Origin of the sequence: Aquabacterium sp. (assembly GCF_036273115.1) — a bacterium.
Taxonomy (GTDB): domain Bacteria; phylum Pseudomonadota; class Gammaproteobacteria; order Burkholderiales; family Burkholderiaceae_C; genus Aquabacterium.
The window spans coordinates 1-57671 of record NZ_DASUIN010000027.1 but is presented as its reverse complement, the minus strand read 5'-3'; the positions used below and the strand labels follow the sequence as shown (position 1 = coordinate 57671).

46 protein-coding genes and 7 tRNA genes (1 of these 53 running past the window's edge) are annotated in these 57671 nt (G+C 59.1%); 13 read left to right on the top strand and 40 right to left on the bottom strand.

Going from position 1 to position 57671, the window contains the following annotated elements:
- From VFW72_RS11970 to VFW72_RS11950, 5 genes are all read right to left on the bottom strand, one after another.
- Positions 1-185, bottom strand: the 5' portion of a protein-coding gene (locus VFW72_RS11970) for a DUF5672 family protein (protein ID WP_329674527.1). It extends 616 nt beyond the left edge of the window; the window shows 185 of its 801 coding nt (coding positions 1-185); the start codon lies at positions 183-185; its stop codon lies beyond the left edge, outside the window.
- A 10-nt stretch (positions 186-195) separates the two neighbouring features.
- Entirely contained in the window at positions 196-2190 is a 1995-nt protein-coding gene (locus VFW72_RS11965; protein ID WP_329674526.1) for a tetratricopeptide repeat protein, read from the bottom strand.
- Between the two features lie 102 nt (positions 2191-2292).
- Positions 2293-3681, bottom strand: a complete 1389-nt coding sequence (locus tag VFW72_RS11960) for a TolC family protein (protein WP_329674525.1) — start codon at positions 3679-3681, stop codon at positions 2293-2295.
- A 3-nt stretch (positions 3682-3684) separates the two neighbouring features.
- Positions 3685-4920 (bottom strand): HlyD family type I secretion periplasmic adaptor subunit, encoded by a 1236-nt coding sequence (locus VFW72_RS11955; protein ID WP_329674524.1) that lies wholly within the window; start codon positions 4918-4920, stop codon positions 3685-3687.
- A 10-nt stretch (positions 4921-4930) separates the two neighbouring features.
- A complete protein-coding gene (locus VFW72_RS11950; protein WP_329674523.1) occupies positions 4931-7213 on the bottom strand; it encodes a type I secretion system permease/ATPase in 2283 nt (760 codons plus the stop codon).
- A gap of 301 nt (positions 7214-7514) precedes the next feature.
- Between VFW72_RS11950 and VFW72_RS11945 the strand changes: the two genes are divergently transcribed.
- The 3 genes from VFW72_RS11945 to VFW72_RS11935 all read left to right on the top strand — a co-directional run bounded on the left by VFW72_RS11945 (position 7515) and on the right by VFW72_RS11935 (position 9749).
- A complete protein-coding gene (locus VFW72_RS11945) occupies positions 7515-8261 on the top strand; it encodes a hypothetical protein (protein ID WP_329674522.1) in 747 nt (248 codons plus the stop codon).
- 25 nt (positions 8262-8286) lie between these two features.
- A complete protein-coding gene (locus VFW72_RS11940) occupies positions 8287-9399 on the top strand; it encodes a DegT/DnrJ/EryC1/StrS family aminotransferase (RefSeq protein ID WP_329674521.1) in 1113 nt (370 codons plus the stop codon).
- 128 nt (positions 9400-9527) lie between these two features.
- Complete coding sequence (locus tag VFW72_RS11935; protein WP_329674520.1) at positions 9528-9749, top strand: hypothetical protein; 222 nt, start codon at positions 9528-9530, stop codon at positions 9747-9749.
- Between the two features lie 72 nt (positions 9750-9821).
- On the opposite strand, the gene VFW72_RS11930 is transcribed toward VFW72_RS11935, so the two are convergent.
- A tRNA-Cys gene (locus tag VFW72_RS11930) sits at positions 9822-9895 on the bottom strand.
- Between the two features lie 78 nt (positions 9896-9973).
- Positions 9974-10049: transfer RNA gene (locus VFW72_RS11925), tRNA-Gly, on the bottom strand.
- Positions 10050-10189: 140 nt separating this feature from the next.
- Between VFW72_RS11925 and VFW72_RS11920 the strand changes: the two genes are divergently transcribed.
- Positions 10190-10282: transfer RNA gene (locus VFW72_RS11920), tRNA-Leu, on the top strand.
- A 92-nt stretch (positions 10283-10374) separates the two neighbouring features.
- On the opposite strand, the gene VFW72_RS11915 is transcribed toward VFW72_RS11920, so the two are convergent.
- From VFW72_RS11915 to VFW72_RS11870, 10 genes are all read right to left on the bottom strand, one after another.
- Entirely contained in the window at positions 10375-10860 is a 486-nt protein-coding gene (locus VFW72_RS11915; protein WP_329674519.1) for a class I SAM-dependent methyltransferase, read from the bottom strand.
- A gap of 178 nt (positions 10861-11038) precedes the next feature.
- Positions 11039-11112, bottom strand: a tRNA-Cys gene (locus VFW72_RS11910).
- Between the two features lie 84 nt (positions 11113-11196).
- Positions 11197-11272, bottom strand: a tRNA-Gly gene (locus VFW72_RS11905).
- A gap of 165 nt (positions 11273-11437) precedes the next feature.
- On the bottom strand, positions 11438-13864 hold the full coding sequence (gene lon, locus VFW72_RS11900) for an endopeptidase La (RefSeq protein WP_329674518.1): 2427 nt from the start codon (positions 13862-13864) through the stop codon (positions 11438-11440).
- Positions 13865-13989: 125 nt separating this feature from the next.
- A complete protein-coding gene (gene clpX, locus VFW72_RS11895; RefSeq protein WP_329674517.1) occupies positions 13990-15264 on the bottom strand; it encodes an ATP-dependent Clp protease ATP-binding subunit ClpX in 1275 nt (424 codons plus the stop codon).
- A 96-nt stretch (positions 15265-15360) separates the two neighbouring features.
- Positions 15361-15969, bottom strand: coding sequence for an ATP-dependent Clp endopeptidase proteolytic subunit ClpP (clpP, locus tag VFW72_RS11890; protein WP_329674516.1), 609 nt, complete (start codon positions 15967-15969; stop codon positions 15361-15363).
- A gap of 240 nt (positions 15970-16209) precedes the next feature.
- Positions 16210-17526: a trigger factor gene (tig, locus tag VFW72_RS11885; RefSeq protein ID WP_329674515.1), complete on the bottom strand. Its 1317-nt coding sequence runs from the start codon at positions 17524-17526 to the stop codon at positions 16210-16212.
- 37 nt (positions 17527-17563) lie between these two features.
- Positions 17564-17650: transfer RNA gene (locus tag VFW72_RS11880), tRNA-Leu, on the bottom strand.
- 96 nt (positions 17651-17746) lie between these two features.
- Positions 17747-20875 carry an efflux RND transporter permease subunit gene (locus VFW72_RS11875; RefSeq protein WP_329674514.1) on the bottom strand — a complete coding sequence of 1043 codons (3129 nt, stop codon included), beginning with the start codon at positions 20873-20875 and terminating at the stop codon, positions 17747-17749.
- A gap of 19 nt (positions 20876-20894) precedes the next feature.
- A complete protein-coding gene (locus VFW72_RS11870) occupies positions 20895-22013 on the bottom strand; it encodes an efflux RND transporter periplasmic adaptor subunit (RefSeq protein WP_329674513.1) in 1119 nt (372 codons plus the stop codon).
- 130 nt (positions 22014-22143) lie between these two features.
- Between VFW72_RS11870 and VFW72_RS11865 the strand changes: the two genes are divergently transcribed.
- Entirely contained in the window at positions 22144-23028 is an 885-nt protein-coding gene (locus tag VFW72_RS11865) for a squalene/phytoene synthase family protein (RefSeq protein WP_329674512.1), read from the top strand.
- Between the two features lies 1 nt (position 23029).
- Here VFW72_RS11865 and VFW72_RS11860 read toward each other — a convergent pair whose 3' ends face one another.
- The gene (locus tag VFW72_RS11860; protein ID WP_329674511.1) at positions 23030-24178 is read right to left on the bottom strand and encodes a TIGR03790 family protein; all 1149 of its coding nucleotides are present in this window, start codon (positions 24176-24178) and stop codon (positions 23030-23032) included.
- Positions 24179-24311: 133 nt separating this feature from the next.
- On the opposite strand from VFW72_RS11860, the gene VFW72_RS11855 reads away from it, so the two are divergent.
- Entirely contained in the window at positions 24312-25052 is a 741-nt protein-coding gene (locus VFW72_RS11855) for an IclR family transcriptional regulator (RefSeq protein ID WP_329674510.1), read from the top strand.
- Between the two features lie 101 nt (positions 25053-25153).
- On the opposite strand, the gene pbpG is transcribed toward VFW72_RS11855, so the two are convergent.
- The 6 genes from pbpG to VFW72_RS11825 form a co-directional block, all read right to left on the bottom strand.
- Positions 25154-26347: a D-alanyl-D-alanine endopeptidase gene (gene pbpG / locus VFW72_RS11850; protein ID WP_414638795.1), complete on the bottom strand. Its 1194-nt coding sequence runs from the start codon at positions 26345-26347 to the stop codon at positions 25154-25156.
- 117 nt (positions 26348-26464) lie between these two features.
- Positions 26465-28006 carry a 2-isopropylmalate synthase gene (locus VFW72_RS11845; RefSeq protein ID WP_329674509.1) on the bottom strand — a complete coding sequence of 514 codons (1542 nt, stop codon included), beginning with the start codon at positions 28004-28006 and terminating at the stop codon, positions 26465-26467.
- A 202-nt stretch (positions 28007-28208) separates the two neighbouring features.
- Positions 28209-29060, bottom strand: a complete 852-nt coding sequence (pssA, locus tag VFW72_RS11840; protein WP_329674508.1) for a CDP-diacylglycerol--serine O-phosphatidyltransferase — start codon at positions 29058-29060, stop codon at positions 28209-28211.
- Positions 29057-29704 (bottom strand): phosphatidylserine decarboxylase, encoded by a 648-nt coding sequence (locus VFW72_RS11835; RefSeq protein WP_329674507.1) that lies wholly within the window; start codon positions 29702-29704, stop codon positions 29057-29059. Before VFW72_RS11835 ends, pssA begins: the two co-directional genes overlap by 4 nt.
- Positions 29701-31005: a mechanosensitive ion channel family protein gene (locus VFW72_RS11830; protein ID WP_329674506.1), complete on the bottom strand. Its 1305-nt coding sequence runs from the start codon at positions 31003-31005 to the stop codon at positions 29701-29703. The genes VFW72_RS11835 and VFW72_RS11830 overlap by 4 nt, the downstream gene beginning before the upstream one ends.
- A 30-nt stretch (positions 31006-31035) precedes the next feature.
- Positions 31036-31971 carry a histone deacetylase family protein gene (locus VFW72_RS11825; protein ID WP_329674505.1) on the bottom strand — a complete coding sequence of 312 codons (936 nt, stop codon included), beginning with the start codon at positions 31969-31971 and terminating at the stop codon, positions 31036-31038.
- 76 nt (positions 31972-32047) lie between these two features.
- On the opposite strand from VFW72_RS11825, the gene VFW72_RS11820 reads away from it, so the two are divergent.
- The 5 genes from VFW72_RS11820 to VFW72_RS11800 all read left to right on the top strand — a co-directional run bounded on the left by VFW72_RS11820 (position 32048) and on the right by VFW72_RS11800 (position 37948).
- Positions 32048-32989, top strand: coding sequence for a MoxR family ATPase (locus VFW72_RS11820; RefSeq protein ID WP_329674529.1), 942 nt, complete (start codon positions 32048-32050; stop codon positions 32987-32989).
- Positions 32986-34056 carry a DUF58 domain-containing protein gene (locus VFW72_RS11815; protein ID WP_329674504.1) on the top strand — a complete coding sequence of 357 codons (1071 nt, stop codon included), beginning with the start codon at positions 32986-32988 and terminating at the stop codon, positions 34054-34056. The genes VFW72_RS11820 and VFW72_RS11815 overlap by 4 nt, the downstream gene beginning before the upstream one ends.
- The gene (locus tag VFW72_RS11810; RefSeq protein WP_329674503.1) at positions 34053-36164 is read left to right on the top strand and encodes a transglutaminaseTgpA domain-containing protein; all 2112 of its coding nucleotides are present in this window, start codon (positions 34053-34055) and stop codon (positions 36162-36164) included. Before VFW72_RS11815 ends, VFW72_RS11810 begins: the two co-directional genes overlap by 4 nt.
- 216 nt (positions 36165-36380) lie before the next feature.
- The gene (gene mltB / locus VFW72_RS11805; RefSeq protein WP_329674502.1) at positions 36381-37367 is read left to right on the top strand and encodes a lytic murein transglycosylase B; all 987 of its coding nucleotides are present in this window, start codon (positions 36381-36383) and stop codon (positions 37365-37367) included.
- A gap of 239 nt (positions 37368-37606) precedes the next feature.
- On the top strand, positions 37607-37948 hold the full coding sequence (locus tag VFW72_RS11800; protein ID WP_329674501.1) for an H-NS histone family protein: 342 nt from the start codon (positions 37607-37609) through the stop codon (positions 37946-37948).
- Between the two features lie 82 nt (positions 37949-38030).
- On the opposite strand, the gene VFW72_RS11795 is transcribed toward VFW72_RS11800, so the two are convergent.
- The 8 genes from VFW72_RS11795 to VFW72_RS11760 form a co-directional block, all read right to left on the bottom strand.
- Entirely contained in the window at positions 38031-40808 is a 2778-nt protein-coding gene (locus tag VFW72_RS11795) for a pitrilysin family protein (RefSeq protein WP_329674500.1), read from the bottom strand.
- A 114-nt stretch (positions 40809-40922) separates the two neighbouring features.
- Complete coding sequence (locus tag VFW72_RS11790) at positions 40923-41426, bottom strand: hypothetical protein (RefSeq protein WP_329674499.1); 504 nt, start codon at positions 41424-41426, stop codon at positions 40923-40925.
- A 70-nt stretch (positions 41427-41496) separates the two neighbouring features.
- On the bottom strand, positions 41497-43044 hold the full coding sequence (ntrC, locus tag VFW72_RS11785; protein WP_329674498.1) for a nitrogen regulation protein NR(I): 1548 nt from the start codon (positions 43042-43044) through the stop codon (positions 41497-41499).
- A 47-nt stretch (positions 43045-43091) separates the two neighbouring features.
- Positions 43092-44201, bottom strand: a complete 1110-nt coding sequence (glnL, locus tag VFW72_RS11780) for a nitrogen regulation protein NR(II) (protein ID WP_414638796.1) — start codon at positions 44199-44201, stop codon at positions 43092-43094.
- Between the two features lie 50 nt (positions 44202-44251).
- The gene (locus VFW72_RS11775) at positions 44252-44749 is read right to left on the bottom strand and encodes a hypothetical protein (RefSeq protein WP_329674496.1); all 498 of its coding nucleotides are present in this window, start codon (positions 44747-44749) and stop codon (positions 44252-44254) included.
- A 242-nt stretch (positions 44750-44991) separates the two neighbouring features.
- Positions 44992-46410, bottom strand: a complete 1419-nt coding sequence (gene glnA / locus VFW72_RS11770; RefSeq protein WP_329674495.1) for a type I glutamate--ammonia ligase — start codon at positions 46408-46410, stop codon at positions 44992-44994.
- 267 nt (positions 46411-46677) lie between these two features.
- Positions 46678-47475, bottom strand: coding sequence for a competence/damage-inducible protein A (locus VFW72_RS11765; protein WP_329674494.1), 798 nt, complete (start codon positions 47473-47475; stop codon positions 46678-46680).
- Between the two features lie 23 nt (positions 47476-47498).
- Positions 47499-48314 (bottom strand): TIGR00266 family protein, encoded by an 816-nt coding sequence (locus VFW72_RS11760; RefSeq protein WP_329674493.1) that lies wholly within the window; start codon positions 48312-48314, stop codon positions 47499-47501.
- An 83-nt stretch (positions 48315-48397) separates the two neighbouring features.
- Here VFW72_RS11760 and VFW72_RS11755 point away from each other — a divergent pair, with 83 nt between their 5' ends.
- Positions 48398-49657, top strand: coding sequence for an NAD(P)/FAD-dependent oxidoreductase (locus tag VFW72_RS11755; protein WP_329674492.1), 1260 nt, complete (start codon positions 48398-48400; stop codon positions 49655-49657).
- 25 nt (positions 49658-49682) lie between these two features.
- On the top strand, positions 49683-50414 hold the full coding sequence (gene ubiE / locus VFW72_RS11750) for a bifunctional demethylmenaquinone methyltransferase/2-methoxy-6-polyprenyl-1,4-benzoquinol methylase UbiE (RefSeq protein ID WP_329674491.1): 732 nt from the start codon (positions 49683-49685) through the stop codon (positions 50412-50414).
- Positions 50415-50425: 11 nt separating this feature from the next.
- On the opposite strand, the gene VFW72_RS11745 is transcribed toward ubiE, so the two are convergent.
- From VFW72_RS11745 to rplT, 8 genes are all read right to left on the bottom strand, one after another.
- On the bottom strand, positions 50426-51022 hold the full coding sequence (locus tag VFW72_RS11745) for a chalcone isomerase family protein (protein WP_329674490.1): 597 nt from the start codon (positions 51020-51022) through the stop codon (positions 50426-50428).
- Between the two features lie 438 nt (positions 51023-51460).
- A tRNA-Pro gene (locus VFW72_RS11740) sits at positions 51461-51537 on the bottom strand.
- A gap of 56 nt (positions 51538-51593) precedes the next feature.
- On the bottom strand, positions 51594-52121 hold the full coding sequence (locus VFW72_RS11735) for a MerR family transcriptional regulator (RefSeq protein ID WP_329674489.1): 528 nt from the start codon (positions 52119-52121) through the stop codon (positions 51594-51596).
- A 140-nt stretch (positions 52122-52261) separates the two neighbouring features.
- Positions 52262-52621 (bottom strand): integration host factor subunit alpha, encoded by a 360-nt coding sequence (locus VFW72_RS11730; RefSeq protein ID WP_329674488.1) that lies wholly within the window; start codon positions 52619-52621, stop codon positions 52262-52264.
- A 21-nt stretch (positions 52622-52642) separates the two neighbouring features.
- Positions 52643-55072, bottom strand: coding sequence for a phenylalanine--tRNA ligase subunit beta (pheT, locus tag VFW72_RS11725; protein ID WP_329674487.1), 2430 nt, complete (start codon positions 55070-55072; stop codon positions 52643-52645).
- A gap of 33 nt (positions 55073-55105) precedes the next feature.
- Complete coding sequence (gene ahr, locus VFW72_RS11720) at positions 55106-56131, bottom strand: NADPH-dependent aldehyde reductase Ahr (protein ID WP_329674486.1); 1026 nt, start codon at positions 56129-56131, stop codon at positions 55106-55108.
- Positions 56132-56160: 29 nt separating this feature from the next.
- On the bottom strand, positions 56161-57198 hold the full coding sequence (pheS, locus tag VFW72_RS11715) for a phenylalanine--tRNA ligase subunit alpha (RefSeq protein WP_329674485.1): 1038 nt from the start codon (positions 57196-57198) through the stop codon (positions 56161-56163).
- 112 nt (positions 57199-57310) lie between these two features.
- Entirely contained in the window at positions 57311-57670 is a 360-nt protein-coding gene (gene rplT, locus VFW72_RS11710) for a 50S ribosomal protein L20 (RefSeq protein WP_329674484.1), read from the bottom strand.
- Position 57671: the final 1 nt, after the last annotated feature.

The window sequence follows — 57671 nt, the reverse complement described above, 5'->3', positions numbered from 1 at the left end:
GCAAAGCGAACCAGACCCACGCCAGGGTAGCGTGTCATGTAAAACGACACATCCAAGGAGGCGGGCGCAATGAAATAGCAGGTTCGGCCAGCCGCGAGACGAGCGAGCGAATAGTCCAGTGAAAACTGCTCCATCTCGTCCAGACCGGGCTTGTAGATGGGAATGACGATCGCGCAGGAACTCATCTCAACTCCTTCAAGCGTGGCTCAGTGCGTCACGCGCACCACCCAGCTCGGCCTGGCGCCACATGGCGGTGTAGATCGCCTCCAGATTCTGGCAAAACCGATCGGTATCGAACAGCGCATGGGTATGACGATGTGAGGCCAATTTGGCTTTCACGCCTTTCAGTACTTCCGGGTTGCTCGCCAGATGCAAGGCCAAGGCCTCATAGCCTGCGGGCGAATCAGCCACCAACTCCGGCATGCCCATGGCGTTGAGCAAGCTGGCAGCCACCCGTGCAGGGAAAGCACCGCCCAGGAAGGTCACCACAGGCAAGCCCGCCATCAAGGCATCGGCAGCCGTAGTGTGCGCGTTGTAGGGATGGGTATCCAGGAAAATGTCCGCCTGACGATAGCGCGCCAGGTGATCTTCCACACGCGGCACGCGCTTGGCAAAAATCAGACGCTCTGGGTCCACTCCACGCTTGGCCGCTTCCTGGCGCAAATTGCGCTGTGACACCTCGCTGCGCGACATGAGCCACAGCACGCTGCCAGGCACTTGCTGCAGCAAACGCATCCACACGTTGAACAACGGGGGCGAAATCTTGTAGTCGTGACTGAACGAACAAAACACGATGCCCTCGTCAGGCAGGCCGCATTCCTGGCGAGTGGGCGTGGTGTCGGCAATCTGCAAGCCGGTGTCGGTGGGCAGATAGGCGTCGGGCAGATAGACCACCTTCTCATTGAAGAATTGCTGGTGTTCGGCCGGAATCACGAAGCGGTCTGCAATGATGTAGTCCATGTAGGACGTACCCATGGTGCCGGGATAGCCCAGGTAGTTCACCTGCACAGGCGCAGGGCGATAGGCAAACACATCGGTGCGGGAGTCGGCGGTGTAGCCGGCCAGATCGACCGCCACGTCCACTTCCATGTCGCGCATCAACTTGGCAATGTCTTTTGCATGCATCAGGCGTGCGTCGACAAAATGGTCGAAGCAGGCGGTCATGCGGTGGCGCAAGCGGCTGTTGTCGTCAATGCCCAGCGAAATGGCGATGGTTTCGAAGCGATTTTTATCGTGACGCTCAAAAATACCCGCCATCAGGTGGCCAACTGGGTGCTCACGCAAGTCTGGCGACACATAGGCCAGCTTGATCTTCTTGTGACGGTAGCGCTCGCCCGTCCACAACGGAGCGCGTGCAGGGAAACGTGCGGCAAACAGCTGCGCGCTGATCTGGTGCGCCTGAGCGTCGTCAGAAAATGCCATCAAAGGCAGAGACTTGCAGGTCTTGCGACCCGCCTTGATGCCCTCGACCATCTTCTGGGCGGCGACGTCGAAATCGGTCCAGTCACAGGCATGCAGGCGCTCATAGGCCAGCAGACCCTCGCCCCAGTCGTAATCGGGTTTGACTGACAGCAACTTCTGGAACACGGCCACAGCCTCTTCGCTGCGCTTGAACTCGGTCAGGATGATGCCGCTGTTGCCCAGGGCAGTTTCGTGATCAGGCCTGAAGGCCAGAACACGCTGGAAGCGATCCAGTGCCTCGACATGGCGATGGGCCTCACGCAGCAGCACACCGCTGTTGATCAGCGCTTCCGCATACTGTGGGTTCAGTTTGATCGCATTGTCATAGGCGATCAGGGCATCCGCTGGGCGACCCGCGCCTTGCAAGGCCGAGCCATACGCCATCCACAAAGGCGCAAAGCCGGGGGTGACAGCCACAGCCTGGGCCAGCATGTCCATCGCAGCAGCGCTTTCGCCCCGCTGCATCATGATCACGGCCAGCGAATAGGTGGCAACGCCATCATGAGGAACTGCCTGCAGGTAGCTGCGAAACAGCGCTGCAGCCTCTTCCATGCGGCCAGCATTCTGCAATTCAATGCCGCGCACCAGAACGGATTGGTCCACGCTTTGAGGGGTCACGACCGGCGCACTCTCGGGCGTGCCGAAATGAGCCTGCATGGACTGGTTGACCACCTCGGCAGCAGCCTGGGAAGCCGCGCGAACACCGGCATCGGAGGAAAGATGACCCATCTTGGAAGCCCCTATGGAGACGTTTCACACAATGATGACGTCTAGATTAGGGGATTTTTCACGGGCGCAGTGTTCGCATCAGCGCCCCAAAAACCGGGCTTATCAACGCTGCTCAGGCATCACCCAGGCACTCAGGCCTGAGCCCATGGCACGCAGTTGCGCGGTCGCCTGATACCCGTCGTACAGCGCATTCACGTACGAAATTCTCAGGTTGAAGTGGTCGCTCTCGGCTGACATGACATCAAACAAGGAGCGTTTGCCAATCTGAGACCACTGCTGGAAAGTGAAGTTGCGCACCCGTTCGCTGTCGCGCAGCACATCCACATAGCGCTTGGCTCGGTCGAACGCACTGGTGGCAATGTCATAGACCTCGGCCGTACGAGCGTATTTCGTGTTGAGCAGATCAGTCAGTTGCGAACGAGTCGCCTGAGCCCTTCGCAAAGCCGCTTGGGCTGCCGCGTCATCCGAGAAACCATTGAACAGGGAATAGCTCAAGGTGACCCCAGCCTGCCAGGAGGACACCGGGGTTCCGCCCTGCCTTGCCTCGGTCTTGCCCACATTCCAATTCAGCTGAGGGCGCTGGCCCGCGGCAACCGCCTGGGCATAAGCATCTGCAGCGTCAGCCTGGGTTCGCAGTTGCTGGGCATCGCTGCCAAACTCGATCTGGCGGTTGATTTCACCAATCTCCGGCACCACAGACAATGGCAAGGTAAATCCATCGCCCGTCACGTTCAAATCACCGACCAGCTTGCGCAGCTTCAACTCACTCTGGCGGCTCTGGGCCAAGGCCTGATCACGTTGCAACTCGGTCTGGGCCTGGGTCTTGCGAACCTGGATCAATTCGCTGGTCCGGCCCTTGTCTTCGGCAACGATGCCTTCCAGGGCCTCTACCAAGCAGCTCATTTTGCGCATGTACTGCTGGTAGACCTGGGCCTGCAATTTGTATCGGCTGCGTTCCAAAGCCGCAGAAATTGCTTCCAGCACCACCTGGTCCTGCGTTACGGCCGCGCCATAGCGCGCCGCCCCCAGCAGTTCGTTGCGATAGGCCATCAACTGGCGCAAGCGCCCCCCGTCATACAGATTGGCGCTGACATTGAGCGACACACTGGCCTGCTTCTGGCGAACCGGATCGTTTTGCCCGATCTGATTGCCAATCGCGCCCAAGGTGCCGTTTACCGACACGGTAGGCCAGCGCCCCGCCTTTGTTTCAGTCAGATCAAATTCAGCCGCCTCGGCCAGCAAGCGCGCGGCGCCCAAGGAGGCGCTGCGCTTGGCCGCCTCCCTGGAGATGGCCTGCAACTGAGTCATGGGCTCCACCTGGGGCTCGACTTCCACCTTCTCTGGTGCCGCATTGCGCGAAGCCGACTTCAGGTACTTTTCCAGGTTCTGGTTGGCCAGATCCTCGCTGCAGCGCGCCGCCCAAACCACATTGCTGCAGCCCACCATGACCAATGCTGGTACGGCTCGAATCCAAAATTTTGACAGCTTCATGGCTCAGCGCTCCTGGAAAGCTTCCTTCGACTTCATCAGCGGCGTCAGGATGTACTGCATGACAGTTCGCTCACCCGTTCGCATCTCCGCCGTGGCCGTCATCCCCGGTATCACCGACAGAGGCTGGCCACCCTTCTTCAAGGTCGACACGTCAGCGCGAATCAAAGCGCGGTAGTAGGTGGCGTCAGGCGAATTGGCCTTGCCCTCCTCTGCCAGCGCGTCAGGGCTGATGTAATCGATCACGCCCTCTAGTCCACCATAGACAAAGTAGTCGTAAGCCGATAACTTGACGGTCACAGGCAGCCCTTTTTTCACGAACCCGATGTCTGCCGGTTTGATTCGGGCCTCGATCAGCACCCTCGATCCCAGCGGCACAATTTCCATGATGGCCGCGCCGGCCTGGACCACGCCGCCCACCGTGGCGATGCGAATGTTCTTGACCAGACCGCGAACAGGCGACTTCAATGTCGTGCGGCTCAGCACGTCCTGCTTGACCACCATTTGCTCTTCCAGCTGGGCCAACTCGGTACGAGCCTTCACCAACTCGGCACTGGCGTCCTGACGGAAGCGGTTCACACGTTCTTGAATCTGGAGACCGAGGTCGTTGGCCTGGCGTTGCAGGCGCATCACTTCGACTTCGGACATCAGGCCACTGGCTGCAAGTCGTTCCGACATGCGCAGTTCGCGTTGCAGCAAGCTCAAGCTGCGGCGGGTCACGCCAACCGCTTCATTCAAGGCCTGGCGACGCGCTTCGTAAGATTCAGTCTCGCCCTGCACCACCGCCTGGTTTGCCAGAACCTCGGGGGGAAATTTCAGGGACTTCCCAAGCGCCTCCGCCTGAAGCCGAGCCACAGTGGCCAGCAAAGCGATGCGTTTGGCCTGCCCTTCGTTCTGCTGAGCCTCGAAACGGGTCGGATCAAGCTGGACCAGATCCTGGCCCTTCTCGACCAACATGCCTTCACGCACCATCATCTTGCCGAGAATGCCGCCTTCCAGGCTGGAGATCACCTGCTCACGCCCCTCGGCCACCACACGGCCATCGGCTTTCACAATTTGATCCACCCGCGCCAGCGAAGCCCAGATGCCTGCAGCCAACACCACGGCGCACATCAGGTAGAGCGCCCAGGTCGCCTTGACCGCGCTTTCCACCACATTGGCTTCCTTGATGCCTGACAGAAACTGCTCGTCACCGGCGAAGTACTCACCAGCCAGGCTCTCTTTGCGGCGAAACCATTTCATGCCGCCACCCTCAGGCTGTCATCGCCAGCTCGCGCTGCGGTGCAGGCGCTTGTGGCGCGGCTTGCTGGGGTGCTGGCTGACCGGGTCGTTGTCCGGCCAGCAGGGCCAAGACTTGGGCCTTGGGTCCATCAGCCAGCAATCGGCCGTTGTCGACCACGATAATGCGATCCACCACTTCCAGCAGTGCTGGTCGGTGGGTCACCACCACCAAGGTCTGCCCATTCACGGCCGTTTTGAGATGCTTGATGAACCCTGCCTCCGACTGGGCGTCCATGGAGCTGGTCGGTTCATCCATCAACAGAATCTGTGACTGCGTCACCAGACAGCGAGCCAGTGCGACCAATTGCCGCTGACCGCCCGACAGCAAGCTGCCCATCTCACCAACCGGCAAGTCATAGCCCATGGGATGGGCCGCAGCCAGCTTGTCCAACCCGGTCTGACGCGCCACCTCAATGAAACGCTCCATGTTGGCGTGCGAACGCCCCAACATCACGTTTTCTTTCAAAGTGCCTTGGAACAAGCGAGGCTCTTGCGACACGAAGCCCACATGGGTGCGGAAATCCATCGGGTCGATCTGCCGCAAGTCGATGCCATCCACTTCCACAAAGCCATCCGTCGGCTGATACAAGCCCGCCAGCAAACGCAAAATAGTGGACTTGCCACTGCCGATCTTGCCAAGAATGGCCACCCGCTCCCCAGGGCGGATCTCCAGCGAGACGCCTTTGAGCACAGTGGGCGCATGCTGACGGTTGCCCTTCGGATAGGCAAAGCTCACGTCCCTGAGGGCCAACTGCCCCTGCACGGTCGGCCGAGACAGATAACGCTTCTCCGGGTCACGTTCGGTTGGTATCGCCATCAAGTCATTGAGCGTGCGCATGGCCGCCCTCGCCCCCTGGAACCGTCCGGCCAGCATCACCACTGACGACAGCGGCGCAATGGCGCGCCCTGCAAACATCACCGCACCAATCAGCGCGCCACTGGAAATGTGGCCATCCTGAATCAGGATCACGCCCCAGATCAGCATGGCCACCGTCACCAATGGCTGCATGATCATGGTGAAGTTGTTGACGATCGACGCGATGGCGCGAGCCCTCAACGAAGAGGATGCCGCGGCCGCGTTCGCAGCTTGATAGCGCTGCAAGAAATACCCCTGCGCGCCAGCTGCCCGAACATCCTCCAAGCCCTCGACGACTGCCACCAGAGTGCCTTGCAAGTCCGCATGCTGTGACATGTTCGCAGTCATCAGGCGGCGCAGAATCGACTGCACCCCGAAAGACATACCCAGCACGACAGGCACTGCAATCAGCAACACCATGGCCAGCGGCCCCGCCACCACATAGGTCATCAGAACAAAGACCAGGATGAAGGGCATGTCGGTCAACACCGCCGTGCTGGCCGAGGTGTAGAACTCCCGCACCACTTCAATCTGGGCCAGTTTGTGCGCAAACGAGCCTGCAGAATCTGGTTTGTGCTCCAGGCGGATATTGATGGCCTGATTGAACAGAATGTTGCCCATCGCCAGGTCAGCCTTCTTGCCAGCGATGTCAATCAGGTAGCTGCGTAACTGGCGTGCGGCCAGATCAAACACAATGCCCAGAATGGCCGCCACCCCCATGGCCCACATCGTGGTCATGGCCTTGTGCGGAATCACCTTGTCATAAACAACCGAGGTAAAGAAACCCGTGATCAGCATGAGCATGTTGCTCAGCAACGCTGCCACCATCGCCCCCCGGTAGTAGGGCAAGTAGTTCCTCATGGTGGACCACAACCAATGGGCGTCAGGCTCATCGACATGACTTGCCGCGGCCCCCTGACCATTGCTGCTTTTGAGCGCGGCCAACAAGGCGTAGCCCGAATACTCTGGCAGCAACTCCTCTTCGGTGGCGGTCACCACCTCGCCACCTGCCCCCGGCATGACCACTTCGTAGCGGGCACCACCGGCGCGCTTGGATCGCACACTGATGCGCTTGGTCAAGATCACAGCATCGCCGTTGCGCAGCAACAGCACCACCGGCATCAGCAAGCCCAGGATCTTGCCTGGCGGACGCTTGACCAGCGTCGCGCTGAAACCCGCACGCTTGAGCACCTCGACCGCCTGCTGGCCCGTCATGGCCCCTTCCGGGCGCGTGCCATTCAACAGAGAGTTTTCCGTGCGATCCACCCCGTGATGTCGGCAAAGCCACATCACCGCTTCGAGCAAGGGATCGTCCACCGAAGACGCACCATCCCCTGCCACCTCAGCATCGGGCATGTTGACTGGCTCGATCAGATCGGACTCGTCAGGGGTGTTCAACCAAAAACTCCTTGTATGCACCCCAAACTGCAACGGGCAGGTCGCTCGAAGACCAACCCTTTGGGGGCACATACAGGAATGCTAGGTGTCGAGGCCAAGCTGCTTTAGCCGCAATAGAGGCCCGAATACCGCGTATTTCCCCGCTGTGGCACATTGCCCATCGCCACCAGCTTGGCCTCTAGAATTCCATGACATGGGAACAGAGCGGGAAATGGCTTTTTATTGCCCCCACTGGCCAGCCAAGGCTTCCACTACTCTGGACACTCATATCCCACCATAAACACAAGACCCCGAGGTCGCGATGGCAGCACAAGAACGCCGGATCCACATTCTTTACAGACACGTTCACGTGTCCGCAGAAAAGCGGAGTCGCGACCCCAATAAAACGCGTCCGGAATGGTTCTCCCATGCCAAGTGCTTCCACAACTTGCTGCAGACCATCGCCGCCGACCCGCAAGGCCACCGTGTTTCGTTGACAGTCGTGTACGACGGGTCTCTTGAGCAACTGCAGACTGATTTCATCGCGCCCTACATTGCCAACGAGGCACTGGGCGTCAAGATCCAGTTCATCAAAGGTGGCTCAGACATCAATTCGTTTCTGATCACGATGTCGCTGGCTCGCTCTCTACCCGTTCCCGACTCCGACCTGATCTATTTCCTGGAAAACGACTACCTGCACCAACACGGTTGGGTCAGCAAAGTCCTTGAGCTGTACAACAGCCCACACCAGTTCGACATCGTGTCTTTGTATGACCACAAAGACAAATACATCCTGCCGATGTACCACGACCTTCAAAGTCGGCTGCTGCTGTCTCACTCACATCACTGGCGGACTGCGCCTTCCAGTTGCGCTTCCTTCATCGTCAGCAAGGCGGAACTCGAGCGTGATTTCGACATCTGGGCCAGTGGCAAGACCGACTACCACTTCTTCACCCAACTGACCCAGAAACGTGGTCGTGTCCTTCTGACCCCCATCCCCGGGCTCTCGACTCACTCCATGGAAGGCTACCTCAGCCCGAATGTGGACTGGGCGGCCCTGTCCGTTTGAACCGGCCCCACTTCGGAGCAAGCTGATGAGCAACAAACAGGTCTTCGTTACCCAGCCATTCCTGCCCCCGTTGGAGGAGTTCACAACCTATCTGGAAAAGATTTGGGACAGCAAAGTACTGACCAACGGTGGTCCATTCCACCAGCAACTGGAAAAGGCCCTTTGCGAATACCTGGGCGTTGAACACATCGCTCTGTTCTCCAATGGCACCATCGCGCTGGTCACCGCCCTGCAGGCCCTGCGCATCACCGGTGAAGTCATCACCACACCCTACTCCTTTGTTGCCACAACCCATTCATTGCTGTGGAATGGCATCAAACCCGTGTTCGTCGACATTGACCCCAACACGCTCAACCTTGATCCCAGCAAGATCGAAGCGGCCATCACTCCGCAGACCACGGCCATCATGCCGGTGCACTGCTACGGCCACACTTGCGATGTCGATGCCATTCAGAAAATCGCAGACAACTACAACCTGCGAGTCATCTACGACGCAGCCCACGCCTTCGGTGTGCGTAACGAAAGTGGCAGCATCCTGCGCTACGGCGATCTGTCGGTCCTGAGCTTCCATGCCACCAAAGTCTTCAACACCTTCGAAGGCGGCGCCATCGTGTGCCCCGATGCCAAAACCAAGCAGCGCATCGATCATTTGAAGAACTTCGGCTTCGTGGACGAAGTCACCGTGGTTGCTCCCGGCATCAACGGCAAGATGAGCGAATTCAATGCCGCGCTGGGTATGCTCCAACTGAAATACATCGACGGCGCCATCCAGCGCCGACAGGAAATCGATGCGATCTACCGAGAGCACCTGGCTGAGGTCCCTGGCATCCGCTGCCTGGACCGGTCAGGGGAAACGGTCTCGAACTATTCGTACTTTCCGATCCTGCTTGATCAGAACTACCCCATCGACCGTGACGCGCTCTACACCGTCATGCGCAACAACAACATCTACGCTCGACGGTACTTCTACCCCTTGATCTCAGAGTTCCCAATGTATCGCGGCCTTCCCTCGGCACACCGCGACAATCTCCCCGTCGCCAGCCAGGCGGCCCGAGGCGTGCTCTGCCTTCCCATGTATCCGGACCTCAGCCATGAGGACCAGATGCGGGTCATTCAGTTGGTCAAAAATGCGGGGTAAGCCGTCCCGCTAGGACTGTTCATTTTTGTCATTTTTTACCGCCACACATCAGGATTCCCCTACAACAGCAGGCGCAGTTCCTGAATATCTGGCAGCATGCTGACATTGGAGTTTGATGAAAGCATCCGATGGACAGCACCCACCTCTATACCGAAGATGACCTGGCTCTCTTCCGCAAGCTCTTTGACGGGAAAAAGACCGGCGACGGGATCAGGCCCTCTGTGGTTGACCCGCTTTTCGTACGACGCCACGCGAATGTGTGGTTCAAGGAGCTTGGCAGCATGCTGGTTTTGACCCGCCGCGGAGCCGAGATCTTGCAGGAAACAAGCCGTCTGGTCGAAGCCAGTTGATACACGGCACCACTCTGCCCGGCACCAACAAAAAAGCCTTCTGAACCGCCGGGGTACAGAAGGCTTTGTATCTGGAGGCGCGGGCCGGAGTCGAACCGACCTACACGGATTTGCAATCCGGTGCATAACCGCTTTGCTACCGCGCCCCGAAAAGGCAATCAGGATTCGTGTCCTGACAAAAAAGGGAAGCCTATGTGAATCACTGGGCTTCCCTTTTAGGAATATGGAGCGGGATAAGAGGCTCGAACTCTCGACCTATACCTTGGCAAGGTATCGCTCTACCAACTGAGCTAATCCCGCGTATCGCTTTGTTTTGATAACGTTGGCGCGTCATCAGCGAAGAACTGAACTATACATCATTTTCGCCAACCAGCGCAAGTTGTTGCAAAAAATCGTCATCGTGTTGCACCAACTGTACTGCCATTACACTCAGCAGCCTAGCCCCGATGGTGAAATCGGTAGCCACAGCGGACTTAAAATCCGCCGCTTGCTGAATAGGCGGCGTGCCGGTTCGAGTCCGGCTCGGGGCACCAACTCAAGGTTTCAGTTGAGCAGGCTTCCCTGGCCTAGTCTCTTGCCCTCGGCTTCAAGCGCAGGCAAGTCCCCCCGGCTATCGGCTCAAACCTCATGCCACCTTGCGCAGAACGGCCATCAAATGGCTGCCGCGCCACTCCTGGCTGACCACCTGAAACTTCCCCTTGAACCCGTAGATCACCGCCCACGTTTTGACGTCGTCAAAATAGTTCGGGAACGTTTCCTCGGTAATGAAGTTCACGTGTGTTGGATCACAGAATGCGGCCGAGTGCGGATAAGCAGGCGTGAAAGACAAGAAATGACCACCCGGCTTCAGCACACGCCAGACTTCATTCATCAGCTCGATAAACGAGTTTCGACGTGTCGGGGTGTAGATCAATCGAGGAATGTGCTCCAGGAAGTCATAGGCAGTCACGTACTCGAATGAGTCATCAGGAAAGGGAATCGGATCCACCACCAGATCGGCTTTGACGATGTTGGAATCGGCATCATCACGGACATCAATGCCATAAACCTCTGCGGCGTTAAACGGGTTTTTAGGCTTCAAACCGCATCCGAGGTCCAGCGTTTTCGTCATGGCAGGCCACCTTTAGACTGAGAGTTATGGGGGGAGGAGATTGCCCCTCGTTCGTCTCATATGGTGCAAGACTCTGTCGCCGCTGATAGCCTGATGAATCCGGGATTTGGGCGGCATTTCAGCCACCCACTCGCCAGAACGAAAAAGCCCCTTCAACCAGGTTGAAGGGGCTCGGTCTTGGAGGCGCGGGCCGGAGTCGAACCGACCTACACGGATTTGCAATCCGGTGCATAACCGCTTTGCTACCGCGCCAAAAAAGCTGGCAGGAATCCTTGCGAACGCAAGGCACCTGTGAAAAAGGGAAGCCTGTTTACAACACGGCTTCCCTTTAGGATATGGAGCGGGATAAGAGGCTCGAACTCTCGACCTATACCTTGGCAAGGTATCGCTCTACCAACTGAGCTAATCCCGCATATTGCGCGCATTTGGACGAATCCATTTGCTTGCAGCCTTCGCTTTAACAGATGCTCTAGCGTTACCGCTTGCTTTGCTGTTTTGATCACGTTGGTGCGTGATCAGCGAAGAACTGAACTATAGCGCGGTTTTGGCCCGTTTGTCAAATAGGCCAAAACTTTTTTCAGTGTTTCAGCACATCGTTGCTTGTAGGCGACGCTGGTGCGGCTGCGGCTTCAGGCTTGGCCTCAACCTTGGCCTCTTCTTCAGGCAAAGGTGTAGGGGCGCGCTCCAAAGCCACTTCCAAGACCTTGTCGATCCACTTCACGGGCACGATCTCGATGTCGCTCTTGACGTTGTCAGGGATCTCTTGCAAGTCCTTGACGTTCTCTTCAGGAATCAACACCGTCTTGATGCCACCTCGGTGTGCGGCCAACAGCTTCTCTTTCAAGCCACCGATGGCCGTGACCTCACCGCGCAGGGTGATTTCCCCCGTCATGGCGACATCAGCGCGCACAGGAATGCCCGTCAGAGCCGAAACAAAGGCCGTCGTCATGGCGATACCCGCCGACGGACCATCCTTCGGGGTGGCGCCATCAGGCACGTGGATGTGGATGTCACGCTTCTCGAACAACTCGTCCTTGATGCCCAAGCGGGCAGCACGGCTACGAACCACCGAGCGAGCAGCCTCGACCGACTCCTTCATCACGTCGCCCAACTGGCCAGTACGGATGATGTTGCCCTTGCCGGGCATGATTGCGGCTTCGATGGTCAGCAAATCGCCGCCCACCTCGGTCCACGCCAAGCCAACGACTTGACCGACCTGGTTGTCCTTCTCCGCCTGACCGTAGGAGTACTTGCGCACGCCCAGGAAATCATTCAGGTTCTCGTCGGTCACAACCACCTTGCCTGTGTACTGCTTCAGCGCAAAGCCCTTGACCGTCTTGCGACAGATCTTGGAGATTTCACGCTCCAGCGAGCGGACGCCAGCTTCACGAGTGTAGTAACGGATGATGCCGCGGATGGCGCTTTCCGCCACATCCAGTTCACCGTCCTTCACACCGTTGTTCTTGATCTGCTTGGGCAGCAGATACGTTTGAACGATGTGAACCTTCTCGTCTTCGGTATAACCCGCCAGACGAATCACTTCCATCCGGTCCAGCAAAGCAGGCGGAATGTTCAGCGAGTTCGACGTCGCCACGAACATCACATCCGACAAGTCGAAATCGACTTCGATGTAGTGGTCGCCGAAGGTGTGGTTCTGCTCGGGGTCGAGCACTTCCAGCAGCGCCGATGAAGGGTCACCACGGAAGTCCATGCCCAACTTGTCGATCTCGTCCAGCAAGAACAAGGGGTTGCGTACACCCACCTTGCTCAGGCTTTGCAAGACCTTACCGGGCATGGAGCCGATGTAAGTGCGGCGGTGACCACGGATCTCAGCCTCGTCACGCACACCACCCAAGGCCATGCGAACGAACTTGCGGCCAGTAGCACGGGCAATCGACTGCCCCAGCGAAGTCTTACCGACGCCAGGAGGGCCAACCAGGCACAGGATGGGCGCCTTGACCTTGTCCACGCGTTGCTGCACAGCAAGATACTCAAGGATGCGTTCCTTGACCTTGTCCAGACCATAGTGCTCTTCATTGAGCACATGCTCGGCATTGGTCAGGTCGTGCTTGACCTTGGACTTCTTGCTCCATGGCAGGTTGACCAGGGTCTCGATGTAATTGCGCACCACGGTGGCTTCGGCCGACATGGGCGACATCAGACGCAGCTTCTTGAGTTCGGCCTCGACCTTCTTGCGTGCATCCTTGGGCATCCGAGCGGCTTCGACCTTTTTGGCCAACTCTTCGATGTCGGCCCCCTCTTCGCCTTCGCCCAATTCCTTCTGGATGGCCTTGACCTGCTCGTTCAGGTAGTACTCACGCTGAGACTTCTCCATCTGGCGCTTGACGCGGCCACGGATGCGCTTTTCAACCTGCAGGATGTCGACCTCATGCTCCAGTTGCTCCAGCAGCTTTTCCAGCCGCTGAGACACCGAGAACAAATCCAGCACGGCCTGCTTGGCTTCGAGCTTCAGAGGCAAGTGAGCAGCGATGGTATCGGCCAGTCGGCCGGCATCGTCAATGCCAGAAATCGAGGTGAGGATTTCGGGCGGGATTTTCTTGTTGAGTTTGACGTACTGGTCGAACTGCTGAGTCACTGCGCGGCGCAGCGCTTCCACTTCAGGGGTGACCTGAGCTTCAGGCTGAACCGGCACCACTTCGGCAGTGAAGAACTCACCACTGTCGTCGATGGACGTGGTATTGGCACGCTGAACGCCCTCCACCAGCACCTTCACGGTGCCATCCGGCAGCTTCAGCATTTGCAGGATGCTGGAAACACATCCGATTTCGAACATGTCCTCCGCCTTGGGCTCATCCTTGCCGGCAGCTTTTTGGGCAACCAACATGATCTGACGCCCAGCTTCCATCGCAGCTTCCAAAGCCTTGATCGACTTCGGACGCCCGACGAACAGCGGGATCACCATGTGGGGAAAGACCACCACATCGCGCAAAGGCAACAGTGGCAGGGAGATCGGTTCAGAGGGAAGAATGGGGTGTCCTGACATGATGTGGCTCACTTTCTCTGAAACCCAGTTGGGGTCTCACGGACAAAACACAAGGGCACCGGAAAAACCAGAAAAGGGACGGTTTTTCAGCGGTGCCCAATCAAAGCGGACATTGAAGTGCCTGCTCAAGCACTGGCCTTGGCCTGTTCCCGATAAACCAATAAGGGTTTCGCGTTCTCCTCGATGGTGGATTCATCCAGCACGACTTTCTGAACGCCTTCTTTCGTCGGCAATTCGAACATCGTGTCCAGCAGCGACTGCTCCACAATGGAACGCAGCCCACGCGCCCCGGTCTTGCGCGCCAGAGCTTTACGGGCAATGGCAGACAAGGCCGCAGGACGGATTTCCAGTTCCACGCCATCCATGGACAGCAGCTGTTGGTACTGCTTGACCAAGGCGTTCTTGGGTTCGGTCAGGATCTGCACCAGAGCATCCTCGGTCAGCTCACCCAGGGTGGCGACCACGGGCATCCGGCCGATCAATTCGGGAATGATCCCGAACTTGATCAGATCCTCGGGTTCGACCTCGCGGAACACTTCGGAGACTTTGCGCTCGTCCTTGCTCTGAACTTCGGCGGCAAAACCGATGCCGGACTTGACCGAGCGGCTTTGAATGATCTTTTCCAGACCGTCGAAAGCGCCACCGCAGATGAACAGGATGTTGGTCGTGTCGATCTGCAGGAAGTCCTGATTCGGGTGCTTGCGTCCACCCTGCGGTGGAACCGAAGCCATGGTGCCTTCGATCAGCTTCAGCAAGGCCTGCTGCACGCCCTCACCCGACACATCACGCGTGATGGAGGGGTTGTCGGATTTGCGCGAAATCTTGTCGATTTCGTCGATGTAGACAATGCCTCGCTGGGCCTTTTCTACCTCGTAATTGCAGTTCTGCAGCAGCTTCTGAATGATGTTTTCGACGTCTTCACCGACATAACCGGCTTCGGTCAGGGTGGTGGCGTCGGCAATCACGAACGGCACGTTCAACAAGCGAGCCAAGGTCTGGGCCAGCAGGGTCTTGCCCGAGCCAGTGGGCCCGATCAGCAAGATGTTGCTCTTGGCGAGTTCCACGTCGGGCTTCTTGCCGTCGTGGCCCATGTGCTTGAGGCGCTTGTAGTGGTTGTACACCGCCACCGACAACGTACGCTTGGCTGTGTCCTGGCCAATGACATACTGATCAAGGCTTTCCTTGATCTCCAGTGGGGTTGGCAAATCGCTTTTGGCAGGACGAGCCTGCTCGGCTTCGGCTGCCACTTCATCACGAATGATGTCGTTGCACAGCTCGATGCATTCGTCACAAATGAAGACGGACGGGCCTGCGATGAGCTTTTTCACCTCGTGCTGACTCTTTCCGCAGAAGGAGCAGTACAAGATTTTTTCGCTTGATGAGCCTTTTTTCTCGGGCATGGTGCGGCCTGTCAAAGAGTCGGCAAGGTATGGGTTCTGATAATAAGACAAATAGGGCCGTGAACAAGTTCGCGAAGAACCCCGACCCTACCCGCCTTATTGACGCTTTTCCAACACCTTGTCGATGAGTCCGTAGGTGGCAGCCTCGGCTGCCGACATGTAGTAGTCGCGCTCGGTGTCAGCCTGGATCTTCTCCAGGGACTGACCGCTGCGCTCAGCCAGGATGCGGTTGAGCTGTTCGCGGGTTTTCAAAATTTCACGCGCATGGATTTCGATGTCAGTGGCTTGACCCTGAGCACCCCCCAGCGGCTGGTGAATCATGATTTTGGAGTTGGGCAAGGCGAAACGCTTGCCTTTGGCGCCAGCGGCCAACAGGAACGCGCCCATCGAGGCGGCCATACCCATACACAGGGTAGACACATCGGGCTTGATGAACTGCATGGTGTCGAAAATCGACATGCCGGCGCTCACGCTGCCACCCGGGGAGTTGATGTACAGGGAGATGTCCTTGTCAGGGTTTTCACTCTCCAGGAACAGCAACTGGGCCACTACGAGGTTGGCCGACTGGTCGTTGACGGGACCGACCAGAAACACCACACGCTCGCGCAGCAGGCGGCTGTAGATGTCGTAGGCACGCTCGCCACGGCCTGATTGTTCAATCACCATGGGCACCAAGCCCAGGTTTTGCGTATCCAGTGCGCTCATGTGCATCCTTCAGAAAAACCGCCCTGCCCTCGGCAACGCGGCAATTTTTGTGTGTGAAATGATTATGACGTCCAGATCGACCTTGTCGAACGCCGGAAAAAGCGGCGGACTACCTTGATCGTCTTTCCGTTGTTTGCACGCACAAACCAGGGTGCACGAAACAAAAAGCACCTGCATCCCCAAGGGAATGACAGGTGCTTCGAGCCAGGCCACAGGCCCAGCTCAGATCTCCGTCGCCTATCAGGCTTGTTGGCCCATCAGCTCTTCGAAGCCCAGGGTCTTGTCGGTGACCTTGGCCTTCGACAGGATGAACTCAGCCACGTTGGACTCGATGACCACAGCTTCCACTTCAGCCATGCGCTGACGGTCGCTCATGTACCAAGCCACCACTTGAGCGGGTTGCTCGTAGCTCTGCGACAGCTCTTCGATGTGAGCTTGCAGTTGCTCGGGCTTGGCTTGCAGGTTGTTGGCCTTGACCAGTTCAGCCACGGTCAGGCCCAGGCGCACGCGACGCTCGGCTTGAGGCTTGAACATTTCGGCAGGAATCGGAGCCTTGTCGGCGTCTTTGATGCCGCGAGCCTTCAGGTCAGCGCGAGCACCTTCGAGCAGACGCTCGGTTTCAGCATCGATCAAAGCCTTGGGCAGATCAAAGTTGACCACGGTCAGCAGACCTTCCAGAGCAGCAGCCTTGTTACGGGCAGCCACGCGGAACTTCACTTCACGAGCCAGGTTCTTCTTGATGTCGGCGCGCAGGGTGTCCAGCGAACCGTCGGCCAGACCCAGGCTCTTGATGAACTCTTCGTTCACTTCAGGCAGGTTCTGCGCTTCGATCTTCTGCACGGTAACCAGGAAGTCGGCTTCCTTGCCGGCCACGTCCTTGCCGTGGTAGTCGTCAGGGAACTTCAGGGGGAAGGTCTTGGATTCGCCAGCCTTCATGCCACGCACAGCCTTCTCGAAAGCTTCGAGCATCTGGCCTTCGCCCAGCAGGAACTGGAAGCCTTCGGCCTTGCCGCCTTCGAAGGGCACGCCGTCGATCTTGCCTTCGAAATCGATGGTCACGCGATCGCCATCGGCTGCTGCTTCAGCGGCAGGACGTTGAGCGAAAGTACGACGCTGCTTGCGCAGGATTTCGATGGTGCGGTCGATGGCTGCATCGTTCACGTCAGCATTGACGCGCTCGATTTCAACGGTGGACAGGTCGCCGATGGACACTTCGGGATAGACCTCGAAGGTGGCGTCGAATTGGACCTGACCATCAACGGGCTCGCCCTGCTTTTCAGCGATGGAGGGAGCACCAGCCACGCGCAGGTTGGCTTCGGTAGCGGCCTTGGCAAAGGCTTCGCCCAGCTTGTCGTTCAGCACTTCGTACTGAACGGAGTAGCCGTAGCGCTGTGCCACCACGTTCATCGGCACCTTGCCTGGGCGGAAGCCATCGGCCTTGACGGTGCGGGCCAGCTTCTTCAGGCGGGCGTCGACTTCATTCTTGAGGACGTCAGCTGCCAGCGACAGGGTGATGCGTCGCTCCAGCTTGTCGAGGGTCTCCACGGTGACTGCCATGATCTGAACTCTCAGTCTTGATTGATAAGAAACGGTCTGGTGCGCGGGGGGGGACTCGAACCCCCACACCATTGCTGGCGTCAGGACCTAAACCTGGTGCGTCTACCAATTTCGCCACCCGCGCATGGACCAGAAAAATGGTCTGGGCGCAAAAACGCCCAAACTGGCTATTCGGTCGAATCTGTGATTCTAGCTCGGCAATTGGTCAGTTTTGCTCGATTCAAGCATCTCTGCGCACCCTGAACCACGCAGCGTACATTGCAGGCAACGCCAGCAGGGTCAATGCGGTGGCCACGATCAAGCCCCCCATGATGGCCACGGCCATCGGCCCCCAGAACACGCTACGCGACAGCGGGATCATGGCAAGCACGGCCGCCGCCGCCGTTAACACAATGGGGCGGAACCGGCGCACAGCCGCATCCACGATGGCGGTCCACGCCGGCACGCCTTGGGCACGATCCTGCTCGATCTGGTCGATCAGGATGACCGAGTTGCGCATGATCATGCCCATCAGGGCGATCACACCCAGCAAGGCCACAAAACCGAACGGACGACCAGACACCAGCAGAGCCAGCGCCACCCCGGCAATGCCCATGGGGCCGGTGAGGAACACCAGCAAGGCTCGCGAGAAGCTTTGCAGCTGCAACATCAGCAAAGTGAAGGTGATGAACAGCATGACCGGCACGTTCACAAAAATCGAGCCCTGGCCTTTGCTGGATTCTTCTGTGGTACCTGCCTGCTCGATGCGATACCCGTCAGGCATCTTGGCCTGCAAGGCCTGCATCTGAGGCCACAAGACCTTGCTGACGGTCGGCCCCTGTACGCCTTCACGAACATCACCCTGAACGGTCACAGCAAAGTGCCGCCCCTCGCGCCACAAGACGCCCGGCTCCCAGACCATGACGGGATGCGCCACTTGCAAGATGGGGACCATGCGCCCAGTCGCGGTGGGCACGTAGGCGTTACCCAGCGCAGACAGGGTTTCGCGTTCAGACTGCGGCGACTTCAGCATGATGTCGATGGTGCGATCGCCATCGCGGAACTGCCCAATCGGGCTACCCGAAGTCAGCACACGGGTGGCTTGCGCAATGGACTGCGTGGTAACGCCCATGGCACGCGCCTTGGCCTGGTCGACCTGCAGGCGAACGGATTTGACAGACTCATTCCAGTTGTCATTGACCCCCACCATATCGGCATTGGCTCGCATCAAGGCTTTGGCCTCATCTGCCCACTGGCGGACGGTGGCAACGTCGTTGCCGATGACTCGGAACTGCACAGGGTATGGCACGGGCGGCCCGTTGGGCAGCAACTTGGCACGGCTGCGAACTTCAGGGAACTCTGCTGCCATGATTTCAGGTAGCTTGCGCAGCAACACCTCCCGGGTGGCGGCATCAACTGGCAGAACCACCGCCTGGCTGACGTTGCTTTGAGGGAAGATCTGATCCATGGGCAGATAGAAACGTGGCAAGCCCGACCCCACCCAGGTGGTCACGGTCTTGACGCCAGGCTCCTTCATCATCCGTGCTTCAAAACGCTTGGCGACGTCCTCGGTGGTCTGGAAGCTGGTGCCCTCTGGCATCCACAAATCGACCAGGACCTCGAGGCGGCTCGAGTCAGGGAAGAACTGCTGCTGCACGCGAGACATGCCCATGAAACCCGCCACCAGGGCCAGAATGGTCAGGCCAATCGTGATCCAACGGTGCTGAACACACCAGTTCACCAGCGCTTTGAAGCGGGTGTAGAACGGCGTGTCATACAAATCCTCGTCGGCACTGACCTTGGGCTTGGTCTTGAGCAACCATTGCCCCAAGTAGGGCACGAAGTAGACCGATACCACCCAAGAAATGAGCAGCGACGCCGCCGTCACGGCAAAGATGGCGAAGGTGTATTCACCCACACCTGACTGAGCCATCCCGATAGGCAGGAAACCCACGGCTGTGATCAAGGTGCCCGTCAGCATGGGCATGGCGGTCAGATCATAAGCAGCAGTGGCCGCACTGACCTTGTCGTAACCATCTTCAAGCTTGTGCACCATCATTTCGACGGCAATGATGGCGTCATCCACCAGCAAGCCCAATGCGATGATGAGCGCACCCAGCGAGATCTTGTGCAGGCCAACGCCCCAGTAGTACATGACCAGAAAGGTGACTGCCAGCACCAAGGGAATGGTGATGGCCACAACCAGACCCGGACGAATATCGAGGCGCCAGGGCTTGGTGTGCAACCCCAGGCTGATGAAACTCACGGCCAGCACCACGACCACAGCCTCGATCAGAACCTTGACGAACTCCCCCACGGAAGACGACACCGCCTTGGGCTGGTCTTGAACCTGATCCAGATCGAGTCCGGCTGGCAGTTCACCTCGAATGCGTTGCACCTCGGTTTGCAGGTTTTTGCCCAGAGCGATGATGTCACCGCCCTTGGCCATGGAGATGCCAATGGCCACAACGCTCTTACCCTGGTGACGTACGCGAGTCGTCGCCGGTGTTTCATAACCTCTGCGTACCTCGCCAATGTCGCCGAGCTTGAAGGTACGCCCCTGCCCGGTGACAGGGTTGATGAGACGCAGCGGCATCGCGCGCAACTGCTCAACCGACGAGAACGAACCGGCGACACGCATTTGCACGTTGTTGGCTTGACCGGCGTAAACCCCCGCGCTTTCAACTCCGTTTTGCGCGTTGAGCTGCCCGATCAGCTGGCTCATATCGAGCCCCAACTCGGCGAGTCGGTGCTGAGAGATCTCGATATAGATCTTCTCTGGCTGGACGCCGAACAATTCAACCTTGGCGACAGACGGCACCCGAAGGAGCGCTGAGCGCACCTGCTCGGCGTGCTGGCGCAGTTCCTCATCCGAGAAACCATCACCCGACAGGGCAAAAATGGACCCGTATACATCGCCGAATTCGTCATTGAAGAACGGGCCATACACCCCCTGCGGCAGGGTATGGCGCATGTCGTTGACTTTCTTGCGCGCCTGATACCAGAGGTTAGGAATTTCCTTGGGCGGAGAGGAATCGCGCACCTGCAACAGGGTCAAAGATTCGCCCGGCTTGGTGTAGGAGCGAATCTTGTCTGCATAGGGCACCTCTTGAAGTGTGCGCTCGATCTTGTCCGTAACCTGCTCGGCCACCTCTTTCGCCGAGGCCCCGGGCCAATAGGCACGAACCACCATCACACGGAAAGCAAAAGGCGGGTCTTCGTCCTGCCCCAACTGGAAATAGGAAGCCACCCCCAGCAGCATCAGCACCACCATCAGGTAGCGTGTAAGGGATGGATGTTCGAGTGCCCAGCGGGACACATTGAAGCGTTGTCGGCCTTGTGCCGACCCGGTTTGTTCAGGCGTGCTCACGTACCAGTTCCTTCAACCATCAGGACTTGTTGCCAGCTTGGGTGGGCTGCTGATAGCGACGCACCTTTTGTCCGGGATTCAGAACATGGGCACCTGCCACCACAATCTCCTGCCCCGGCTTGAGGCCCTTGGTCACCAAAACGACATCGCCTACGATGTCTCCTGTCGTCACCACCTGGGGCTGCACGGTGTAGGTCTGCGGGTCTAGGGTCCAGACGACTGATTTGCCCCCGCGTTCGGCAACGGCATGCAGAGGCACGCGAACGCCTTCGCGGTTGTTCAATGCGGCAAGCACCTTGACGCTGGCGGTCTGCCCCAACTCGAAGCCGTCGGTACCCACGTCAGCCTTGACCTGGAAGGTGCGGCTCACAGGGTCAGCTGCCGCAGCCATTTCGCGGATCGTGGCGCGCACCCACCGATCCGTTCCCCACGCGCGAACCTCAACCGCATTCTTTTTGCCAACCAAGGCACGCGTGGATCGGGCCTGACTTTCGGGTACGGCAAAAACAGCATCGCGGGGCCCATTGAGTGCCAGGACAAAAACGGGTTGCCCCGGCGCCACGACCTGCCCAGGCTCCACATCCACAGCGGTAATGACCCCCGCAGCAGGCGCCGTGAGCGCGGCGTACGCAGTCTGATTACCCTGAACCCCAGCTTGGGCTCGCGCCTGCTTGAGAGCGGACTCGGCAGCCTTGGTCATGGCGGCATGACGCTCCAACTCCGCTGCGCTGATGAAACCTTGCGCTTTCAACTCGGTGAAGCGCTTGAGGTCTGCCGCAGCCTGAGCCGCGTTGGCCTCGGCAGCAACGACCCCAGCGCGAGCGGCCTCCTGCCCCAATTGCAGATCTTGCGGATCCAATCGAGCCAGCACCTGACCTTCCTTGACCGACTGCCCCAGCTCCACGTTACGGGCAGACACCTTCCCCCCCACACGGAAGCCCAGGCGCGACTCTTTGCGCGCATGGATATCGGCAGCGAACTCACGATCCAGGCTCCCCCCTGTTTCGGACAACACCACTGTTTTGACCGCCCGAACCGGGGCCTCGGCTACCGGGGCCTTCCCGCATCCAGCCATCGAGGTGATGACCGCAGAGACCACCGCCGCCAGGGCCACTTTTTGCCAGCGTGAATTCGTCATGTCCTAACTCTTGTTGTTGGTTCAGCGAGCCGACATCCTAACTGACTCGCGGGTCAGTAATGTATGCACCCTGCCACGCCCTGTCAATTCAACTATTGAGACAATAGCGGCTGACGTTTTCCTATTTCCCATGTCCGACCACAGCCTCGCCCCCCAGAACACTGGGCTACACCAACTCCCCCCACTTGGCAGCTCGCTGTATTACGCGCTCCACATGGTCCCTTCGGCGCACAGAGCCCTGATGCGCGACTGGTGGCATTGGTGGCATGAAATCAGCTCGATCCCCTTCAATGTGCAAGACCCCGGCGTTGCCGAGGCCAAGTTGACCTGGTGGGATCAGGAAATCCAGCAAGCCAGCGGAGGCCAGGCAAGCCACCCTTTGACGCAATCGATGTTTTCCGGCCGCTCCGCACAGGGGCGTGAGGCGCGCCTGCCCGAACTGCCACTGTGGCGCAGCCAGATCAACGGACAGATCAACCTCGTCCACCAGACCCGCTGGCTTGATGCCGCCTCACTGGAATTGCACGTAGACCAGACCACAGGATCTGCCGCCGAGGGATGTGCGGTGATCCTGGGGGCCCACAGCCCGCAAGCCAGGCAAGCCGCACGCAGCCTGGGAATCGGCTGGCGCCAGATTCATCAACTGGCGCGTCTGGGGCAGGACGCCAGAGCGGGCTGGGTTCATGTGCCCGTCAACGTGCTTCAGGAGCACAACGTGAAGGCCCACGAACTGACAAAGCCCGCGCCCCAAGCCGGCCCCAACTTCCCCAAGTTGCTCGACTCCCTGAGCGCATCAGCCTCCAGTCGCATCAAAGACGCGTTACAGGCCATTCGGAAACTCCCACGAGCGGAACGCAAAGCGATGCGTCCGCTCGTCGCACTCAGCTGGATGCAACTCGCCTTGCTGAGAGAAATCCAGAACAGCCAGGACCGAATCCTGCACGAACGTCTGCTGCTCACACCTCTCAAAAAATGGTGGATCGCAACCCAGGTTCGGATCGGCTGGCTGAGCTGAATCAGCGACCGAAAGGCGCCGCCAACGGCTCCCCGATGAAGAGCCCCTGCTGGGGCCACTGCACGCTTTTCCAATAAGCCTCAATGGCCGTGGCCCCACCGGCATAAAACAGCAACAAAGCCTGTGGGTGCGGAAACTTCTGCAAATGGGCACAGGGCTCGCTGGTGGTACCGTAAGAGGCCGTCGCACCCGCATCAATCCAGGCCAGTGCGCTCATTTGTCCCAGTGGGTTGTCGAGCATCCCGCCAAATGAGGTGAGGTGGTCGGCCAAAGCGCCGGGAACAAATTCGACAGTCGACAAACCATCCACTCGATCTCGACCGGTCAGGTACATCAGCACCCGATCTGCTCCGACCAGGGCATCAACCTGATCGAGGTGCACATCAAGCCCGAGGGATGGCACCCGCCCCTCCGGCGGGAACAGCACCTGTCGGCGGCTGCGTACCGCATCTGATGTCGTCACAAAGTGCACATTGACCGCCGGCGCCCCCCTGAGGCCCAGCGTGCCGTCAGATTTCACACCTCGATCGATCATTGCCTGCGCCTGCCCGGCATCGCGCGCAGCCAGCAGCATGGACAGGCGCTTGCCGTGGTCCTTGTAAGGCTGACTGCTTGATGAACCAAAGTAGGAAGACACACGACTGGCCGCGCAAGTCTGCTTGCACAACTGCGCGTCAAACCCCATGGTCAGGGCGCCAGTGATCGAATTGCAGTCCACTGCGTAGGGCGCGCGCCAAGCCAGCGCCAGCGCCTGCACTTTGGTGCCAAAAAAGGCATCGACCTTGGTGGCCAGTTCCTCGAACTCCGCACGCGTCAAAACAGATTTGACTGGCAACGCCAATCGCAACACGTGATCTGGATCGATTCCGCGAGCCTTGATGTAGTACTCGCCAACCTGAACCGAATACGGGTCATCGGTGTTGATCACCACCCCAAGGTCATTGGCTTTCAATCGCCCATACACCTTCTGCACGGAAGCCCATCGCCTGACCAGCACCGGCGCTGATGGTGCCGCCGCGGGCGCCACGGCGGCGACAGCCCCGCCCACAACCCGATGCGTCTCATCGGCTGACGGTCTTTGGGCCCCAACGAGCATCGACGCGCAAGCCAGGCCCAATCCAGCGATCCATTGAGGCCAGCACTTCAACATATTCTTCATAAACGTCAGGAAATTCCTCAATGCATACAAAGGGCACCCGGAATGGCACTCAAGCCCTGGATTATTTCGCCGATTGAGCGGGGATCCCATCTACCAAAATGGGTTCTCACTGAGGAAAACCCCGATGAGTGATTCCACTGCTTCCACTTCGATCCAGGTTCTGAGCCGAATGTTCGCCTTGCTCGACACCCTCGCCCATGAAGGCGATGCCGTGTCGTTGAAGTCGATCAGCGAACAAACTGGACTCCACCCCTCTACGGCGCACCGTATCCTCAACGATCTCGCCGTCGGCAGACTGGTTGAACGATCAGGCCCAGGCAGTTATCGACTGGGTCTGAGGCTTCTCGAGTTGGGCAATCTGGTCAAATCCAGACTGGACGTGCGCGATCTCGCTGTCAAGCCCATGCAGGAGCTGCACAAACTGACCGCTCACCCCGTTTCGCTCTTTATTCGTCAGGATGACGATGCGCTTTGCATTGAACGCACCGTCGCCGAGCGAAATGGCGTGCAGGTCACGCGGGTGATGGGGCTGCGCGTGCCACTCACCGCCAGCGCAGCAGGTAAGACCTTGTTGATCGGAGAGTCAGGCAACGCACTTGCCAGCCTGGCGTCAGCTCAGAACACCCGACTGGAAGGTCTGCAGGCTGAACTGAATGCGATTCGCCAGAACAATCTGGCTCACGATGGCGATGGGCATGACCCAGCCATTCAGATGGTGGCGGCCCCGATTTTCAACGACCTAGGGGAAGTGGTGGCCAGCCTTGCGCTCAATTCGCCTGTGAGTCGCCTGACGCCCGAATGGAGTGAAGCCCTGAAAGGCTCGGCACAACGCATCTCAACACAAATGGGCTGGCAGGCACGCTGAAAGCGGCCACAAGCCCCAAAAAGAAAGGCCTCCTTGCGGAGGCCTTTTTTCCTGGCCAGATCGATCGCAGGCCAAACGGCACTGCTGAGACCTGGGAACGATCAGGATGTCGTCTTCTGGGCGGCGAAGCCACTGACCGCGTTGCGCTTGGACGCCACTTCGATCCAACGACGCACGCGCTCGGCATCCGCCTGACGCGAGTATTTCCCGGCGGAATCCAGAAAGACCATGATGAACTTGCGCCCAGCCATGCGTGCCTGCATCACCAGGCAACGACCCGCTTCGACGATATAGCCCGTCTTTTGCAGACCGATGTCCCAGGAAGGGCTGCGCACCAGGCTGTTGGTGTTATGGAACTGAACCTGACGCGACCCGACACGGGCGGTGTATTCATGAGACGTGGACAGCTCGCGAATCAGCGGCTGCTGATAAGCAGCCTTGACCAGAACCGCCAGATCCTTTGCGCTGGACTGGTTGCGGCTGTTGAGCCCAGTTGGATCAACATAGCGGGTGTCAGTCATACCCAAGGCGCGGGCCTTGTTGTTCATGGCCGTGATGAAAGCACTCAGGCCACCGGGATAGGTACGCCCCAGTGCGTGAGCTGCACGGTTTTCCGACGACATGAGCGCCAGATGCAACAATTCGCCACGTGTCAGCGTGCTGCCTACGGCGAGACGAGAACTGCTGTTCTTTTCCGTATCAACGTCTTCGGCAGTGACCGTGATCATCTCATCCATCGACAGTCGCGCATCGGTGATGACGGTCGCCGTCATCAATTTGGTCAGCGACGCGATGGGCAATACCGCCTCAGAATTCTTGGCAAACAAGACCTCGTTGGTATCTTGGTCGACCACCAAGGCTGCGCTCGACTTCAGATCGAGTGGGTCATTGGTGCGATGCAAGCCGTACAGCTGGCCAAAGGAAGCGCCAGAGGCGCCCGATGCCGCCGCCATGCTGCTGGAAGGCGCCGTAGCGACTTTGCCGGCCAGCAGTGCAGGCGCATTGACCTCGACGGGTTTGAACTCAGGCACCGCCGCGGCAACCGGCACGTAGGCTGCGCGAACCACGCGACCGGGACGAGCGGCTTTGCTCACCTTGCGAGCGGGAGCAACCGCCGCTTTGCGAACGGCGACAGGCGCCTTGGCACGGGCTTTGACAGGGGCTTTCGACTTGGCAACGGCGCGGGGCTGAGCCTTCGCCCGGGTTGCTGCTTCAGCAGTTTGCGCCGGCAGAACCAGACTGGCCGACATCACCGAAGCCACAACGACTGCCAACCAGTTATTTTTAAACTTCATGCGTGTCACAGATACAGCCCTTTCCTTACACGGCAAGTGTAACAAAAATGCGCACAAGATCAAGGACTTACGCGCTTTTTGTAAAGTGAGCTTGCCGATTTCGCCCACGCTTCAGGGTCAACCCTGAGCCGCCACCTTTTCCGAATCGCTGTACAACTTATTCAACGCAGAGAGATAGGCTTTGGCTGACGCGACAACAATGTCAGGATCGGCCCCGACGCCGTTGACCACACGCCCACCCAATTGCAGACGCACGGTCACTTCACCTTGAGATTCTGTGCTTCCCGAGGTGATGGCATTCACGGAGTAAAGGACGATTTCTGCGCCACTTTTCACGACAGCCTCGATTGCCTTGACCGTCGCATCAACTGGGCCATTGCCCTCACTGGCCGACTTGTGCTCTTGACCGCCAGCAGCGAAGACGATTTCAGCCTGAGGACGCTCACCCGTTTCGGAGCGCTGAGACAAGGCCACCAGGCGGTAATGCTCCTGCTCGCTGGTGACGCTTTCGTCACCCACCAGAGCAATGATGTCTTCGTCGAAGATTTCGCTCTTGCGATCAGCCAGTTCCTTGAACTTGGCAAATGCGGCGTTGACTTCGGCTTCCGATTCCAGATGGATGCCCAACTCTTCCAGGCGTTGCTTGAAGGCGTTGCGACCAGACAGTTTGCCCAGCACGATCTTGTTGGCGGCCCAGCCCACGTCTTCTGCGCGCATGATTTCGTAGGTATCGCGAGCTTTCAGCACGCCATCCTGGTGAATGCCTGAGGCATGAGCAAAGGCGTTGGCCCCCACCACAGCCTTATTGGGCTGAACCACAAAGCCCGTGGTTTGAGAGACCAGCCGCGAAGCCGGCATGATCTGAGTGGTGTCCACCCCAACGTCCAGGCCAAAGTAATCGCGACGGGTCTTGATGGCCATGACCACCTCTTCCATCGCGCAGTTGCCGGCGCGCTCGCCCAGGCCGTTGACTGTGCACTCGATCTGACGAGCGCCGCCGATCTTGACGCCAGCCAGCGAGTTGGCCACAGCCATCCCCAAGTCGTTGTGGCAGTGAACCGACCAGATGGCCTTGTCAGAGTTGGGCACCTTCTCGCGCAAGGTCTTGATGAAGTTGCCATACAACTCGGGAATGGCGTAACCCACCGTGTCAGGAATATTGATGGTGGTGGCCCCTTCGGCAATCACGGCCTCGCAAACGCGAGCCAGGAAGTCGATTTCGGAGCGGTAGCCGTCTTCAGCCGAGAACTCGACGTCAGCCGTCAGGTTGCGGGCGAAACGCACAGCTTGCTTCGCCTGCTCCAGGACTTGCTCGGGAGACATGCGCAATTTTTTCTCCATGTGCAACGGACTGGTCGCAATGAAGGTGTGAATTCGCCAGGAGTTAGCAGCCTTGAGCGCTTCAGCAGCGCGGGCGATATCGCGATCGTTGGCACGGGCCAGCGAACACACGGTCGAATCTTTGATGACCGATGCGATGGCCTTGATGGCCTCGAAGTCGCCATTGGAGGCAGCAGCAAAGCCGGCTTCCATGACGTCGACCTTCATGCGCTCGAGCTGACGCGCAATGCGCAGCTTTTCTTCACGCGTCATGGAAGCGCCAGGCGACTGCTCGCCGTCGCGCAAAGTGGTGTCGAAAATGATGAGCTTGTCGGTCATGATGATCTTTCCTGAAAACAAAACGGCCCGCGGGCTATGGTGCTAGCGGGCCGTGATGCGGTACTACAAAGTACAGACGTGTGCGATCAGCGCGCCCTTGGCACTCCTAGGAGTAGTAGAGGGAAGTGGCTGAAATTCGTCATGGAGAAAATATAACACGGTGCTTCGGCCTGAAAACCGGCATTAACACTGGAAAAAACTATCAGCGATGTAGGCCGGCTTCATCGGGCTCGTCGGTGGAGGTGGAAATCACGCTGACGGGCTTGCCCTTCATGCGCTTCCACACATACACGCCATAACCCGACAGCCCATAAAACACGAACACACCGAACAGCACGATGGGCGGATGAATCGTGATCACGGCAATGCCCAAGGCGATGGCCACGACCGCAATGAAGGGCACAGTGCGGCGGAAGTTCACATCCTTGAAGCTGTAGAACGGAACGTTGGTGACCATGGTCAGGCCCGCGTACAGGGTGAAGCCAAAGGCCAGCCACACCATCCACGGCAGTGATTTGGCGCTTTCACCGATGTCGGTCACGACCCAGATCAACCCCATCACCAAGGCCGCCGCTGCGGGGCTGGGCAAACCTTGGAAGAAGCGCTTATCGACCACGCCAATGTTGGTGTTGAAGCGAGCCAGACGCAAAGCTGCTCCGGAGCAATAGACAAATGCGGCAATCCAGCCGGCCTTGCCCATGCCTTTGAGTGCCCATTCATAGACGATCAGGGCTGGCGCCGCGCCGAAGGAGACCATGTCGGACAGGCTGTCCATTTGCTCGCCGAAAGCGCTCTGGGTGTTGGTCATGCGCGCAACCCGGCCGTCTAGGCTGTCGAGCACCATGGCGCAGAAAATGCCGATGGCGGCCTGCTCGAACCGACCGTTCATGGCCATGACGATGGCGTAAAAGCCACCGAATAGCGCAGCCAGGGTGAACAAGTTCGGCAGGATATAGATGCCTTTGCGACGCGGACGAGGCGCATCATCGACATCGTCGATCAGGACATCGGCGGCCCGGGGGGTACCGCTTTGAGAAAGATTGTGATCACTCATGTTGTAGGCAGGGTCGCCAATATGGTGGTGGTGGCAGAGACTTTGTCGCCGGGAGCCACATTCAGAACCGCATCGGTGGGCAGATAGATGTCAACGCGCGAGCCCAGGCGGATGAACCCAAAACGCTGTCCGCGCATCAAGGTATCGCCCGGTTTGACATGACACAGTATGCGTCGGGCGACGAATCCAGCGATCTGCGCCAGCGTCACGACGCGACCATGGGAGTCAATCACCAGCGCATTGCGCTCGTTGTCCGAGGAGGCGCTGTCGAGGCTGGCATTGAAGCAGCGACCGGGATGGTAATGCACCTGTCGCACCACACCGTCGACGCTGGCCCGATTGGCATGCCCACGAAACAGCGTCATGAGAACACTGATCCGAACGGCATCGCGTTGGGCATAGGGGTCGTGAGCCGGTTCAATTTTGACCACGCGACCATCGGCTGGCGACAACACGGCGCCCGGCAAGGCAGGCACCGCGCGCGGCTCTTCGCGGCCGCGGTGAATCACCCAGGCCAGGGTGAGCCAGGACAGCGCGGCCAACCAGCCAGGGCCGGCCAGGAAGGTGACGGCAAGCGCAGCAGCCAACGCGAGCGTGAGATCGGGCCAGCTGTCTCGCGCCGCCGGAGGTAGCGAAAGATTCATCGTGCGGCGGAGGATACCTCATGCGAAGACGCCTGACGCACCACCCTTTGCGGGAAGGGGATGTCGACCCCCAGTTCGTTGAGGGTACGCAAAACGGCCATGTTGACGTCTGAACGCACGGACATTTGCCCATTTTCAGGGTCAACGATCCAGAACGCGATGGTCAATTCCAGGCCGTCTGCCGCAAAGGCACTGAGGTGTACTGCTGGCCCTGGGTCTTGCAGTACACGAGGCACCTCAGCGATGGCGGCTTTCAACGCAGGAAACAACGTATCCAGTTGGGCCCCGTACTCGACCTGCACGACGGTGGTCAACATGAGCTTGGTGTCGGCCAGTGAGGCGTTTTCGACACGCTGGGTCATCAGCACCTCGTTGGGCACGATGGCCTCGCGCCCCCCCGAGGAGCGCAGCACGGTGTAGCGGGTGTTGATGTCGGTGATGCGGCCTTCAAAGTTGTCGACCTTGACAAGGTCGCCAATGCGCAAACTGCGCTCAGCCAGGATGACAAAGCCACTGACGTAGTTGGCAGCGAGCTTTTGCAGGCCGAAACCCACCCCCACACCCACAGCCCCGCCCAACACGGACAACGCGGTGAGATCGATGCCGGCCACAGACAGGGCCATGATCAAGCCCAGGGTCAGCAAAAGGGCTCGGATGGCATTGGCGGCGATTTTGCGCAAAGACAGGTTGTCCCCCGCCCCCTTCAGCAGCCGCGACTCAATGGCCGAGGACAAGGACAAGGACAGAATCAAAACCAGTACCGCGCTGAGTGACCCCTCGATGAGGTTGCGCACCGAGACTCTGGATGCCCCCAGCTTGAAGGTGATGGCATCCAGTTCCTCAAGAATGAGAGGCAAAGCGCCAGTGATCCAGAGAACCGTTCCCAGCCAAGCCAGCCAGGACACCGTTCGCTCGACCACCTTGACCGCCTGCGACGCAGGGAAGGCTGCCTTGAGAACCTTGACGGTGAGCCGAATGACTGCCAAAGACACCAACACCGGAATGGCGACTCGAAAGACCGCCATCGGCAATTCGTCGATGAAGACACGCCTGAGCCCAATCGACAAGAGCAAGGCCAGCACGGGAAACAGCACGCCGTCGACCACATGCTCACCAAACCATACCGAGCCGGCCGAAGACTGGCGCCCCCGCCAGAAACGCACCACCAACCAGGCTAACCCGAGACAAACGGCCAACAGGCCCGCTTCGATCAGGGCCGAGCGTTCGTGCAGATGGCCCCATAGCGCCGCCAACTCATCGGCGGTCAGGGGGCGAGTCGAATGGTCGGGTACAGATGTCATTCAAAAAGCAGGGCCAACCCGAGGACGGGCTCAGCCTTCGATCAAGGTACGGACATGGGCCGCCACACTGCGGGCCAGGGAGCTGAGGTTATACCCCCCCTCCAGGCAAGACACGATGCGGCCGCTGGCGTGGCGGTTGGCGATTTCCATCAATTTTGCCGTGAGCCAGACGTAGTCCGATTCCACCAGCCCCATGCCGCCCAAATCATCTTCCTTGTGGCCATCAAAACCCGCGGAGATGAAAATCATCTCGGGCTGGAAATGGTCCAGCCTATGCAGCCAGTAGGCCTCGACCACTTCGCGTACGGTTTTGCCATCACTGCGTGCAGGCAGGGGCACATTCACCATGTTGGCGGCAGCGCATTCAGCTCCGCTGAAAGGGTAGAACGGATGCTGGAAGAAACTCAGCATCAGGACTCGGTCGTCACCGGCAAAAATGTCTTCGGTGCCGTTGCCATGATGCACGTCGAAATCGACGATGGCCACACGGCTCAAACCTCGCACATCCAGGGCGTGGCGAGCCGCCACTGCCACGTTATTGACGAAACAAAACCCCATGGTGTGGTTGCGCGGCGCGTGGTGACCGGGGGGCCGGATGGCGCAAAAGGCGTTGTCCAGGCGCCCGTCGATCACAGCGTCAGTGGCCGCCACAGCGGCCCCGGCCGATCGCCACACGGCCGATCGAGTCCCAGGACAGGCCCAGGTGTCGGGGTCGAGCGCCCGGGTGTCGCCGGTTTCCTCCAGCTGCCGCAAAAAATCATCCAGGGTGAGGATGTAGTTGAGGTCGTGTGCCAGCGCCAGATCAGACTGCGCGACCAGTGGGACCTCTTGAGGAATCATCAAGGCATCCAGGCCCTGTGCCCGCAATTGATCTTCAATGGCGCCGATTCGCTCCGGGCACTCGGGGTGGCCCGCCCCCATTTCGTGAGACAAACAATCGGGATGTGAGAAATAGCCTGTTGCCATGGGTCAGAAAGGGGCCGCACGCGTAGCCGGTTTGGGTTATGGTGGCGAAATGCTTCGCAACGACTTGCACAACGTCATGGCGTCTGGCGCCACCTCCGCGCACAAGGCATCTCAGATTGTTCAGCTCATTGATCAGGTTAGCACGATCATTGTGGGCAAACGCGATCAGGTCACCCTGAGCGTGATCTGCCTTCTGGCTGGAGGGCATCTGCTGATCGAGGACGTTCCCGGTGTGGGAAAGACCACGCTGTCTCAGGCCTTGGCCCGGTCTTTGGGTTTGAGCTTTTCACGGATTCAGTTTACGGCTGACCTCCTGCCAACCGACTTGATCGGGGTCAGCGTCTATGAACGACAGAAAGAAGCTTTCGTCTTTCATCCAGGACCGGTTTTTGCCCAAGTGCTGCTGGCCGATGAAATCAACCGAGCAGGCCCCCGCACGCAGAGTGCTTTGCTCGAAGCCATGGAGGAGCGGCAAGTCTCGGTCGAGGGGGAAACCCGTCCACTGCCCTCGCCTTTCTTCGTGATCGCCACGCAGAACCCTTCGGAACAACTGGGTACCCACCCGCTACCCGAGTCGCAACTGGACCGATTCGCCATGCGACTGTCGCTGGGCTACCCCGAGCCGGCTGCCGAGCGCGCCTTGCTGACAGGCGAAGACAAGCGTCTGTCGCTACAGCAGATTCGACCATTGATGAGCCAGACGGAATGGCAGCAATGGCAAGACCGAGTCTCAGGCATTCACGTATCTGACAACCTGCTGGACTATCTGCAGGCCTTGCTGACAGCCACCCGCGATGGCAGTTGGTTTGCCCAGGGGCTCAGCCCCCGCGCCGGACTGTCGTTGCTGAGGCTGGCCAAGGCCCGAGCCCTCGTACTTGGACGCGGGCATGTTTCCCCCGAAGACATTCAAGCCTTGTGGGTTCCCGCCGTGGCGCACCGCTTGATGCCTCTGCCCCAAAGTGGCCGCAGCGCAGCGGCTCAAGCCCGCGTGCTGCTGGAGTCGACGCCGGTTCCATGAGCCAGCCCACAGCAAACCAGCGTCGAGCAGACCAGCCCGGCTGGGCGCAACCCTGGCATGTTTGGTGGCGGAATTGGTGGGAAGCCCGCCTCCCCCGCCAGGATCAGCTCACACTGACTCAGAAAAACCTCTACATCCTGCCCAGCAAGGCTGGATGGGCATTTGCTTGCGTGTTCATGGTGTTGTTGCTGGCGTCCATCAACGAGCAGGTCAATTTGGGCTATGCCTTGAGCTTCATGCTGGGCGGCGCTGCCCTGGCTGCGCTGTACCAGACGCATGCCAATTTGCACGGGGTGTCAATGCGCTTGCTGCCCCTGCGTCATGTGCATGCCGGCGACGTATTGAGCCTGCAGGTGGTGCTGAGCAACCAGCATCGCAAGCAAGGTCGACTGGGCTTGCTCATTACCGCAGGCCCGCGAGCACCAGAGGGCACACGACAGGGGCCGGGCTGCCCACAGGATGTGGAGCTCGCACCCGGCAGCGACTCGACAGTGGAGTTGGACGTGGCCACACACCAACGCGGCTGGCTTGTGATTCCTCGCATCACCATCGAAACGCGATACCCGCTCGGTCTCTTTCGAGCTTGGGGCTATTGGCGCCCCCACGCACGAGCGCTGGTCTGGCCCGCTCTCGACCCCCATGCACCGCCCTTGCCAGACTCCATCGGGGCACAGCAGTCGGAGGCAGCCAGAGAACACGCGCGCCATGCTGAGTCCATGCCCGAGGGCTTGCGCGACTACCGACGCGGTGACCCTCTGCGCTGGATTGCCTGGAAAAAGTCCAGCCATGCGCTGGCCTCCGGCAGCGGTCTGGTCACACGAGAGGCCATTTCTGGGCGAACGCCTGACCTGAAGCTGGATTGGCATCTCACGCCCGGCCTGCAAGGCCTGGCAGTGGAAGCTCGCCTGAGCCGACTGGCCACCTGGCTACTGGAAGCAGAACAGCGCGCGCAGGAAGAGGGTCAGTTGTATGGCCTCGTCCTGCCGGATCAGGTCATTGAATGCGACCGCGGACCGCGGCATTTGCGGCACTGCCTGGATACCCTGGCCATGTGGGGGCACAAATGAGGGCCACACGACCGGCATTGGCGCTGAGCCGGGAAGGCCGCGACACGCTCTGGCTGCTGGCGGTGCTGGCTTTGAGCATCTACCCACATGCGGGCCATTTGCCTGGGTGGTGTCTGGTGGGCGTGACCGGCGCACTGGCATGGCGAGCCCACCTGGCGATCAATGATGGCGCCCTGCCCCCGCGTTGGACTTTGCTGGTGGCGCTGGGCATCAGTGTGGCCCTCACCTTTTTGAGCTTCAAATCGATTTTCGGACGTGAAGCAGGCGTCACGCTGGTGTCGGTACTGGCGGGCTTGAAAACTCTCGAGTTGCGCGCGCGTCGCGATGCCTTCGTGATCACCGCGCTGGGCTTCTTCCTGATCCTGACGCAGTTCCTGTTTTCTCAGAGCATTGTGACGGCGCTCATGATGGGCCTGGTGTTCTGGGGGTTGTTGACCTCTTTGGTGCTGGCGCAACGCCCGCTGTATCGTCCCACCATCTGGTCGGCCATGAAGGCGGCAGGCAAGACCATCTTGATGGGGCTGCCGGCGATGCTGCTGCTTTACCTGCTGTTTCCTCGGATCGGACCATTGTGGACGGCACCATCAGATGCCCAAGCCAGCATTGGCTTGTCGGATCAACTGACCCTGGGCCATGTGGCCGAACTGGCACAAGACGATGGCATTGCCATGCGCTTGAAGTTTTCGGGCCTGGTCCCCGCCCCAGCACAACGCTATTTCCGTGGCCCCGTGCTCGAGTTGTTCGATGGTCGCAACTGGGTGACTCGCAAGCCCATGGGGCAACATGCGCCAGCCGACTTCGACCTGAACGCTGTCAGAGTGCAGGGAGACCCCATCGAATACGAAATGACCTTGGAGCCAACTCGGCTCAATATCGTGCCGGTCCTAGAGGGCACCCTATCTCTTCAGGCCAACACCTTGGGCATCGGGGCCCCCACCCGGCAAGGACTTCTGTGGTCAACGCCGGCACCCGTTCGGGAGCGAACGCAATGGGCCGCGCAGGCATGGCCTCGGTTCGAGTCCGGGCCTAAATTGCCGTCCCCTGAATTGGTCGATTTGCTGCAACTGCCTCCAGGCCTCAACGTACGCACCACCCAATGGGCTGTGTCATTGCGCCGATCGTTCGATAGCGCGACGTCTCCCAGAACCCTGTCGCAGGCGGTGATGAATCACATTGCGTCTCAGGGCTACTCCTACACACTGAGCCCCGGCGACTCCCCCACCAACGACGACGGCGAGTTGGAGCGCAACCTGATCGACCGCTTCTGGATGGACCGCAAAACGGGCTTTTGCGAACATTTCGCCACGGCTTATGTGGTGGTCATGCGGGCTATGGGCGTGCCCGCGCGAGTCATAACCGGCTATCAAGGCATGGAGCGCAACACCGTCGATGGACTCTGGGTGGTACGCAACAACCACGCTCATGCGTGGGCAGAATTCTGGCAACCCGGCGAAGGCTGGGTGCGCGCCGACCCGACGGGGGCGGTTTCACCCGACCGCATTCAGCTCAGCCAATCGCTGCCTCGCCCAAGGCAAGGTTTGGGCCGGGCCCTGCCCCCGTTCGACTCGCCGCTGTTGAAACATGCCAAAGCTTTTCTCGAAGCCAGCAACCACCGCTGGAACGTGTGGGTGCTGGAATACTCCCGCGGACGGCAGTTGGAACTGCTGGAGAACTGGGGCTGGAAGTCGCCAGACTGGGTCGCGCTGATTCGCTTGTGCGCCACGGTGATGGCCGCGCTCAGTGCGCTGGGCATCGGCTGGCTTTGGTTGAATCGTCCCAAACAGGCTCGCACGCCTTGGCAAAAATACCAAAACCGCATCGACCGGGCTTTGCGAGACTGCGGCCTGCCTGCCCCAGAGAACAGCCCCAGCCCCGCACCGGCCCTGGCGTGGCATCGACGCCTCAGCGCCTGGTCAGGCAACTCGGCCGAATCGGATCTGGTTTTCCAACTGCTGGAGGAACTGCAGGCGCTCGACGCCCTGCGCTATGGGCCGTCTTCGCCCCCGGGAGCCAACATGCGAGAGGTCAAACAACGAGTTGCCCGAATCGAACAATGTGCCCGCCAATGGCGTCAGATCAAAGCGAGAGGGCAAACTCGGGCACACTGACTGCTCTGCATCTGCCCCACTGTCTGATTCATGCCCCGCACTCATCTGCGCCGCAGCCGCTACCGATTAGCCTCCCTGACCAGCCTGGCTCTGACACTTTTGCTGAGCGCCTGCGCCTCGAGGCAAGAGACATCCAAAGCCCCAGGTATCAATGAGGGCGCATCAGTCCCCTCGCCTTCGACGCAAGATGGCACGCCGACGCCCCCGGCACTGACCATGTCCCCAACATTGTCGGTTCGCAGTAAAAGCCCACCGCGCAACGGCTCAGACTATGGTCAACGCGAAGACGCGAGAGCTTTATCGCAAGCGCTAGCGCAAAGCCTGGGCATGCCCCCCGAGTGGGTCTGGAATCAACTCTCGCAAGCCCGTTATCGAGAAACGGTGACTCGACTGATCATGCCCGCCGCCAGCAGCACGGCAAAAAATTGGGCGGCCTACCGCAGCCGATTTGTCGAACCGGTTCGCATTCGTGCGGGGCAGGCGTTCTGGAAGGCTCAAGCAACAGAGCTCAAGCGCGCAGAACAGCAATTCGGTGTCGCCGCATGGGTGATCGCCGGGGTACTGGGTGTTGAAACCATCTATGGACGGCAAACCGGCAATTTCCGGGTGCTGGATGTGCTCGCCACACTGAGCCTGGACTTCCCCAGCGGCCGATCAGATCGCAGCGCATTTTTCCGCAAGGAACTCGGAGAGTTTCTGAAACTGTGCCAGGAACAAGGTCTGGACCCCCAAGCTGTTCAAGGCTCCTATGCAGGCGCCATTGGCTGGCCTCAATTCATGCCCAGTTCAATTCGTCGATACGCGATAGATTTTGACGGCGATGGCCGCATTGATTTGCAACGCAGCCCAGTTGACGCGATCGGCAGCGTGGCCAACTACCTGGCTGCGCACGGTTGGCGAACAGGCGAGCCAGGCTACTTCGAAGTGACGCCCCCCACCGATGCGAATGCTCTGGAGAAACTGCTGGCCCCAGATATCGTTCCGACCTTCACGGCGGATGAAATGCAGGCCATGGGAGCCGTATTGCCGCGAGAAGCGCGAGAACATTCCGGCAAGCTGGCGTTGGTTCAATTACTCAACGGAAACGACACCCCCACCTTGGTCCTGGGAACTCAGAACTTTTACGCGGTGACACGCTACAACCAGTCCAGCTATTACGCCCTTGCCGTGATTCAACTCGGCCAGACAGTATCTGCGCCATAGCGCATTGTGGAATAAGCGTGCTCGAGAATTTTTGCTTTTAATTGCCACACGGGCAATTTTCCAGTTATTGGCCAGAGAATGGGGGCTTGCAGAGTATTTCGTTGCAAGCCCAATTTTTTTGTGTATAGAATTCGGCCTCGGCAGTCATCGGAATGCAGCGCGGGAAATTCAACTCGCACCCCTGCCGTGAAGACACACCATAAAGTATTAGCGCCCCGCCGGGCAACAAAGGACACTCCATGAGCAACTACCAGGACCTTCTGGCAAAAAAGGCAGCATTGGAAAAAGAAGCTGCTGATCTGGAAAAGCAGTTGCAAGATGCCCGCCGTGCTGAACGTGCCGGCGTGATCGCCCAGATCAAATCCCTGCTGGCTGAACACGGCCTGACCGTAGCCGACTTGGGCCTGAAGACCACCGGAACCGGTAAAGCCGCCGGTACCTCGGCCAACGCTGGCCGCAAGGTTGCCCCCAAGTATCGCAATGCTGCCACCGGCGAAACCTGGACAGGTCGTGGCCTGCAGCCGAAGTGGGTTCAAGCCGCGATTGCCTCCGGCAAGAAGTTGGAAGACTTCGCCATCTGAGTCGTTGAAACTCTTTGCCACCAACTGGTGGCAACAAAAAGGCCGGTATCCCTACCGGCCTTTTTTTACGCAGATCTCGTCTTCACTGCTTGGACTCTGGCTTGAAGTCGCCTGCCACCCCTATGACAAACTGCTCAGGACGCAGATAACGCTTCAAGGCGGCGTTTACCTGCTCCAGCGTCAGCGACTCCAAGGCCGCGTCGACTTTGGCAGATTCAGCAAATGTGCGCCCCAGGTACAAATTATTCGCAAGCCCCCCCGCCAAACGCACATCCTGTGCTCGGCCGAGGCGCCTGAAACTCAGCAAACCCTTTTTACCTGCTTCGAATTCCGCCTGAGTAAACCCCTGCGTCACGGCGCGGTCCACTTCTTCACGGAAAGCTTTCTCGACCTTGGCGCGATTTTGAGGCGCGAAAATGGCCGCCGCCATCCACTGCGAATTTTCCTCAAAGGAATTCCATTGCACCATGCTGTAAACGTTGTATGACAGCCCCTCCTTTTCGCGAATGCGATTCCACAAACGAGAATCGCCGCCACTGCCCAGGAGATGATTCGCCAACATGAATGCCGGGTAATCGGGGTGCCGATCATTCAAAGGCAAAGCCAAGGACACTGTCATCGCGGCATTTTGCTTGTCAGGCGTGATCAACTGAAGTCGAACGGGCTCTTCCTTGATCAACGGGTTGGTTACCCGGGCCACGGGCTCGTTCTTGGTCCAGTTTGCAAATGCGGCATTCAATGCCTGCTGCACCGCAGACTGGTCCATGTCTCCCACCGCCGCAAACTCGCCTTGCGCCGCTGAAATGAATCGATCGTGGTATTGCTTGATAGCAGCCAGATCCACCGCCTTCCAATCGGCCACCATCTCATCAAAGGTACGGGCATAGCGCACATCCCCTTTGGGATACGGATTACCGTGGCGCGACAAAGCCTCATCAAGCACCGCAGAAGGTTCCTTGCGTTGCTCTTCAATCGATGCCAATGCCTGGGTTCGAACCTCTTCCAATACATCCCCCGGCCAAGCCGGCTCGCGCAGTAACTCACCCACCAGAGAAATCAACTCGGGCAAATGTTCCCGCTTGGTCGACAAACTGACCAGCAGACTGCCTGACACCGCGTTGATCGAGACCTGTGCCTGCAAAGCATCGAGCTTGTCCTGAATTTGCTGGCGACTCATGCGGGCTGTGCCCTTGTCCAGCAATGCCGCCATCGCCGAAGGCACTTCCCCCCAGTTCGCCAGCGACTGCTCGGTACCGAACCGCAAGGTCAAGGTGGCTTTAACGGCCTGCCCACGGGTGGCCTTGGGCAGCAATGCCACCTTCACGCCAGATCCAACCTGAAAGCGAACCGTGCGCGCATCGATATTGGCGGGACTGGCGTCAAAGGCCTCTGCCTGCTGGCCTGCTGCCTGGGGCTTGAAACCCTTGAATTGCGCGGACACATCCACCCGCTCAGGCTGTGGCGCACGCACCGGCGACGGTGTCGGCACGTACTGCCCAAGGGTTCGGTTAGAAGCAACAAAGACCTGATTGGCGACCCTCTGCACATCGGCCAAATTCATGGCCTTCACCCGGTCACGCAGCAGGAAAAACAAGCGCCAGTCGCCTTGCGCCACAGATTCCGACAGCGCTACGCCAACGTGCTGCGGATCCGTGAAGCCGGCTTCCCATTGCTTGAGCCACTTGGCTCGCGCGCGATCCAACTCTTCTTGGGTGATGGGTTCGCGGGCCACCGACTCGATCACATCCAGCATGGCCTGACTGGCTTGGGTCGGATCCTGACCGGCGGCCAATTGAGCGCCAAGCAGCATGAACCCTGGATCAGCCAACCCCTCCGAAAAACTGAACACGCCTGCAGCCAACTGCTTCTCAGTCAAGCGCTTGTGCAAACGCCCGGAGGGCGACTCACCCATGATCAGGCTCAGCAACTCGACAGCGGCATAGTCAGGATGGGCACCCGGCACCACGTGGTAGCCAGCGTACAGCAGGGGCACCCCACCCACACGACGAATCGTGACCGAACGTTCGCCATCTTGAACCGGGTCCAGGGTATACAGTTCAGGCAAGGGGCGCTTGGGCTTGGGTATGGCACCAAAGTACTGCTGAACCCATGCCAGCACCTGCTGAGGCTTGAACTTGCCCGAAACAATCAGTGTGGCGTTGTCCGGCTGGTAATACTTGCGATAAAACGCCTGCAAGTGCCCAATGTCGACCCCTTCAACGTCGGTCCGCGCGCCAATGGTTGACTTGCCATAGTTGTGCCACTGGTACATCGTGGCCACCGTTTTTTCAAACAAGATGCGACCGGGGTCGTTTTCCCCCATTTCCATCTCGTTGCGAACCACTGTCATTTCACTGTCCAGATCTTTTCTGGCAATGAAACTGTTGACCATGGCGTCGGCCTGCCACTCGAGATACCAGCGAAGGTTCTCGTCGTTGGCCGCAAAGCTGGCGAAGTAATTCGTCCGGTCAAACCAGGTGCTGCCGTTGGCGCGAAAGCCCCGGCGGTTGAACTCGGCCCAAACCTGCGGGTGTCGAGGCGAACCTTTGAACAGCAAATGTTCAAGCAAATGGGCCATGCCGGTCTCGCCATAGTTCTCGTGGCGAGAACCCACACGGTAAGTCAGATTGACGGTGGTCGTGGGCTTGGAGTCATCTGCAATGAGCAACACCTGCAGCCCGTTGGGCAAACGGTATTCGCTGATGCCCTCCACCGATTGAACCGGTGCACTGAGCGCACCGCCACGCTGCACGACCGCATTGGGCGCGGCGGCAAGCACTGAGGGCACCACCCCCATGCTCAAGGCCGAAGCCAGGGCCACCCACAACAAAGAACGCTGACCAGAAAAAGTTTTGGGCATACAACCAGATCGGTATGGAAGATACCGCTGAGTGTATGCCCGCCCCCGAATAGTTCCCTACACAGGGAATGACCTGCTTGCGTCAAACCGCAGCCGATCGAATCCAATTAGCCCTTACTTCGCAGCAGGCGCCGTCACCTTGGGTGCCAGCATGACGCGTGTTTTGCCCCCCGTGACCACCAGAATCACAGCATCTCCTGGATTGAACACTTCGGTGCCCTTGGCTTGCACAATGGCCTTGCGCTCACCCGAAGCCATTTGCAGCAGGATTTCGTAGGCTTCCTCACGCGTGCCGAAACGCTCCACAGCATTCCCCACTACGCCCCCCACTACCGCGCCCAAAACGCCCGCCGCAGCAGAACCACGCCCATTGCCGCCCACCGATGCATTCCCGCCAATGGCGCCCACAATGGCACCCGTCGCGCCACCCACGCCACTCTGACTGCCTTCCACCGCAACCACACGCACATTCAGCACCACGGCGTCTTGCACCTGCGAAAGGCGCTGCGCGTCTTCAGGCTTGATCACGTCAGGGCTTGTGGTGGAACAGCCTGCGGTCATCCATGCCAGACCACCCAGCAAAGCCGCAAGACACAGTTGACGATATCGGTTATTCATTTGAGAGCTCCTCCAGCGTGAAACAGCAGCCGCTCACTTTAGCGCAGCCGCTGCTGAACACACGTTGGAGTCACTCATCCATCCCGAGTTCCTGAATCTTGCGGGTGATGGTGTTGCGCCCAATCCCCAGTTTCTGCGCCGCTTCAATTCGCCGGCCCCGGGTCAACTCCAGAGCGGTGTGGATCATTTGCGCCTCGAATTGGCGCGTCAGCACGTCCCACACATCGGTCTGTCCCGACTCCAGTCGTGTACGGATATCGCGCTCCAGATCCGGCAACCAACCCGGGGTCGAAGCCAAGCCACCGCCAGCAGACACCCCCAAGGCGCTCGCAGGAGCTGACTCAGGCGCTGCTTCAGGCAAGCCGCCCGAATCGACCTCCACCACATCACGCACTGCTGCAGACACAGGTACCGATGACGCGATCTCACTCAAGGGAGCGTTACGCGCAGCTTCAGGCGTTGCTCGCCCCTCCAGCAACTCCGGCGGCAAATCCTTGGTTTCAATCACCTGGGCCGGCGCCATCACCGTCAGCCAATGGCAGATGTTTTCCAACTGCCGCACGTTGCCGGGAAAATCGAAACCAGCCAATTTAGCCAAGGCCGCGTCAGAAATGCGCTTGGCCTCTACCCCCAGGTCTTTCGCGCTCTTTTGCAGGAAGTAGCGCGCCAAGGTGGGAATGTCTTCCCGGCGCTCACGCAAAGCTGGCAAGCGCAGGCGGATCACATTCAAACGATGGAACAAGTCCTCACGAAACACGCCTTGGCGAACCCGCTCTTCCAGATTCTGGTGAGTGGCCGCAATCACACGCACGTTGCTCTTGAGGGGGTGATGTCCCCCAACCCGATAGAACTGCCCGTCGCTGAGCACCCGCAGGAGGCGGGTTTGCAAGTCGAATGGCATGTCGCCGATTTCATCGAGGAACAAGGTCCCCCCATCGGCTTGCTCGAACCGGCCGCGTCGCATGGTTTGCGCGCCGGTGAAAGCGCCTCGCTCGTGACCAAACAGTTCCGACTCCAGCAAGTCCTTTGGAATGGCCGCGGTATTGATGGCCACAAACGGCCCGTTCCCACGGGGGCTGTGCTTGTGCAACGCCCGCGCAACCAACTCCTTACCCGCGCCCGACTCACCTGTGATCAGCACGGTCACGTTGCTCTGGCTCAAGCGACCAATGGCACGAAACACGTCCTGCATGGCCGGGGCCTGGCCCAGCATCTCCGGCATCTGGGTCATGCGCTCGTCTGACACATCTTCGCGCACTGACTCATCTACCGCGCGGCGAATCAACTCCACCGCCTTGGGCAGATCAAACGGCTTGGGCAAATACTCGAATGCTCCCCCCTGGAATGCCGACACTGCACTGTCCAGATCGGAATAGGCAGTCATCACAATCACAGGCAGCCCGGGCAGCCGCGCCTTGACCTTGCTGAGCAAGTCGATGCCAGAGCCCCCAGGCATGCGGATGTCAGACACCAGCACCTGTGGTTCGTCATTCTCCAGCGCTGCCAGCACATCGCGCGGATTGGTGAAACTGCGGACCGGCAGATCCTCTCGCGTCAAGGCCTTTTCCAGCACGAAGCGAATGGATTGGTCGTCATCAACGATCCAGATGGGTTTCATGTGAGCTCTGAGTTAAAGCCCCATCGTCCACGAACGACAAGTCAATTTCAGGGCAAAGGTATCAGGATCTTGAATACCGTCTGACCTGGCTGACTTTCGCATTCGATGGTGCCGTGGTGCTGTTGTACAAAGGTTTGAGCCAAGGTCAGCCCCAAGCCTGACCCGCCCTCGCGCCCCGACACCAATGGGTAGAAGATGCGATCGCGGATCGACTCCGGGATTCCCGGACCGTTATCCTCGATATGCAAAACCAATGCCAGCCTGTGCAGTTCGCGGTTGATGGTGACCCGACGCGCCACGCGAGTCTTGAAAATCAACACCGCGTCGCCGTCCTGAATGCGATCGACCAAGGCCTGCGCCGCGTTGTGCGCGATGTTGAGCACCGCCTGAATCAACTGCTCACGATCACCCCGGAACTCAGGTACCGAGATGTCGTAGTCGCGAACCACCTTCAACCCTTTCGGGAACTCAGCCAGGATCAACGACCGAACGCGCTCACATACCTCATGAATATTCACGTCGCCCACCATATGGGGACGGCGATGTGGTGCCAGCAAGCGATCCACAAGCAATTGCAGCCGGTCTGCCTCGTGAATGATGACCTGGGTGTACTCGGTCAGAGACTTCGACTCCAGCTCCATTTGCAGCAACTGCGCTGCACCACGAATCCCACCGAGAGGGTTCTTGATTTCGTGAGCCAGGTTGCGAATCAGTTCCTTGTTCGCCTGCGCCTGATCCAGCGCACGCTCCTCGCGCTCCTGCCGGGTCTTTTGCTCAACCTCGACCAGTTCGATGATGACCAGGCCGCCATGCTCCAGTCGTGTCACGATCGCCTGCACATGCAGGGACTCCGAAAAAACATGCGGGTGCCGCTTGAGTTCGGCTTCAACCCGACTGGTCGCATAGTCGTTGCGAGACACGGCAGAGACGACATCGCGAAGCAGCGCGGGGTCTGTGAACCAATCGAAAATCGACTCGCGCAACACACTACGCCGAGACAGCCCCAAGACCTCTTCAAAGGCGGCGTTCACGAACAGACACTGGCCGTCGGGCTCCACTACCATCACCATGGTGGCGAGGTGATCGAAGGTATCCAGCCCCGCAGGCAGCAACCTTTGCACCTCGGCTGGATCGACGTTGGACACGCCACGAACCATGGGGGCCTGACGCCCCCCCTTCACCGACTCCTGACGCGCCATCTCACACCTTACTTGTTACTCAACTCACGCCGCAAGGCCGCCACATCAGCCTCCTTGCGCGTCAAAGCGGCCTTCATTTCAGCCACGCGATCCAGATACTTCTGGTTATTTCGTTCGTCACCCCTGCGCTCGGGCTGACCGTTGTTGTATTCCTTTTGCAGCGCCGCCAAGGCCTCTTCGGCCTTCTTCAACTCGGCCTCTAGAATGCGTTTGGCATCGGCATCACGCACCTTTTGCTCATCAGATGAAACCTTCTCGCCGGGAGAAGCTGCGCCACCAGTCTTGGCCGCCGCTTTTTCACCGCGGGGGGCCACCGATTGAATGACCGTGATGGGCGCGCCTTCCAATGTGCGACAGCCCTTGTCAGACGCCTCCTTGGGCGACAAGGAATCGGTATAGAGGTTGCCCGGGCAGCGGTAAACCGGCTTTTCCTGCGCAATTGCCTGGCCACAGGCCACAGCAAGCAGCCCCACCGCGCACAGCGCCCGCCAAGCAGTCGGAGTCATCCACGCCGTCATCAATCGAGGACTATTTACGCTTTGCATATTCGAGTTCATTTGCAGTCACCAACAAAAACTGACGCCATAGTTGACCAGTATGCCTGCAAGCCTGTCGATTCAGTCATCCGACAAATGAGCGGAAACCAGAGGCGCATTCGGGTTTGACATCGCCTCATCCATTTTCAAACAAAAAAAGGGGCAGCTTTCGCCGCCCCTTTTCTGCACCAGGTGCCGAATCCGAAATTGGATTACAGGCTGTAGTACATGTCGTACTCGACAGGGTGAGTCGCCATACGGAAGCGAGTCACTTCTTGCATCTTCAGATCGATGTAAGCGTCGATGTATTCATTGGTGAACACGCCACCCTTGGTCAGGAACGCGCGGTCGGCATCCAGGTGCTCCAGGGCCTGATCCAGGCTGTGGCACACGGTTGGGACCAGCTTGTCCTCTTCTGGAGGCAGGTGGTACAGATCCTTCGTAGCGGCTTCGCCCGGATGGATCTTGTTTTCCACGCCATCCAGACCAGCCATCATCAGTGCAGCGAAGGCCAGGTAGGGGTTGGCAGATGGATCGGGGAAACGTGCTTCGATACGACGGCCCTTGGGGTTAGCCACGTAAGGAATACGGATCGAGGCCGAGCGGTTCTTGGCCGAGTAAGCCAGCTTCACTGGGGCTTCAAAGCCAGGCACCAGACGCTTGTACGAGTTCGTACCAGGGTTGGTGATGGCGTTCAGAGCACGAGCGTGCTTGATGATGCCGCCGATGTAGTACAGAGCGAATTCGCTCAGACCAGCGTAGCCGTCGCCAGCGAACAGGTTCTTGCCGTCTTTCCAGATGGACTGGTGAACGTGCATACCGGAACCGTTGTCACCCACGATAGGCTTGGGCATGAAGGTAGCAGTCTTGCCGTAAGCGTGAGCCACGTTGGTGATCACGTACTTTTGCAGCTGCAGCCAGTCAGCGCGCTCAGTCAGGGTGCTGAACTTGGTGCCGATTTCCATTTGGCCCGCGTTGGCCACTTCGTGGTGGTGCACTTCAACTGGAATGCCCAGGCTTTCCAGGATCAGGCACATTTCCGAGCGCATGTCTTGGCCGGAATCAACGGGAGGCACGGGGAAGTAGCCGCCCTTGACGGTGGGACGATAGCCGGAGTTACCGTGTTCGTACTTGGTACCGGAGTTCCAGGCGCCTTCTTCCGATTCGATCTTGAAGAAGCAGCCGGACATGTCGTTGCCCCAGCGGATCGAGTCGAAAATGAAGAACTCTGGCTCTGGACCGAAGTAGGCGGTGTCACCCAGACCCGAAGCCTTCAGGTAGGCTTCAGCGCGCTTGGCCAGCGAGCGAGGATCACGCTCGTAGGGCTTGCCGTCGTGCGGATCGATGACGTCGCAGGTCAGGATCAGGGTGGGCTCTTCGAAGAAGGGATCGATGTTGGCGGTGTTGGGATCGGGCATCAACAACATGTCAGATGCTTCGATACCCTTCCAGCCGGCGATGGACGAACCGTCGAAGGCATGGCCCGAAGTGAACTTGTCTTCGTCGAAGTGGGAAACGGGCACGGAAACGTGCTGTTCTTTGCCACGGGTGTCGGTGAAGCGGAAGTCAACAAACTTGACTTCGTTGTCCTTCACCAACTTCATCACGTCGGCGACGGTCTTATTGGCCATCAGATGCTCCTAGCAGAAGGCTTAAGTGAATGCGAGAAGTTGAGTTGAGTCTGTTTCCAGATCAGAAACAGCGCGCAGTGTAATAGCAGAAAGCGTGCCGAACCCGGTATCTTGATCAAGGAGCCTAAGAATCGTGAACAAAATCAGGCGACATCAGAGGAAACGCGCGCACTGAGGCGCCGCCAACACCATCAGCCCGTGATCAACATCAGGCACGGGACGCCCCCACAAGCGCACCACATCAGTGCACAAACAGGATTCATTGCATCAACGCACCAACACAGGGCCAGTTGATGCACCAATTTCGATCAATCCTTGCATCAAGGCCTCAAAGGCCTGCTCAAGGCTCTCGTCCGGCCCCTTCACGCCCAGGTCGATGTGTTTTCCGTATTGGGGGTGATCAACGCTGGGCAGGCTGAATACCTTGATTCCAGGAAACCGTTGCTCGACAGCCTCCATCAACGGCGACAGACGAGACTCCAGACCATCGAACACGATGACCGATTTTTCTCGCCATACCGGTTGGGCCTCCACACCGGTGTGGCAATGATCCAAAACCCATTCCATCATGGGCCACGCCATGACCGGGAAACCTGGCAGGAAATGCACTCGCCCCCCGATCGAAAATCCAGGAATGCGGTTGTACGGGTTGGGAATCAGCGTGGCACCGATCGGCAAGCGCCCCATATTCAGGCGCCGTTGAATTTCCGGGTCCGATTCGACAAACGGCTTCCCCTCCTGCGCCGCCATCTCCCGGCTTCGCTCCAGAATGAGTTCTGCTGCCTCCGGATGCAAAACCAAAGCTTGCCCCAAGGCGTTTGCAGCACAGGCGCGGGTATGGTCGTCTGGCGTGGCACCAATGCCGCCGAACGAAAAAACGATGTCATCGCTTTCGAAGGCCGCCTTCAGTTCACGCTGAATCAATGCGGGGTCATCGCCCACATAGCGAGCCCATGACAAGGCAAAACCTCGTGCAGAGAGCAACTCAATCGCCTTGCCCAAGTGCTTGTCTTGCCGGCGACCACTCAGGATCTCGTCGCCAATGATGATGACACCAAACCCCATGATTCCCTCTTACTCCAAGCGCGTTACTCGTCGTCGCCGCCGAGGACACCGCCCAGCAGACTGCCCGCCCCCAAGCCACCCAACAGCGACCCCTCTTCGCGCTGCCCCCCACCGGTCTGTGGTGCCGCTGCGAAGATGCGAGAGGCCAGGCGAGAGAACGGCAGGCTTTGCAGCCAGACGTGCCCCGGACCGGTGACGCGAGCCAGGAAAACCCCCTCGCCACCAAACAACGCGGTCTTGATCTTGCCCACGTACTGAATGTCGAAATCGACATTGGGGGTCATGGCAACCAGACAGCCGGTGTCAACCAACAACGTCTGGCCAGGTTGCAACTCGCGGCGAACCACGGTGCCCCCGGCATGAACAAAGGCGAGTCCATCGCCTTCAAGCTTTTGCAGCACAAACCCTTCGCCCCCAAAGAAACCTGCACCCAGTTTCTTCTGGAAGGCAATGCCCAGAGAGACGCCCCGCGCGGCACACAGGAACGCATCCTTCTGACACAGCAGCGTGCCCCCCAACTGTTTGAGGTCCATTGGCAAAATTTTGCCGGGATAAGGTGCAGCAAATCCCACCCGCTTCTTACCGGAAGCCTGGTTGGTATAGATCGTGGTGAACAGGCTCTCCCCTGTGATCAGACGCTTGCCGGCTCCCAGGAGCTTCCCGAACAGACCGCCGCTCTGCTTCGCGCCATCACCAAAGACCGTATCCATTTCGATACCGGCGTCCATGAACATCATGCTGCCGGCCTCGCCAATCGCCGCCTCGCCGGGGTCCAGTTCGACCTCGACAAACTGCATTTCCGAACCTTTGATCTCGTAATCGACCACGTCCATTGCCATTGCGAATTCCTCTTTCACAGGGTCTGTCAGCTGAAAGCATGCATTGTGGCTGACTTCATTCGCCCTGCGGCGACAATGGCAGCATGACCAAATTCGATGTTGTGATTGTGGGCGCCGGTGCGGCGGGTCTGTTCTGTGCAGGGGTAGCAGGCCAGCGGGGCCTGTCGGTCTTGATCGTGGACCATGCGGAGCGCGTGGCCGAGAAGATCCGCATTTCTGGCGGCGGCCGCTGCAACTTCACCAACCGCGAGGTGACTGCAGCCAACTTTCTGAGCGAGAACCCCCACTTCAGCCGATCAGCCCTGGCCGGCTACACCCCACAAGATTTTCTGGAGTTGGTCGCACGGCACGGGATAGCCTGGCATGAGAAGCACAAAGGGCAACTGTTTTGCGACCGACGCAGCGACGACATCATTCAGATGCTGCTCAAGGAATGCGAGGCGGGTGGCGTAACCCGATGGCAACCCTGCGGCGTACGCGAGGTACGCCGAACAGAACTCGGTTTCGAACTCGACACCGATCGGGGCGCTGTTCAGACTCCCCAATTGGTCGTCGCTACCGGCGGTTTGGCTATTCCGAAAATTGGCGCCACCGACTTCGGCTACAAACTGGCTACCCAATTCGGACACAAGGTGATCGACACACGCCCCGCCCTGGTCCCATTGACATTCGAGCCACAGACCTGGGCCCCTTGGGCCGCACTGGCTGGCATCGCTCTGGAAGTCGACATCCAGACCGAAACACATTACCCCTCATTGACCGGAGGCAAGCGCAAAGGTGCAGCCACGGCTCGCTTCACTGAGGATCTGCTTTTCACCCATCGAGGCCTGAGCGGGCCAGCCGTGCTGCAAATCTCCAGCCATTGGCAGGCCGGCAAACCCATCAGAATCAACCTGACCCCCACCCGTGAGTTGGCCAACCTGTTGAAAGAGGCCAAGACCGGCTCTCGCAAGCAGTTGTCGACCACTTGGAACCAGGCCCTGGGACAAGACATTCCCGCCCGGCTGGCCGACACCTGGTTAGACCAGGCCTCCCTGCACACCCCCTCTCTGACCCCGCAATCGGCCATAGCCGAACTCAAAGACAAAGACCTTGAGTGGCTGGGCCACAGCGCGAACGACTGGCACCTCACCCCAAACGGCACCGAAGGCTACGCCAAGGCCGAAGTCACAGCTGGGGGGGTGGATACCCGCGAGCTCAGCTCCCAGACCATGGAAAGCAAGTTGGTGCCCGGGTTGTATTTCATCGGCGAAGTCATGGATGTCACAGGCTGGTTGGGGGGCTACAACTTCCAGTGGGCTTGGTCCAGCGCCATGGCTTGCGCTCGGTCACTGAATACCTGAGCCTAACCCCGTTAAGATGCCGCCTATGAGCACCACACATTTCGGTTTCGAACAAGTCGACGAGTCCAGCAAAGCACAACGCGTTCGCGGCGTGTTTGACTCCGTCGCCAGTAAGTACGACATCATGAATGACCTGATGTCGATGGGCATGCACCGTCTCTGGAAGGCCTACACCATCGCAGCCAGCGGCGTGCGCGAGGGCCATAAGGTTCTGGACATTGCCGGCGGTACAGGCGACCTCTCTGAAGCCTTTGCCAAACGCGTCGGCCCCAGCGGCATGGTCGTGCACACCGATATCAATGAAGCCATGCTGCGCACAGGGCGAGATCGTCTGCTCAACACCGGCGTTGCGCTGCCCACCACCCTGTGCGATGCGGAAAAGCTGCCCTTCCCCACAGGCACCTTCGACATCGTGACCGTGGCATTCGGGCTGCGCAACATGACGCATAAGGATCTGGCTCTGGCCGAGATGACCCGCGTTCTGAAACCAGGCGGCCGCCTGCTGGTTCTGGAGTTTTCGAAAGTGGCCAAACCGCTGGAGAAGGCTTACGACTGGTATTCCTTCAAGGTCCTGCCCCGTCTGGGTCAACTCGTTGCCGGCGACTCAGCCAGCTACAAGTACTTGGCCGAGTCGATCCGCATGCATCCCGATCAGGCTACGCTGAAGTCGATGATGAAAGCGGCCGGACTCGGCCACGTGGATGTCCACAACATGACGGGCGGCGTCGTCGCCCTTCACATGGGTATCAAGTGCTGATGACTGTTTGATCAGTCCGCTGAAGCGCCCAGCAGGCTGGCCTTCAGCGTCCTATCGGCTGGGCGCTCCCCCAGCCAGATGCGCATCACACCACGAAAGAAGTCTTCCCCAGGAATATCACGGATCACGGGTTTGCCGTTTTGCGACACAGTGGTGCCCTGATTGGGGATGTACTCCAATTTGACAACGGTTCCTTCGCGCACATCACCAGAGCTACGCATGGCTTTGGACATTTCCCCCACGCGGGTCTTGATGGCAGCCCACTCTGATGAACTGGCGTTGTCTTCCACGCCCATCACCAAGGCGTCAGTCAGTCGATGCGCGTCCACATCGCGCAGCAGCACCACTTGAATGCTCTTGGGGCCCGGCGCATTCAGCAAGGCCTGCACAGAGGTCTCTTTGCGCGGCACATAAAGCCCGACCACATAGACCTTCATGATCATCATCTTGCGCAGCCCTGCACCACTGAGTTGCAGTTGCTGACCGTTGAAGTTGTACCAGTCCTCGAACTTCACCCCGGCGACTTCCTGCACAGCATGAGCCGGCGCACAGACCATTGAGGCCAGCGCAAGACTCAAAGACAAGGTCACAGCCTTCATCACCTTCATGAGAATTCAATCCTTGATCGATGCGATCGGTAAACCAACTGCAAACGAACCGCAGTCAGTAAAAGCGTATCTCAACGGCCTACCCCCTTTAGTTGTGAGGGCATGATCCGTCTTCGTTTCCTTGAAGGATCGCCGAAGCTGGCCACCCTCATTTCCCTGAACACACGTCGATTCCCAGCACACTCTCGAGCTTCACTCCGGAGGGCTGGCACCAACTTAGACACACGATGTTACAGAGGAAGAGCGCGCGACGGCCGGCGATCGCGTTGCTGCATGAGCGACCACGCGAGGAGTTCGTGAAAAACGTGACGATGTCACAGACGAACCGTGGCGTGATTTGCACAAAACCTGCAATCGGGCGCGAGCCGAACAAGCAATGCAGGAACGCCAGAAACACGAAAGGGTCAGCAGTTTCCTGCTGACCCTCGTGAACTTCTATGGTCGGGGTGGCGGGATTCGAACTCGCGACCCCTTGCACCCCATGCAAGTGCGCTACCAGGCTGCGCTACACCCCGACGAAGACTTAGACTATAGCATGCTTTTTGAGTTTTTCAAGCGGTTTCAAAACCACTCAAGCAAGCAAGTCGCGAATTTCCAACAATTCCTCTCTCAACGAGACCAAAGCCTCTGCATCCAGACGGGACAGATCCAGCTGCGGCCCCGTCAGCATCGCCTCGGCTGTCGCCGCAGCGTGAGACGCCGATTGCAAGGCACGCGCAGCCACACGCATTTCAGCAGAGGCGGTTGCCGCCACCAAACCAGGCACAGCAACGTCCTGCAAATCGCCGTCGTCCAGGTCCTCGTCCAGATCAACCGCGACGCCTTGATGGCGCCCGCCGTGTTCTGCCAGCTGGTTACGCGCCCCACTGATGGTGAAGCCCTGGTCGTACAGGAGCTCTCGAATACGACGAATCAGCAACACTTCGTGATGCTGGTAATAGCGGCGGTTGCCCCGTCGCTTCATGGGCTTGAGCTGCACAAACTCCTGCTCCCAGTAGCGCAGCACATAAGGCTTGACCAGGCAAAGCTCGCTCACTTCACCAATGGTGAAGTAGCGCTTGGCAGGAATAGGAGGCAAACCGCTATCTACACGATCCATGAAAGATCCAGTGGCACCATGCGGTGCCCAGATTCGGGCCACACAGACCAGTCATGAAGCCATGATCAGTCTGTGCGGCAGCGCGATCTCCGATTCAAAACCCTTTGAAAATCAAGGAGATCGCCGCGAGGTCCAAGACTTTACTCCAACTCTTCGTCGGCGGGAACATCCCCTTGCACCATTCCTTTGAGTTTCTGACTCGCATGGAAGGTGACCACGTGGCGAGCGTTGATGGGAATTTCCTCGCCCGTACGCGGGTTGCGCCCTGGACGTGGCGCCTTGCGTCGAATCTGAAAGTTGCCAAAGCCCGACAACTTCACATCTTTGCCCTCAACCAGAGCCTCATGCACCAGGTCGAAGAACGCTTCAACCATGTCCTTGGACTCACGTTTGTTCAAGCCAATGCGCTCGAACAAGAGCTCGGACAACTCAGCCTTGGTGAGCGTCGGGGTCTCGATGGATGGCAGAAAAATGCCGTTTGCCGGCGCGCTTTCGGTCATATTTACTTCCCCTACCGTCAATCAAGCACGCACACGGCCACCCACGGCCTGCCCCACCGCATCGATCACCTGCTTGATGCATTGATCAATGCGCTCGTCGTTGAGTGTCTGCTCGTCGTCACGCATCTCGATCCGCACCGCCAGGCTGCGCTCGTTGTCTGCCATGCCGGCCACAGGCGCCTTGGGCTTGTAGATGTCAAACAGGCGAGCACCACGCACCAGACCATCGGTCTTCGCGCCGGTGATGGCCGCAATGACCGCGTCGTGAGGCGTCGTGTCAGTCACCACCAGCGCCAGATCGCGGAAGACCGACTGCATCTTCGGCACGGAGGTGAAGGCAGGCACGGCCCGCTGAGTCAGCACTTGGGCATCCAGTTCGAACAAAACCGGGGCCTGAGGCAAGTCGTAGGCTTGACGCCACTTCGGATGCAATTCCCCTACAACGCCCACCACGGCACCGTCAACCAACACATTGGCACAACGACCGGGATGGAATGCAGGATGCTCTGCGGCGACAAACGTGGCCTGACGAGGTGCCAGCAAAGCTTCCACGTCGCCCTTGACATCAAAGAAGTCAACCTGTCGAGCAGACACGCCCCACTGCTGCGCATCCGCTGGGCCATAGGCCAAGCCAGACACGCGCACGGGCTGATCGAAGCCAGCGACAGTCTGGTTGCCGTCCTGCACCGATGCGTCGCGCTTGAAAACACGGCCCAATTCGAAGACGCGCACGCGGTCGGCCTTACGAGCCAGATTGGTCCGCAGCACTTCCACAAGGCTGCCGATCAGGGTGGAGCGCATCACGCTCAACTGGCTGGCGATGGGGTTCAGCACGCGAATGGCCTGGGTGTTGCCCGCAAAATCGGCTTCCCAACGCTCTTCCACAAAGCTGAAGTTGATGGTTTCCTGATAACCACGCTGCGCAACCGAACGTCGCACAGCGTAAACGCCGCGTTGGGCCTCAGGGCGCACGCGAGACACCACCGGCGCCTTGGGGGCACGCTTGGGTAGCTGCTCAAAACCGATCACGCGGACCACTTCTTCGATCAGGTCTTCTTCGATCTGCAGGTCAAAGCGCCAGCTCGGTGGGGTCACGATCAAATGGGTGTCATCGCCCGCGGCTTGCGTGCTGTAGCTCAGACCCAGGCGTTGGAACACCTGTTGGCACTGCGCCAAGGTCACGGGCATGCCGATCACGCGTTGCGCGCGCGACAAACGCAGCGTCACGGGTTCGCGTTTGGGTTGCGCCACGACCTGGTCCACCACAGGGCCTGCCTGGCCGCCACAGATGTCCAGAATCAACTGAGTGATGCGCTCGAGGTAGTCAGCTGTGGGAGCGGCGTCCACGCCACGCTCAAAGCGGTGCGAGGCATCTGTCGAGAAGTTGTAGCGACGGGCACGACCAGCGATGGCGGAAGGCCACCAGAACGCAGCTTCCAGGTAGACGTTGCGGGTGTCGTCGCCCACGGCGGTGGCATCGCCACCCATCACGCCAGCCAGAGACTCGACCTGGTTGTCATCGGCGATCACACCCACTTGCTCGTCCAGCGTCACAGTCTGGCCGTTAAGCAACTTCAAAGTCTCACCCGCCTTGGCCCAACGCACCGTCAAACCGCCGTGGATCTTGTCCAGATCGAACACGTGAGAAGGCTGGCCCAACTCGAACATCACATAGTTCGAGATGTCGACCAGCGGGGACACAGGACGTTGGCCGCAGCGAGCCAGACGCTCAACCATCCAATCCGGTGTCTTGGCTTGAGGGTTCACGCCTTGGATGACGCGGCCTACAAAGCGGCCACACAAATCAGGAGCGTCGACCTTGACGGGAATGGTGGCGTCGATGGTCGGCTTCACAGGCGCCACTTCAGGCAGGGTCAGCGGCGCGCCGGTCAGAGCCGAGACCTCGCGCGCAATGCCCTGCACGCTCAAGCAATGCGCCAGGTTGGGCGTGAGCTTGAGGGTGAACAACGTGTCATCCAGCTTGAGGTAGTCGCGGATGTTCTGCCCCAAGGGCGCGTCCTCGGGCAGGATGTGCAAGCCATTGGCTTCTTCGGAAATGCCCAACTCGCGCGCAGAGCACAGCATGCCTTGGCTCTCGACGCCACGCAGCTTGCCCAGCTTGATTTTGAAGACCTTGCCATCGGCGCCGGGTGGCAACTCGGCACCCACGGTGGCGCAAGGCACCTTGATGCCAGGGCGCACATTGGGTGCGCCGCACACGATCTGCAAGATCGAACCGGTACCCGCATCGACTTTACAGACGTTCAGACGGTCGGCATCGGGGTGCTTGCTGACTTCCAGCACATGGCCCACCACCACGCCGGTGAACGGCGGAGCGACGGGGTCCAACTCTTCCACTTCCAAGCCGGCCATGGTGAGCAGGTCGGCCAACTGTTGCGTGGTCAGATCAGGGTTGCAGAAACTACGCAGCCACGACTCAGGGAATTGCATGAAAGGATCCTTGGTTCTTGTTCGTCAACGGGGTCAGGCTTGGGCGAAATCCGCATCCAGCACGACCCGGTAGCGCGCTTTGCCCGCGCGCAGATGTTCCAACGCATCGTTGATGCGACTCATCGGGAAATGTTCGGTTTGCGGCACGACCCCGTGTCGGGCCGCGAATTCCAGCATGGTGTCGATGTCTTGCCGAGAGCCGGTAGGCGAACCCGACAGAGACCGCTGACCACCAATCAGCACACCCGCCTCAACAGCAATAGGCTGAGGCACGACACCCACCACGTGCAATCGGCCGTGCGGGCGCAGTGTGCGCATCAGGTCTTTCCAGTTCAGCATCACGTTCACGGTCACCAAGACCATGTCGAGCTGACCAAACACCGACTTCATCGAGGCTGCATCCACACTGGACACCACGCGGTGCGCACCCATTTGCAGCGCCTCATCGCGCTTGGACTCGCTGGACGTGAATGCTGTGACTTCGCACCCCCAGGCCTTGGCAAATTTGATGGCCAAGTGCCCTAAGCCGCCAATGCCAACCACACCCACGCGATGCGTGGGCTTGATGTCGAAGTTCAAAAACGGTGAGAAAACGGTGATACCACCGCACAGCAGGGGACCAGCCTTGGCCGCATCCAAACCATCAGGAATGGGCGCCGTCCACAACCAATGGGCGCGCACGCGCTCGGCGAAACCACCGTGGTGGCCCATGATGGTGGGCTGAGCCGTACGACACAACTGGTGTTCGCCGCCCAGGCAGACCTGGCAATGCATGCAACTGGACGCGTTCCAGCCAATGCCCACGCGTTGCCCCAATTTCAAGCCCTGGGCACGCTCACCCAAGGCAACCACGCGGCCTATGACTTCATGGCCAGCCACCACTGGATACGGCGCAGCCCCCCACTCGCTGTCGATCACCGACAGGTCAGAGTGGCACAAGCCGCAATGCTCCACAGCCACCTCCACCTCGTCCGCCCCCAGGGGGCCGAATTCAAAGGTGTAAGGCATCAGCGGCTGACCTTTGGCCATCGCGGCCCAGGACTGAATGCGTGTGCTCATCGGGTTCTCCGTATCAAGCCGAGCTTGGATTACTGGAATTGCTGCAGGAAGCGCAGATCGCCTTCAAAGAACAGACGCAGGTCGTTCACGCCATAACGCAGCATGGTCAACCGATCTGGGCCCAAACCGAAGGCAAAACCGATGTACTGCTCAGGATCCAGACCAAAGTTGCGAACCACATTGGGGTGCACTTGGCCCGCACCACCCACCTCCAACCAACGGCCTTTCAACGGGCCCGACGAGAAGGCGATGTCGACTTCAGCAGAAGGTTCTGTGAAGGGGAAGAACGATGGGCGGAAACGGATGTCCAGATCATCGGTTTCGAAGAAGGTGCTGAAGAAATCGCCCAGCACGGCCTTCAAATCAGCAAAACTGACCGACTCACCAATCCACAGGCCCTCGCACTGGTGGAACATGGGCGAGTGCGTGGCATCGCTGTCGACACGATAGGTGCGACCTGGTGCGATGACGCGAATTTCAGGCATGCGTTCGCCCTTGGCGATCAAGTCCGCATGATCTTTGACATGCTGCATGGCATAGCGAACCTGCATGGGACTGGTGTGCGTACGCAGCAGGTTGCCCCCTTCCACATAGAAGGTGTCATGCATGGACCGTGCGGGGTGATCCGCTGGCGTGTTCAGCGCCGTGAAGTTGTACCAATCGGCTTCGATCTCGGGGCCATCGGCCACATCAAAACCCATAGAGCCAAAGATACCTTCGATGCGCTCGATGCTCAGGGAAACGGGGTGCAGACCGCCCTCGCCTCGACGACGCCCCGGCAAGGTCACGTCCAGGGACTCGGCGCGCAACTGTTGCGCCAGTTCCGCGTCGGCCAGAGCCTGACGGCGCGCATTCAGCGCGGCCTCGACTTGTTGCTTCGCCTGGTTGATGGCAGCGCCACGTGTCTTCTTCTCTTCGGGAGACAAGGCTGCCATGCCCTTGAGCAGCTCAGTCAAGCTGCCAGACTTGCCCAGGAAGCGGGCCTTGGCATTTTCCAGATCGGCAGGCGTAGCGGCGGCTGCAAAAGCCTCCTGACTTGCCTGCACCAGTGCGTCGAGGTCGTTCATTGTCTTGTGTCGAAAAAAAAGGCCAACAGATTGTTGGCCTTCAGGTTACTGAGCCGCCCTCGGGTGCCTGAGCACCTTCAACGCGACCAGAAACGGCATCATTGTGCTTTCATCAAGCAGCCAATTGAGCCTTGGCCTTTTCAACGATAGCAGCAAAAGCAGCTGGGTCGTTGACAGCCATGTCGGCCAGCACCTTACGGTCGATTTCAATCGAAGCCTTCTTGATGCCAGCAATGAACTTGCTGTAGGTCAGGCCCAAAGCGCGGCTGCCGGCATTGATACGTGCAATCCACAGACGGCGGAATTCACGCTTCTTGGCGCGGCGGTCACGATAGGCATATTGACCTGCCTTCATGACGGCTTGTTTGGCGATGCGGTATACGTTCTTGCGGCGACCACGGAAACCCTTGGCCAGGGCGAGAACTTTCTTATGACGAGCGCGGGCTGTTACACCACGTTTGACGCGAGGCATG

Coding starts and splice junctions, on each gene's coding strand:
- VFW72_RS11965 (WP_329674526.1), bottom strand. CDS start 2,190: ATGGGTCATCTTTCCTCCGATGCCGGTGTTCGCGCGGCTTCCCAGGCT.
- VFW72_RS11960 (WP_329674525.1), bottom strand. CDS start 3,681: ATGAAGCTGTCAAAATTTTGGATTCGAGCCGTACCAGCATTGGTCATG.
- VFW72_RS11955 (WP_329674524.1), bottom strand. CDS start 4,920: ATGAAATGGTTTCGCCGCAAAGAGAGCCTGGCTGGTGAGTACTTCGCC.
- VFW72_RS11945 (WP_329674522.1), top strand. CDS start 7,515: ATGGCAGCACAAGAACGCCGGATCCACATTCTTTACAGACACGTTCAC.
- VFW72_RS11940 (WP_329674521.1), top strand. CDS start 8,287: ATGAGCAACAAACAGGTCTTCGTTACCCAGCCATTCCTGCCCCCGTTG.
- VFW72_RS11935 (WP_329674520.1), top strand. CDS start 9,528: ATGGACAGCACCCACCTCTATACCGAAGATGACCTGGCTCTCTTCCGC.
- VFW72_RS11915 (WP_329674519.1), bottom strand. CDS start 10,860: ATGACGAAAACGCTGGACCTCGGATGCGGTTTGAAGCCTAAAAACCCG.
- lon (WP_329674518.1), bottom strand. CDS start 13,864: ATGTCAGGACACCCCATTCTTCCCTCTGAACCGATCTCCCTGCCACTG.
- clpX (WP_329674517.1), bottom strand. CDS start 15,264: ATGCCCGAGAAAAAAGGCTCATCAAGCGAAAAAATCTTGTACTGCTCC.
- clpP (WP_329674516.1), bottom strand. CDS start 15,969: ATGAGCGCACTGGATACGCAAAACCTGGGCTTGGTGCCCATGGTGATT.
- tig (WP_329674515.1), bottom strand. CDS start 17,526: ATGGCAGTCACCGTGGAGACCCTCGACAAGCTGGAGCGACGCATCACC.
- VFW72_RS11870 (WP_329674513.1), bottom strand. CDS start 22,013: ATGACGAATTCACGCTGGCAAAAAGTGGCCCTGGCGGCGGTGGTCTCT.
- VFW72_RS11865 (WP_329674512.1), top strand. CDS start 22,144: ATGTCCGACCACAGCCTCGCCCCCCAGAACACTGGGCTACACCAACTC.
- VFW72_RS11860 (WP_329674511.1), bottom strand. CDS start 24,178: ATGTTGAAGTGCTGGCCTCAATGGATCGCTGGATTGGGCCTGGCTTGC.
- VFW72_RS11855 (WP_329674510.1), top strand. CDS start 24,312: ATGAGTGATTCCACTGCTTCCACTTCGATCCAGGTTCTGAGCCGAATG.
- pbpG (WP_414638795.1), bottom strand. CDS start 26,347: ATGAAGTTTAAAAATAACTGGTTGGCAGTCGTTGTGGCTTCGGTGATG.
- VFW72_RS11845 (WP_329674509.1), bottom strand. CDS start 28,006: ATGACCGACAAGCTCATCATTTTCGACACCACTTTGCGCGACGGCGAG.
- pssA (WP_329674508.1), bottom strand. CDS start 29,060: ATGAGTGATCACAATCTTTCTCAAAGCGGTACCCCCCGGGCCGCCGAT.
- VFW72_RS11835 (WP_329674507.1), bottom strand. CDS start 29,704: ATGAATCTTTCGCTACCTCCGGCGGCGCGAGACAGCTGGCCCGATCTC.
- VFW72_RS11830 (WP_329674506.1), bottom strand. CDS start 31,005: ATGACATCTGTACCCGACCATTCGACTCGCCCCCTGACCGCCGATGAG.
- VFW72_RS11825 (WP_329674505.1), bottom strand. CDS start 31,971: ATGGCAACAGGCTATTTCTCACATCCCGATTGTTTGTCTCACGAAATG.
- VFW72_RS11820 (WP_329674529.1), top strand. CDS start 32,048: ATGGCGTCTGGCGCCACCTCCGCGCACAAGGCATCTCAGATTGTTCAG.
- VFW72_RS11815 (WP_329674504.1), top strand. CDS start 32,986: ATGAGCCAGCCCACAGCAAACCAGCGTCGAGCAGACCAGCCCGGCTGG.
- VFW72_RS11810 (WP_329674503.1), top strand. CDS start 34,053: ATGAGGGCCACACGACCGGCATTGGCGCTGAGCCGGGAAGGCCGCGAC.
- mltB (WP_329674502.1), top strand. CDS start 36,381: ATGTCCCCAACATTGTCGGTTCGCAGTAAAAGCCCACCGCGCAACGGC.
- VFW72_RS11800 (WP_329674501.1), top strand. CDS start 37,607: ATGAGCAACTACCAGGACCTTCTGGCAAAAAAGGCAGCATTGGAAAAA.
- VFW72_RS11795 (WP_329674500.1), bottom strand. CDS start 40,808: ATGCCCAAAACTTTTTCTGGTCAGCGTTCTTTGTTGTGGGTGGCCCTG.
- VFW72_RS11790 (WP_329674499.1), bottom strand. CDS start 41,426: ATGAATAACCGATATCGTCAACTGTGTCTTGCGGCTTTGCTGGGTGGT.
- ntrC (WP_329674498.1), bottom strand. CDS start 43,044: ATGAAACCCATCTGGATCGTTGATGACGACCAATCCATTCGCTTCGTG.
- glnL (WP_414638796.1), bottom strand. CDS start 44,201: ATGGTTCGTGGCGTGTCCAACGTCGATCCAGCCGAGGTGCAAAGGTTG.
- VFW72_RS11775 (WP_329674496.1), bottom strand. CDS start 44,749: ATGACTCCGACTGCTTGGCGGGCGCTGTGCGCGGTGGGGCTGCTTGCT.
- glnA (WP_329674495.1), bottom strand. CDS start 46,410: ATGGCCAATAAGACCGTCGCCGACGTGATGAAGTTGGTGAAGGACAAC.
- VFW72_RS11765 (WP_329674494.1), bottom strand. CDS start 47,475: ATGGGGTTTGGTGTCATCATCATTGGCGACGAGATCCTGAGTGGTCGC.
- VFW72_RS11760 (WP_329674493.1), bottom strand. CDS start 48,314: ATGGCAATGGACGTGGTCGATTACGAGATCAAAGGTTCGGAAATGCAG.
- VFW72_RS11755 (WP_329674492.1), top strand. CDS start 48,398: ATGACCAAATTCGATGTTGTGATTGTGGGCGCCGGTGCGGCGGGTCTG.
- ubiE (WP_329674491.1), top strand. CDS start 49,683: ATGAGCACCACACATTTCGGTTTCGAACAAGTCGACGAGTCCAGCAAA.
- VFW72_RS11745 (WP_329674490.1), bottom strand. CDS start 51,022: ATGAAGGTGATGAAGGCTGTGACCTTGTCTTTGAGTCTTGCGCTGGCC.
- VFW72_RS11735 (WP_329674489.1), bottom strand. CDS start 52,121: ATGGATCGTGTAGATAGCGGTTTGCCTCCTATTCCTGCCAAGCGCTAC.
- VFW72_RS11730 (WP_329674488.1), bottom strand. CDS start 52,621: ATGACCGAAAGCGCGCCGGCAAACGGCATTTTTCTGCCATCCATCGAG.
- pheT (WP_329674487.1), bottom strand. CDS start 55,072: ATGCAATTCCCTGAGTCGTGGCTGCGTAGTTTCTGCAACCCTGATCTG.
- ahr (WP_329674486.1), bottom strand. CDS start 56,131: ATGAGCACACGCATTCAGTCCTGGGCCGCGATGGCCAAAGGTCAGCCG.
- pheS (WP_329674485.1), bottom strand. CDS start 57,198: ATGAACGACCTCGACGCACTGGTGCAGGCAAGTCAGGAGGCTTTTGCA.
- rplT (WP_329674484.1), bottom strand. CDS start 57,670: ATGCCTCGCGTCAAACGTGGTGTAACAGCCCGCGCTCGTCATAAGAAA.